The sequence below is a fragment of the Pseudomonas hunanensis genome, from assembly GCF_013393325.1.
GTDB classification, from domain to species: domain Bacteria; phylum Pseudomonadota; class Gammaproteobacteria; order Pseudomonadales; family Pseudomonadaceae; genus Aquipseudomonas; species Aquipseudomonas putida_P.
Genome location: NZ_QJRC01000085.1, coordinates 5,559 through 59,685, shown reverse-complemented (window position 1 = coordinate 59,685; position 54,127 = coordinate 5,559). Strand labels below are relative to the sequence as shown.

Here is a 54,127-nt window from a genome sequence, read left to right as displayed (position 1 = left end):
TTTTTGGTTACTTTTTGTCGCGTTTGACAAAAAGTGACTCGCCGTAAGGGCGAAAAGGTGAGTCAGTGTCGCCATCGCAAACGGACTGTTCGCTGAGTCAAAACAGTCAAAACTGCCTTGCTTCTTGCTTCTTGGATGTGGGCCTTCACACCGAGTAAACATTCATTCACTCAGGTGGCGCAAAGTCACCTTTCCGCCCTTACGGCGGGTCCCTTTTTGTCGTGGCAAAAAGGAACCAAAAACCGTCCGCTCCCATCATCCGGCCCCTACGCTACGCTTCGGGGTCCCCTCGCTCCGGGCTTGCTCCCGGGAGGACCGCGCTGCAGGCCCCATCCTGGGGCCCAGCGCTTGACGGGCATCCATGCCCGTCACCTCCCTCCGCAAGCCCTGCGCTCGGCCTCCTGAAGTCGCAATCTGCGTCGCCTGAACTACCGCGCGCTTAGAAGCAAAAGCCGAAGCAAGAGCAAGAGCAAGAGCAAGAGCAAGAGCAATCAGGCTCGTGCTCTATCAGGCCACCCGCGCCAACGGGAACAACCGCTTGAAGTTGGCGGTGGTCTGCTCGGCCAGTTGCTCATAACTGGCCCCGCGCAACGAAGCCACATACTCCGCCACTTCCCGCACATACTGCGGCAAGTTCGGCTTGCCGCGATACGGAATCGGAGCCAGATAAGGCGAATCGGTCTCCACCAGCAACCGATCAACCGGCACCTGCCGCGCCACCTCACGCAGGGCATCAGCATTGCGGAAGGTCACAATGCCAGACAGCGAAATGTAATACCCCAGGTCCAGTGCGGCCTTGGCCATGTCCCAGTCCTCGGTAAAGCAGTGCAGCACGCCAGCCTGCGGCAAGCTGGCCTCGCGCAACAGCGCCAAGGTATCGGCACGGGCCGCCCGCGTATGCACGATCACCGGTTTGCCGGTCTGCCGCGAGGCCTCCAGGTGCAAGCGGAACGAGGCCTGCTGCAGCTCGGCAGCCTCCGGCTCGTAGTGGTAATCCAGCCCGGTTTCGCCAATCGCCACTGCATGCGGGTGGGCCAGTTCGCGCAACAGCCATTCCAGCGCCGGGGTTTCGCCTGGAGCCAAGTCCAGCGGGTGCACACCCACCGAGCAGTCGACGTCAGCGTACTGCTCGCTAAGCGCCTTCACCGCGCCAGCATTCTCGGCACTCACGCCAATGCACAGGAAATGCCCGACCCCGCGCTCACGCGCCGCCTGCAGGGCAGCATCGAGCGAGCCCTGGTGGGCGCTGAGGTCAAGACGGTCGAGGTGGCAATGGGAATCTACAAGCATGGGATAACAGCACACATGAAAAATGGGATATCAGCGGGCGCCGGGCAGTTGCAGCCAGTGGGCCAGCAGCGATTCAAGCAGCAGGGCACGGTTGAGGTTGGCCTTGCCCAGCACCTTCTGGCGCTGCTCAAGGATCCACGCCTGCACCTCCAGCACCTTGGCCTGACGGCTCTTCTGCGCAAGGTATTGCACCACCTTGCGCATATCCGCCAAGCCTAACCCCTCCTCGTCCTGGGTCAACTGGTAGCGCAGGATCAGGTGCGCCCAATCGCAGAACCAGTCGAACAGCCGCAACAACGGTACAGCGTTCCAGGCGTCGGCCAACTGGCTGGGCGATTGCTGCTGCTTGAGCAGCTTCTTCACCCCGTCGGTAACCAGCGCGCGTTGCTCGCGCACACCCTGAGCTTGCAGGCTAACCGCCATCAATGGCGAACCGGCGGCCAGGGTCAGCAGCTCATCGCGCTCAGCCTCATCACTGTCGGGCAACGCGCCAGCCAGCCAAGCCTGGCTCTGGGCCAGGCTGGGCTGCGGGCAGGCAACCTGCTGGCAACGACTCTTGATCGTTGGCAACAGGCGACTTGGCTGATGCGTGACCAACAGCAGCACGGTATCGCCGGAAGGCTCTTCAAGGCTTTTCAGCAGCGCGTTGGAGGCATTGACGTTCATCGCTTCCACCGGCTCGATCAACACCACCTTGCGCCCACCCAGTTGCGCCGTCTGCACCACGAAGGCCACCAGCTCACGGACCTGGTCGACCTTGATCGGTTTGTCGGCTTCCTCGGGTTCGAGGACAAAGTTGTCCGGGTGGCTGCCAGCCTTGAGCAACAGGCACGACTTGCACTCGCCACAGGCCTCCAAGCCCAGCGGTCGCTGGCACATGAGGCGGGCCATCAGGCGCTCGGCCAACGCTCGCTTGCCGATGCCTTGGGGCCCGTGCAGCAAGTACGCATGGGCGTGCTGGCTGCGCCCAGCCAGTTGCTGCCACAGCGCTTCCTGCCAAGGGTAGGCCTCAGCCACGGCAACGCTCCACAATGCCTGGCAGCAGAGCGTCGATGTCACGCTGCACGGCCTCCAGGGATTGTGCGGCATCAAGCAAGCTGTAGCGCTGCGGCGCACGCTGGGCGCGCTGCAGGTACGCCTGGCGCACGGCTTCGAAGAAGGCCTGGCCCTCCTGCTCGAAACGGTCCAGGCGGCCACGGGCGGCGGCGCGGGCCAGGCCCACTTCCACCGGCAGGTCGAAGACCAAGGTCAGGTCCGGGCGCAGGCCGCCCTGGACGAACTGCTCCAGGGTTGCGATACGCTCGACCGACAAACCACGGCCACCGCCCTGATAGGCATAGGTGGCATCGGTGAAACGATCACACAGCACCACGGCCCCACGGGCCAATGCCGGACGGATCACCTGCGCCAGGTGCTGGGCGCGCGCGGCGAACACCAGCAGCAGTTCAGTGTCGGCCGCCATGCTTTCATCACTGGGCGCCAGCAGCAGTTCGCGCACCCTTTCCGCCAACGGTGTACCACCAGGCTCACGGGTCAGCACCACGTCCAGGCCGTGCTCGCGCAGGCGCGCGGCCAGGTAGTCGCGATTGGTGCTCTTGCCCGCGCCTTCGGGGCCTTCCAAAGTAATAAACAAGCCGCTCACAGGCAGTCCTCAATGTTGTTCGTCAGGCGTTGGCCGTTCGGCCGCTTGCGCACCGCCGGCAGGGGCATCCTGCACGGGCGGTTCATCGGGCGCTGGCTGCGCGGCCGGCTCGTCCGCCGCTGGCGGCTCAGGCTGCTGCGCGTCGTCGGCGTCATCCACGCCTGGCTTGGTGTCTTGCTGCGGCGCGGGGCTGGAACGGTAGTCCGCCCGGCGCTTGAGCTGGAACTCGCGCACCGCCGAATTATGATCATCGAGGTCATCGGAGAACACATGGCTGCCATCGCCACGAGCGACGAAGTACAGGCTGGTGCCATCGGACGGGTTCAGTGCCGCGTGAATAGCCTCGCGGCCAACCATGGCGATCGGGGTCGGCGGCAGGCCTGTCATGGTGTAGGTGTTGTAGGGCGTAGGCTCGCGCAGGTCGGCGCGGGTGATCTTGCCGTTGTAGCGTTCACCCATGCCGTAGATCACTGTCGGGTCGGTCTGCAGCATCATGCCCAGGCGCATGCGCCTCACGAACACGCCGGCAATCTGCCCGCGCTCCTGCGGAATTCCGGTTTCCTTTTCCACAAGGGAGGCCATGATCAACGCCTGGTACGGGTCGCGATACGGCAGGTCGGTCGTGCGTTCGGCCCACTCCTTGGCCAACACTTCATCCAGGCGCATGTAGGCCTGCTGCAGCAACTCGACGTCACTCATGCCCCGTACGAAGCGGTAGGTGTCCGGGAAGAAGCGGCCTTCGGGGAACACACCGGTATGGCCGAGCTTGTCCATGACCTCGGCGTCCGACAAGCCCTCCAGGGTATGTTTGATCTTTTCATGCTTGGCCACGGCCGAGCGCACCTGGCGGAAGGTCCAGCCTTCGACCAAGGTCAGGTTGTACTGCACCACGTCGCCCCGGCGCCAGGCATCGAACAGCTGCTCGACGGTCATGCCGGGGGTAAGGCGATACTCTCCGGTATGCAGCGGGGTACCCGCCATGTTGAAGCGCCAGTACAAGCGCAACCAGACGGCGTCGTCGAGCAACCCTTCCGTTTGCATGCGATAGAACATGCGGTTGGGGGTAGTACCATTGGGCACGTCGAGCAGGCGCTCCTGCGTCACGTGCAAGGGCTGCTCCAGGACCGAGTTGACCTTCCAGGCCGACCAGCCTAGCGCCAGGCCGGCGAGGATCAGACCCATTTCCAGCAACAGCAGGAATTTACGTCTCACGAATTCAGGTTTCCAGTAACGTACGGGCAACGGCCTGCAGTGTTCGGGTGAGCGGGCCCGGCGACCAGTTTAGCGCGGCTACGCCACGTACGGGCCAGACACCGTAGACGCTGTTGCAAACAAATACTTCATCAGCCTGCTCCAGCGCATCGTAGGGCAGGTCGCAGACCTGCACCGCAATACCCAGCAGTTGGGCCTGCTCCAGCAACGCGCCACGCATCACCCCAGCCACACCACAACGGCCAAGGTCGGCGGTGAGCAGCACGCCATCACGTACAAGGAACAGATTGCTGTACACCCCTTCGATCACCCTGCCCTGCCCGTCACGCATCAACCCTTCGGCATGTTCACTGTCCTGCCACTCGGCACGGGCCAGTACCTGCTCAAGGCGGTTGAGGTGTTTGAGGCCGGCCAGCAAGGGTTGTTCCCCAAGGCGTGTCTGGCAAGGGAACAAACGCACGCCGTGTTCGGCATGCTCGACAGGATAGCTGGGTAATGGGCTGCCTTGCAGGATGCGCCGCGGCGCGGCACCCGCAACCGGCGCATAGCCACGCTGGCTGTCGCCACGCGTAAGAATGAGTTTGGCGACGCCTTCACCGAGCTGGCTGGCGTAACGCAGCAGTTCGTCGCGCACCAGCGCCAGGTCGGCGCCGATCGCCAGGCGCTGACACCCCAGCGCCAGGCGTGCGAGATGACCGTCCAGCAAGCTGGGCCGACCGCCACGCACGGCGATGGTTTCGAACAACCCATCGCCGTAGGCCAGGCCGCGATTCTGCAGGTTGACTGCAGTCGCCGGCTGGCCATCGATCCAGCTGTGCATCAACCGGCGAACCGGCGGAACACCAGCGAGCCGTTGGTGCCGCCAAAGCCGAACGAGTTGGACAACACCACGTCGATCGGCATGCTGCGCGCATGGTGTGGCACGAAGTCGAGGTCGCAACCTTCGTCCGGCTCGTCCAGGTTGATGGTGGGCGGGGCCATCTGGCTGTTGATGGCCAGCACGCTGAAGATCGCTTCCACCGCACCCGCGGCACCCAGCAAGTGGCCGGTCATCGACTTGGTCGAGCTGACCGCCAGCTTGTAGGCATGCTCACCGAATACGCGCTTGATCGCAGCCACTTCGGCCACATCGCCCGCTGGGGTCGAGGTGCCGTGGGCGTTGATGTAGCTGACTTCTTCCGGCTGGATGCCAGCATCGCGCAGCGCGTTGGCCATGCAGCGGGCAGCGCCTTCACCGGTGTCGGGAGGCGAAGTCATGTGGTAGGCGTCGCCGCTCATGCCAAAGCCAACCAGCTCGGCGTAGATGGTCGCACCACGGGCCTTGGCATGCTCCAGCTCTTCAAGTACCAGGGCACCGGCACCGTCGGACAGCACAAAGCCGTCACGGCCCTTGTCCCACGGGCGGCTGGCACGGCTTGGCTCGTCGTTGCGGGTGGACAGTGCACGCGAAGCACCGAAACCGCCCATGCCCAGGCCGCAGGCTGCCATTTCGGCACCACCGGCGATCATCACGTCAGCTTCACCGTAGGCGATATTGCGCGCGGCCATGCCGATGCAATGGGTGCCGGTGGTGCAAGCGGTGGCGATGGCGTAATTCGGCCCTTGCAGACCCAGGTGGATCGACAGGAACCCGGAGATCATGTTGATGATCGAACCTGGCACAAAAAACGGCGAAATGCGGCGCGGCCCCGAATCGTGCAGGGTGCGGCTGGTTTCTTCGATGTTGGTCAGACCACCGATACCCGAGCCCATGGCCACGCCAATACGCTCGCGGTTGGCGTCGGTGACCTCCAGGCCAGCATTACGCACCGCCTGGAAACCGGCCGCCAGGCCGTACTGGATGAACAGGTCGAGTTTGCGGGCCTCTTTGGCCGACAGGTACTGCTCAACCTCGAAGCCTTTCACCGAGCCGCCAAAACGGGTGGAGTAGGCAGACAGGTCCGTGTGTTCGATCGGACCGATGCCACTGCGGCCAGCCAGAATGCCCTGCCAGGTGCTCGGTACATCGGTACCCAGTGGCGACAGCATACCCATACCGGTGACCACGACGCGTCTACGCGACACAGTACTCTCCTTTTCTAATAACAGAGTCTCTTGCGATTACATTCAAGCGCTGGAATGGAATGGCAACAGGCTCTTGGTGCGCGGTGAGCGAAGCCGGCTCGCCAAGATGCAGCGCGTTCGCAAAGAAAAAACCGCACGCCGGCAAAGGCAGTGCGGTTTTTCTCGTCAAGAAGCGACGACTACAGCGTCTTAGGCCTTGTGGCTGTTGACGTAGTCGATAGCGGCTTGAACGGTAGTGATTTTCTCGGCTTCTTCGTCAGGGATTTCGGTCTCGAATTCCTCTTCCAGAGCCATCACCAGCTCAACGGTGTCAAGCGAATCGGCACCCAGGTCATCGACGAAGGACTTCTCGTTGGTCACTTCATCTTCCTTCACGCCCAGTTGCTCGGCGACGATTTTCTTGACGCGTTCTTCGATGGTGCTCATACCTAGTTTTCACTCCTAATGGACATATGTCAGGCAGCTGGCCGGTGGCTAATTTTATAGAAAGACGTTCGCTTTTCAAGCGAAACGCACCTTCAGGCTAGTCACCGCACCCGCTGCCTGGAATCTGGTTGCAGCTTTATAACGGATTTTAGGCTCGCAGTATGACTCTTTTTTTACGAAATCCGTCACATTGAGTTGCAGTGTTACATGTACATCCCGCCGTTGACCGGCACGGTAGCGCCAGTCACGTAGGCTGCACCGTCGGACGCCAGGAACGAAACCACCTTGGCGATTTCGTCGGCCTGGCCCAGGCGGCCCAGCGGAATCTGGGTCTGCAGGGCTTCGCGCTGCGCTTCTGGCAGTTCGCGGGTCATGTCGGTGTCGATGAAGCCCGGGGTCACCGAATTGACGGTGATGCCGCGCGAACCCACTTCACGCGCCAGGGCACGGCTGAAGCCTTCCAGGCCAGCCTTGGCGGCCGCGTAGTTGGCCTGGCCAGCGTTGCCCATGGCACCGACGACCGAGCCGATGCTGATGATACGGCCCCAGCGTGCCTTGGTCATGCCGCGCAGCACGCCCTTGGACAGACGGTAGAGGCTGTTCAGGTTGGTGTCGATCACGTCGAACCACTCATCGTCCTTCATGCGCAGCATGAGGTTGTCGCGAGTGATGCCGGCGTTGTTGACCAGGATTGCCGGTGCGCCGAACTGCTCGGCGATGGCGCCCAGCACAGCTTCGACGGACTCGGCGCTGGTCACGTTCAGTTCCATGCCGGTACCGGCGATACCGTGCTCTTTCAGGGTGGCAGCGATGCGCTCGGCACCGGACGCCGAAGTGGCGGTGCCGATCACGGTCGCGCCCTGGCGGCCCAGCTCGAGGGCGATGGCCTGGCCAATGCCACGGCTGGCGCCGGTGACCAGTGCAACTTTACCTTGCAGGCTCATGCAAGCTTCTCCAAATCAGGCCAGCGCCGCACGGGTGGCGGCGACGGCGTCAGGGGTATTGAGGTTGTAGGTGGTCACGCCGTCGGCGCAACGCTTGTTCAGGCCAGCCAGAACCTTGCCCGGGCCACACTCGACCAGGTTGACCGCACCATTGGCGGCCAAGGCCTGTACGCACTCGACCCAGCGTACCGGCTGATACAGCTGTGCCAGCAGGTCGTGCTTGAGGGCATCGAGGTCGGCGGCGACTGCGGCGGTGACGTTCTGCACGACCGGGATCTGCGGGGCCTTCCATTCGATGGCGTTGACCGATTCGGCAAAGCGCTCGGCAGCCGGCTTCATCAGGGCACAGTGCGACGGTACGCTGACCGCCAGCGGCAGGGCGCGCTTGGCACCCTTGGCCTTGCACAGCTCCATGGCGCGGTCTACCGCAGCCTTGTTGCCAGCGATGACCACCTGGCCTGGCGAGTTGAAGTTCACGGCGCTGACCACTTGGTCTTCAGCCGCTTCGGCGCACAGCTCAACGACCACAGCATCGTCCAGGCCGAGGATGGCGGCCATGGCACCATGGCCGGCCGGCACGGCTTCCTGCATCAGCTGGCCACGGCGCTCGACCAGGCGAACGGCGTCTGCCAGGGTGATGCTGCCAGCAGCTACGAGGGCGCTGTATTCGCCCAGGCTATGACCAGAAACGAAGGCTGGCTGTGCGCCGCCCTCTTCCAGCCACAGGCGCCACAACGCGATGGACGCGGTGAGGATGGCCGGCTGGGTCTTGTCGGTCTGGTTGAGTTGCTCCTCCGGGCCTTCCTGGACCAGCTTCCACAGGTCGTAACCGAGTGCCTTGGAGGCCTCCTTGAAGGTTTCGACGATCACTGGCTTCTCGGCGCCGAGTTCGGCGAGCATGCCCAGCGACTGGGAACCTTGACCGGGAAAGACGAATGCGAGAGATGCAGACATAGAACAAGCCCTTATGATCTTGTCGTCGGATAGGGTGCGCCAGGCCCTGGGCCAGGCGCGGAATCTGAAAACTTGGATGGATGCACAGACCAAGCGGTCACATTTAAGCACTTCATGGGCAAAACGCCTAAAGCAACAGGTCTTCGAGGCGCCCATGCAAGCGCTGCGGCAGGTTTTCCTGAATCTCGATCAACGCCCGCTGAATGGCACTCTGAAAGCCCTGCACGCCCGCCGAGCCATGGCTCTTGATGACAATGCCCTGCAACCCCAGGAAGCTCGCACCATTGTGCCGCGCCGGCGCCAGGTCAGCCTGCAGGCGTTTGAGCAGCGGCATCGCTACCGCCCCGGCGGCCCGCGACAACACGCCACCCTTGAACAACTGCTCGATGCGCGCGCCGATCATGGTTGCCAGCCCCTCGCTGGACTTGAGCAGGATATTGCCGACAAAACCGTCGCACACCACTACATCAGCCTCGCCACGGTACAGCCCGTCACCCTCGACAAAGCCTACGTAGTTGAGCCCACGGGCGTTCTGCAACAGGCTGGCCGCCAGCTTGACCTGCTGGTTGCCCTTGATGTCCTCGGTGCCGATATTCAGCAGCGCCACACGCGGCCGATGCACGCCCAGCGCCTGGGCGGCCACCGAGCCCATCACAGCGAACTGGTAGAGGTTCTCGGCGCTGCAATCGACGTTGGCCCCCAGGTCGAGCAATTGGCAGTAACCCGCCTGGGTCGGAATCGCCGCCACCATGGCTGGCCGATCGATACCCGGCAAGGTCTTGAGCACGAAGCGTGATAGCGCCATCAGCGCACCGGTATTGCCAGCACTGACGCAGGCCTGAGCCTTGCCGTCGCGAACCAGCTCAAGGGCGATGCGCATCGACGAGTCCGGCTTGCCGCGCAACGCCTGAGATGGCCGCTCGTCCATGCCGATCACCTCACTGGCGGCGACAATCTGCAGGCGCGCGCGATCCGCAGCCGCAAGGCCGCTGACAAGATCTTCTAGGAGGGAGGGTTGACCGACGAGGGTCAGGTGCAGCGAGGGGGTAGCCGAAAGGCAGGCAATGCTAGCCTGGACAATGCTGCGGGGACCGAAGTCCCCGCCCATTGCGTCGATCGCGATGATCTGAGCGGACAAGGATTACTCGTCAGCGCCCTTATCGACCACTTTGCGACCACGGTATACGCCTTCTGGCGAAACGTGGTGGCGCAGGTGAACTTCACCGGTGGTTTTCTCTACCGACAGCGCGTTTTCCGACAGGGCGTCGTGCGAACGGCGCATGTCACGGGCAGAGCGGGATTTTTTGTTCTGCTGAACAGCCATAATTGATTAACTCCTAAACGTTTGGGTCACGCTTTAACTGCGCCAAAACACTGAACGGGTTGGACCGCGATACCTCGTCCTTGCTCGAATCGGGCTCGTCTGCGCCCGCCGGCTGCTGGCATTCTTCCGGATGATGAGCAGGCACGATTGGCAAGGCGAGCAGAAGCTCCTCCTCGACCAGCGCCTGCAGATCCAAAGGATCTTCGCCCAGTTCCAGCACGTCATAGCCTTTCGGCAACGACTGGGTATTCGCACCCTCCTTCACCACGGCGTAAGTACATTCGCTGTGGATCGGCAGGGTGACCAGCTCAAGACAACGCTGGCAAACCATCTTGACCTCGACGTCCAGCTCGCTGTGGATAACCACCACGTGCTGTTCATCTCGTTCAAAATCGAACTTCGCCTGCACCGTACCGACATTGTCGGAAAGCGGGTCGCAGAGTCTTTCCAAATCAGCGAGTTGCAGCGAACCGTTAAGGGTTACGCCACGATCGGCTAATTTGCGCGGGTCAACGTGAGGTGGAATCGGGTCATTCAACATAGGCGCAGCATTCTAGGGATGCCCCCCGCCCCTGTCAAAGGAAATTAGGCGGCATCGTGCGTGATAGAATTGGTTCAACCGAACCCGGAGTCTACCATGCTTCCTTTGTTACTGGCTTCCAGCTCTGCCTATCGCCGCGAACTGCTTGCACGCCTGCGCCTGCCCTTCACCTGGGCAAGCCCCGACATAGACGAGCAGCGCCTGGCCGACGAGCCTGCCGTAGAGCTAGTACGCCGGCTTGCCAGACAAAAGGCCGAAGCCCTGGCAGACAGCAACCCAGGGCATTTGATCATCGGTTCGGACCAGGTGGCCGTGTTGGGCGAGCAGGTGCTGGGCAAACCCCACACCTTCGAGCGGGCTTGCGAGCAGCTGCTGGAGTGCAGCGGGCAGCAGGTGAGCTTTCTGACCGGACTGGCATTGCTCAACAGCGCGACCGGGCACTGCCAGGTGGACTGCGTGCCATTTACGGTGACGCTGCGCGAATTGAGCAGAGAACGGGTGGAGCGCTATGTGACGGCGGAACAGCCGCTGGATTGCGCCGGGAGCTTCAAGGCGGAGGGTTTAGGGGTAAGCTTGTTCCAGAGCACGCACGGGTGCGATGCGACCAGCTTGATCGGCCTACCATTGATTCGATTGGTGGATATGCTGACCAAGGAAGGCGTTGTCATCCCTTGAGACTTGGGGGCGCTTGCGCCCCCAGCGACCTCAGCGCGAATCAGCGCAACTGCGGCCCTTGAAAGCCCATCCACATCGCCAGGTGCTCAGCCACGCTGGCCCCCACGCGCTTGGAGAAGCGATCGAACGGCGATTCCTGCACGGTGAAGTCGACCAACTCCTTCTCACCAACGATCTCGCGCGCTACATAGCTGGCACTGCCCAGCCCATCCACCAGCCCTAGCGCCTTGGCCTGCTCACCCGACCACACCAGACCACTGAACAGCTCCGGGTGCTCCTTGTCCTTCAGCCGCTCGCCGCGCCCCTGCTTGACCATGGCAATGAACTGGTTGTGCGTGGTGTCCAGCACGCCCTGCCAGAATCGGGTCTCTTCGGGCTTTTCCGGCGAGAACGGGTCAAGGAAGGCCTTGTGCTCGCCTGACGTGTAGGCGCGCCGCTCCACCCCCAGCTTCTCCATGGTGCCGACAAACCCATAACCGGCCGCCGTCACACCGATCGAGCCCACCAGGCTGGCCTTGTCGGCGTAGATCTCGTCCGCCGCACTGGCAATGTAATAGGCCCCGGAAGCACCAAGGTCCGAAATCACCGCATACAACTTGATGGCCGGGTATTCGGCACGCAGACGACGGATTTCGTCATACACGTAGCCTGCCTGCACCGGGCTGCCACCCGGGCTATTGATACGCATCACCACAGCCTTGGTCTTGCTGTCCTTGAACGCATCGCGCAGGCTCTTGACGATGTTGTCGGCGCTGGCAGCCTCCTGATCGGCAATCACCCCACGCACCTCGACCAGCGCGGTATGGCTGGCGCTGCGCGAGGCGGCCTTGTCCATGTCCATCAGCGGGGTGAACAACACCAGGATGCCGAACAGATAGACGAAGGTCAGCAGCTTGAAGAAGATCCCCCAGCGCCGCGAGCGGCGCTGCTCCTGCACGCTGGCCAGCAAGGTCTTTTCCAGCAGCTTCCAGCTTTTGCGCTCTTCGCGCTCCTCGGGCTCGGCCTCGGGGGCCTTCCATTCGTCTGCCATGCTTACCTACCTTGGAAGTGGAATTGCAGTACCACCCAGCCACTCGCGCAGCTGGGAAAAGTGATCGATGCAAACCTGCGGCCCAAACTCGGCCAGCGCCTGTAGCGACATGGCACCATAGCCCACCGCCACCGAATGCATGCCGGCATTGCTGGCCATCTGTAGATCGAATGCAGAATCTCCGACCATCAGCGCACGCCCCGGTTCGACGCCGCAATGCGCGAGGATCTCCTCAAGCATCAGCGGGTGCGGTTTACCACGGGTTTCGTCGGCAGCGCGGGTGATGTCGAAGAACTGCTCCCAACCATTGGCCTTGAGCACCCGATTCAACCCGCGACGAGCTTTGCCGGTGGCCACCGCCAGGCGGTAACCCTCGGCGCGGAAGGCATCCAGCGACTCGACCACGCCCTCGAACAACGGCGAGGGCTGCTGATCCAGCGCCATGTAGATATCGGCATAGTGCTGACGAAAGCGCTCCACCTGCGCAGGCGCCAGGTGCGGGTACAGCGTATGAATGGCCTCGCCCAGGGCCAGGCCGATGATGCCCTTGACTGCATCGTCGCCACTGGGCGCCTCGCCAGCACGCTCGGCGGCGGCATTCATCGCCTCGACGATACGCCCGATGGAATCAGCCAGCGTGCCGTCCCAGTCGAAAATCAGTAGCTCATAGCCCTTTTTCATAGATCAGGATGCACTCAAACGCTCAATGGTTTTCGCCCACACCTCATCCACCGGCGCCTCGAGTTTAAGCTCGCCTCCGTCCGGCAGCGGCACGGTCAGCGCATAGGCATGCAGGAACAGGCGCTTGCCGCCCAGTTCGCGAATCTCGCGACTGAAGTCTTCGTCACCGTATTTGCTGTCGCCGGCAATCATGTGCCCGGCGTGCAGGGTGTGCACACGGATCTGGTGGGTACGACCGGTGATCGGGCGCGCCTCGACAATGGTGGCGAATTCGCCAAAACGGCGCAGCACGCGGAACAGGGTCAGTGCCTCCTTGCCCTCGTCGTTCACCTCGACCATGCGCTCACCGGAACGCAGGTTGCTCTTGAGCAATGGCGCATTGACCTGTTTTTTCGAGGTCGGCCAATGGCCACGCACCAGCGCCATGTAGCGCTTGTCGACACCATCGCCGCGCAGGGCGGCATGCAGGTGGCGCAGCATGCTGCGCTTCTTGGCGATCATCAGCAGGCCGGAGGTGTCGCGATCCAGGCGGTGCACCAGCTCCAGCTCCTTGGCATCCGGGCGCAGTTGGCGCAGCGCCTCGATCACCCCAAAGCTCAGGCCGCTGCCACCGTGCACGGCAATGCCGGCGGGCTTGTTCATCACGATCAGCGCCTTGTCTTCGTAGACGATCGCGGCCTCCAGGCGCTGCAACAGGCCCTGGGCCACCGGTGCCGGTTCGTCACGTTCCGGCAGGCGGACGGGCGGCACCCGCACGATGTCGCCGGCCTGGATTTTGTACTCCGGCTTGACGCGGCCCTTGTTGACCCTCACCTCACCCTTGCGCAGGATGCGGTAGACCAGCGTCTTGGGCACGCCCTTGAGGGCCGTGATGAGGAAATTGTCGATGCGTTGGCCGGCAAGCTCCGGCGCGACTTCGATCAGCTGAACGCCGGAAGTCGGAGGGGTATTGGTCGTCATGGCGGGATCATAACAATTTTTTATGGAATTGAAGCACTTAATCATTGCTGCTATAGTCGCGAACGCCGCCAAAAGCGGCAGGCCAGCGGCACCAGGCTCTTCGCCGGTCCCTGACCTTCGCAATTCTCCAGGACGCGAGGCCGTCCTACGGGGTTTTCGCCAGTTTACCGAATTGCCTGGAATCGCCACCAGCGCTGTGTAGAGAAGACCGAAAAAAAACGACAAGTGCGGTGTTTCACCTGCTTACCCGATTCTTTTCGCTGCACCTCTGCCCGCGAGTCGCTTCCACGCAACGCCCGGCGAATGCTTCGGAAATACCTGCCTTGGACATGAATGGCGCCAGCGCAGAACCAGCGCTGGCGAAAAATGCAACCCGTTGCGGATTCAGCGCGCGGCAGCACCCGAATTATCAGGGATACGTGCAGGGTGGAGATGCACAGCCCTCGGACCGTGTAGCACCGCGTCCGGCCACCAGCCCACTCACGGCTGGCGAGCGGATAAGGTCCTGAACAGATGCCTCCGGGCGTCCACGGCTGACGGTTGATTCCTCCTCCTGACTGAGTGCACAAGGCCCGCTTGGTTGATTCGGATACCTATTCGAAGCCACCGGGGCCTTGTTGGCACCGCAGCAAACAGGACGCGTCGTCGCGACAACGGCAGGCTGGGCAACCGGCTGGTGCCGAACGTCGCTCGACACGGGGGTGGCCCGGCCACCCTTTGCGCACCTTGGCACCGACCATGAGACGTCGTGTGTGCCGAACGCCGTTTCCGGCAGCCCGGAAACCGACGGTACAACATGAAAAGAATGCTGATTAACGCGACTCAACCCGAAGAGTTGCGTGTAGCCCTGGTGGACGGCCAACGTCTCTACGACCTGGACATCGAGTCCGGTGCGCGCGAGCAGAAAAAGGCCAACATCTATAAAGGCAAGATCACCCGCATCGAACCCAGCCTCGAAGCCGCCTTCGTCGACTTCGGCTCCGAACGTCACGGCTTCCTGCCGCTGAAAGAAATCTCCCGCGAATACTTCAAGAAGGCCCCTGAAGGCCGGGTCAACATCAAGGAAGTACTCAGCGAAGGCCAGGAAGTCATCGTCCAGGTCGAGAAGGAAGAGCGCGGCAACAAAGGCGCCGCCCTCACCACCTTCATCAGCCTGGCTGGCCGCTACCTGGTTCTGATGCCCAACAACCCGCGTGCCGGCGGCATCTCCCGCCGCATCGAAGGCGAAGAGCGCAACGAACTGCGTGAAGCCCTGAACGGCCTGACCGTGCCGGGCGACATGGGCCTGATCGTGCGCACTGCAGGCCTGGGCCGCAGCAGCGAAGAAATGCAGTGGGACCTCGACTACCTGCTGCAGCTGTGGACCGCCATCAAGGAAGCGTCCCTGGACCGCGCCGCGCCATTCCTGATCTACCAGGAAAGCAACGTCATCATCCGCGCCATCCGCGACTACCTGCGCCAGGACATCGGCGAAGTGCTGATCGACAGCATCGACGCCCAGGAAGAAGCCCTCACCTTCATCCGCCAGGTGATGCCGCAGTACGCCAGCAAGGTCAAGCTGTACGAAGACAGCGTGCCGCTGTTCAACCGTTTCCAGATCGAAAGCCAGATCGAGACCGCCTTCCAGCGCGTGGTCGACCTGCCTTCCGGCGGCTCGATCGTGATCGACCCGACCGAAGCCCTGGTGTCCATCGACATCAACTCGGCGCGCGCCACCAAAGGCAGCGACATCGAAGAAACCGCCTTGCAGACCAACCTGGAAGCGGCCGAGGAAATCGCCCGCCAGCTACGCCTGCGTGACATTGGTGGCCTGATCGTCATCGACTTCATCGACATGACCCCGGCGAAAAACCAACGCGCCGTGGAAGAACGCGTCCGCGAATGCCTGGAAGCCGACCGCGCCCGCGTGCAGGTTGGCCGCATCTCCCGCTTCGGCCTGCTGGAAATGTCCCGTCAGCGCCTGCGCCCGTCGCTGGGCGAAAGCAGCGGCATCGTCTGCCCACGCTGCTCCGGCACCGGCATCATCCGCGATGTCGAGTCGCTGTCGCTGGCCATCCTGCGCCTGATCGAAGAAGAAGCCCTGAAGGACCGCACCGCCGAAGTGCGTGCCCAGGTGCCGATCCCGGTGGCCGCGTTCCTGCTCAACGAGAAGCGCAACTCGATCACCAAGATCGAACTGCGCACCCGTGCGCGCATCATCATCTTGCCAAACGACCACCTGGAAACCCCGCACTTCGAAGTCCAGCGCCTGCGCGACGACAACCCGGAAGTGCTGAACAACCAGTCCAGCTACGAGATCGCCGCCGCCGAAACCGAAGAAGCGCCGCAGCCGACCGCCACCCGCACCCTGGTACGTCAGGAAGCTGCTGTGAAAACGGCCCCGGCACGCGCCAATGCGCCGGTACCGGCCGCCGCTGAAGAGCCGCAGGCTGCCGCACCGGTCGCCCCTGCCCCGAGCGCTCCGGAGCCAAGCCTGTTCAAGGGCCTGGTGAAGTCGCTGGTCAGCCTGTTCGCCGGCAAGGACGAGCCTGCCGCCGCACCGGTGGTTGCCGCCGAAAAACCGGCCGCTGAGCGCAGCCCACGCAACGAAGAACGCCGCAACGGCCGCCAGCAAAGCCGCAACCGCAACGGCCGCCGCGACGAAGAGCGCAAGCCGCGTGAAGAACGTGCCGAGCGCGCACCGCGCGAAGAGCGCCAGCCACGCGAGGAACGCGCACCGCGCGAAGAGCGTGCACCACGTGAAGAGCGCGCCCCACGCGAAGAACGCGCCCCGCGCGAAGAGCGTGCACCACGTCAGCCACGCGAAGACCGCCGCAGCAACCGTGGCGAAGAGCGCGTACGCGAGCTGCGTGAGCCGCTGGATGCTACCCCGCCAGCCGAACGCGAAGAGCGCCAGCCGCGCGAAGAACGTGTAACCCGCGAAGAACGTGCTCCACGCGAAGAGCGTGCACCGCGTGAAGAGCGTGCTCCACGTGAAGAGCGCGCACCTCGCGAAGAGCGTGCCCCTCGTGAAGAACGTGCTCCACGCGAAGAGCGCGCCCCTCGCGAAGAACGTGCTCCACGTGAAGAACGTGCCCCGCGCCCACCACGCGAAGAGCGTCAGCCACGTGCCGCAGAAGAAGCGGCCGAACAGGCTGCCGAGCTGGCCGAAGAGCAACTGCCAAACGATGAGCTGCTGCAGGACGAGCAGGAAGCCACCGATGGCGAGCGCCCGCGCCGCCGCTCGCGTGGTCAGCGCCGTCGCAGCAACCGTCGTGAGCGCCAGCGCAACGCCAATGGCGAGCTGATCGACGGCGAAGAAGAAGGCAGCGAAGAGCAACCACAACAGCACCAGGCCACCGAGCTGGGTGCCGAACTGGCCGCCGGCCTGGCAGTGACTGCCGCTGTTGCCACCAGCAACATCAGCACCGACGCCGAAGCCCAGGCCAACCAGCAGGCCGAGCGCGCCACCGCTGAAGTCGCCACCGCAGCAGAAACTGACAACAGCGAAGCCGCCCAACCCGTCGAGCAGGTTGAAAAGGTAGAGCAGGTCGAAGCTGTCGCCAAGGCTGAGGAAGTGGCCGTAGCACCTGCGGTCGAGCAACCGGTCAGCGAGCCAGTGGCCGTGGTCGAGGCAACCGCCGAGCCTGTGGTCGAAATCGCTCCGCAGGCCGCCGTCGAAGCGACACCTCTTGTCGAGCCGGCCGTGGTTGCCGAAACCGTGGCTGCTGAAGCGCCAGTGGAAGCCCCAGCCGTGGAAGCCGGTGAAATCGAACAGGCCCCGGCCGTTGTCGAAGCGGCTTCGGTTGCCGAGCAACCCGCACCGGTAATCGAAGCTCAGCCAGAAGCAGTGGCCGAGCCTGCACCCGTGGTCGTCGAACCTGCAGCGATCGAAGCCCCAGCCGCAGTAGAGCCGGCCACCGTCATGCTGGCGAACGGCCGCGCGCCGAACGACCCGCGTGAAGTGCGCCGTCGCAAGCGTGAAGCCGAGGCTGCCGCCAAAGCCGCACAGGAAGCTGCCGCCACCGAGGAGCCAGCCCTGGAAGCCGCCGATGAGCACAAGCCTCATCACGGTTGATAGCCAAGGCTGAATAAAAAGCCCCGCCAGTGCGAACTGGCGGGGCTTTTTCTTGGCCAAGTGAACGTGGTCGCTGGGTTGGGGCCGCTACGCTGCCCCCTTCGATCAGTAGAGGTTAGGCTCCATTTCCAGCTCAACCCCGAAACGCTCCAGGATATCCGCCTGGATCCGCAGCGCCAACGCCTGCATCTGCGCCCCGCTCGCCTGGCCATAGTTGACCAACACCAGCGACTGCAGGCGATGCACGCCCGCATCACCATCGCGATGCCCTTTCCAGCCCGCCTGTTCGATCAACCAACCCGCCGCCAACTTCACCCGGCCATCAGCCTGCGGATACGCCACAACGGCCGGATACTGCGCACGAATATGCTCGACCAGACCAGCCGGCACCACCGGGTTCTTGAAGAAGCTCCCAGCATTGCCAAGTTCAGCCGGGTCCGGCAGCTTCTCGCGGCGAATGCTGCAAATTGCATCACTGATCGCCTGCGCAGTCGGCTCGGTTACGCCCTGTTCCGCCAGGCGCTGACGCACTGGGCCGTAATCCAGATGGGCCTGCAGGGTGCGTGTCAGGGCAAAGCGCACACGCAGGATCAACCAGCGCCCGGGGTTGCGCTTGAAAAGACTGTCGCGGTAGCCAAAGGCACACTCCGCCAAACCGAAGTCACGCAGCTCGCCGGTCTCGCGGTCCAGGGCTGTCAGGCCGGCGAATACGTCCTTGATCTCTACCCCATAAGCACCCACGTTCTGCATGGGTGCCGCGCCCACGGTGCCAGGGATGAGGCTGAGGTTCTCCAGCCCGCAATACCCCTGCGTCAATGCCCATTGTACGAATGCATGCCAAGGCTCACCGGCCTCGGCCTCGACCACGACGCGCTCGCCATCGTCACTGAGCACGCGCCGGCCACGGCTGGCCATGTGCAGCACCAACGCATCGATATCACGGGTCAGCAGCAGGTTGCTGCCGCCACCGATCACCAACACCGGGAGGCCTTGCTGCTGCGCCTGGCTCAGCGCCTGGCGTACCTGCAGGTCATCCTGCGCCTGGCTGAAATAGCGCGCCTTCACGTCGATACCGAAGGTGTTGTAAGGCTTGAGCGATACCTGCTCCTGCCACTGCACTGTCATAGCCGCCCCTTGATTTCCAGCACCAGCGCCTGGCAAGCCGCTTCGACCAGGTCGAGCACCTGCTCGAACCCGTCGGCGCCGCCGTAGTAAGGATCTGGCACTTCATCCAGCGCCCCCTGGTAGCGGCGCAGGAACAAGTCGAGCTCACCCACTGCAGTGGACGGGCGCAGGGCGCGCAAATCGCGCAGGTTACTCTCGTCCATGGCCAGAACCAGGTCGTATTCGGCAAAGTGCGAAGCCCTGACCTGCTGGGCGCGCTGTTGCGACAAGTCGTAACCGCGCGCCAGCGCCGCCTTGCAGGTACGGCTGTCTGGCGCCTTGCCGACATGCCAGTCGCCGGTACCGGCCGACGCCACCTGCACCTTGTCGGCCAGCCCGGCGACCTGCAATTGATGGCGCAGCACGCCTTCGGCAGTGGGCGAGCGGCAGATGTTGCCCAGGCACACGAACAGAACGCGCATCAGGCCTCCAGCAAGCGCCGTACGCGCTCCAGGTCTTCGGGGGTATCCACACCCACAGCAGGCGCCTCGATAGCGTCCTCGACGTGAATGCGCACGCCGTGCCACAGCGCACGCAGTTGCTCCAGCGCTTCAGTCTGCTCGAGCCAGCATGGGCCCCAGCCGACGAAGTCTTGCAGGAAGCCGACGCGGTAGGCGTACATGCCGATGTGACGGCGATACGGCACGCCCTCCGGCAGCACGTTGCGGTCCTTGGCAAAGGCATCGCGAGCCCAGGGCAGCGGCGCACGACTGAAAGTCAGGGCCAGGCCGTTCTTGTCGCTCACCACCTTGACCGCATTGGGATTGAACACGGCTTCCGGCTCATGGATGGGCTCTGCCAGGGTGGCAATACCAGCCTCCGGGTGGGCTGCCAGGTTGGCGGCCACCTGATCGATGATCACCGGTGGGATCAGCGGCTCGTCGCCCTGCACGTTGACCACGATGGCATCAGCCGGCAAGCCGAGGTGCGCGACCACTTCAGCCAGGCGGTCGGTGCCGGATTCATGGTCGGCACGGGTCATCAGCACTTCGGCGCCAAAGGCCTGGCAGGCCTCGAGGATGCTGGCGTCGTCGGTGGCGATGACCACGCGGCTGGCACCGCTCCTGCGTGCCTGCTCCCACACATGCTGCACCATCGGCTTGCCGGCGATCGGCAACAACGGCTTGCCCGGCAAACGCGTGGAGCGCAGCCGGGCGGGGATCACCACGGTGAAGTTCAGGCTCATTTGTCCAGACGCTCGTCGTCGGTCAGGGTACGCGCCTCGCTTTCGAGCATGACCGGGATACCGTCGCGGATCGGGTAGGCCAGGCCCGCGCCCTTGCTGATCAGCTCGGTCTTGTCGGCGCTGAGCTTGAGCGGGCCTTTGGTGATCGGGCAGGCCAGGATATCGAGCAGTTTGGTGTCCATTGAAAGCTTCCTTTAGGCCAGGTGGCCGGAAATTGAAAACGGGCTCAGGGCTTGCGCAGCAAACGCTGTAGCTGGTTGTCGAACCAGGCGCTGAAAGCCGGCGTGGGCTGTGCCTCGACGGCCAGGTACCACCAGTCGTCAGCGGCAAAGGCCCGGCATTTCACCGCGTCCTTCTCGGTCATCACCAGCGGTAACTGCGGGCTGAAGGCCAGGCTCTGGGCGCTGAATTGCGCATGGTCGGCGAAGGGGTGCGGCACCGGCTGCCAGTTTAGCCCCAGCAGGGTATTGAAGAAACGTTGCGGGTTACCGATACCGGCCACCGCATGCAGGCGCTGGCCTGCGGGGAAATGGTCGAGCGCACGGCGCTCGCCGCTGCGCAGGTTAACCAGCGCGGACGGCTGCAGGCAGAAGCCAAAGCCATCGGCGCGGTCAGCATTGGCACCATTGAACAGCACGGCATCTGCATCCAGCAGACGTTCGGCGGGCTCGCGCAAAGGGCCGGCCGGCAGGCAGCGGCCATTGCCCAGGCCACGGGCGGCATCGATCAGCACCAGTTCCAGGTCACGGGCCAGGCGGTAATGCTGCATGCCGTCGTCGCACAGGATCAGGTCGAGCGGTTCGCTGGCCAGCAACGCCTGCACGGCGCGGGAACGGTCGGGGTCGATCATCAGCGGCACGCCGGTGCGCTGCACGATCAGCAGCGGCTCGTCGCCCGCCTGGTCGGCGCACTGATTGGCCTGCACGCGCCAAGGTAACTGCGGCGGCTTGGCCCCATAGCCACGGCTGACCACGCCCACCTTCAGCCCCTGTTGGCGGCAGTGTTCGATCAGCCAGAGGATCATCGGCGTCTTGCCGGTGCCGCCCACGGTGATGTTGCCCACCACGATCACCGGCACTGGCGCCCGATAGCTGGCGCTTTCGCCACTGAGAAAACGTGCCCGTTTGCGCGTGACCACACGGCGATACAAAGCCTCCAGCGGTCGCAGCAGCGCCAAAGCCGGGTGCCCGGCGTACCAGGCGGCGAGCAAACGGTCGGCGAAAGCCATCAAGGCGTGCCCTGGGCCGCCTCGACGGTGGTCATGCGCAACTGGCTGAAACCGAGCTTGCCGGCGGCATCCATTGCGGTGACCACAGCCTGATGCGGGGTCTTACCGTCGGCGCTGATGGCCAGCGGCAGCTTGTTGTCGCCGCCCGACTCACGCTCGATGGCCTCGCTCAAGGTGGCCAGGTCGCTCTTGGGCAGCAGGTGGTTGTTCACCGAATACACGCCTTCGGCGCTGATGGTGATTTCCACCAGTTTGCCCTGATCGGCCGGCGCCTGCTCGGCACTGGCAGCTTCAGGCAGCTCGACGCGCAGCTGGGTCTCGCGAGTGAAGGTGGTGGTGACCACGAAGAACAGCAGCAGGACGAACACCACGTCGATCAGCGACGCCAGGTTGATGTCGACGTTTTCCCGCTGGCGATTGCGCCGGAACTTCACGCCTTGCCTCCGGCCACTTCCACTTCACGGTCGCCCTGGATCACTTCCACCAGCTTGATCGCTTCTTGTTCCATGCCCACCACCAGCTCATCGATGCGGCGCAGCAGGAAACGGTGGAAGAATACCGCCGGGATACCGACCATCAGGCCGGCCGCCGTGGTAACCAGGGCCTTGGAGATACCACCGGCCAGCACGGCGGCGTTGGCGGTCATCTGCGAGCCCATGAAGGCGCTGAAGATGTCGATCATGCCCAGTACGGTGCCCAGCAGGCCCAGCAACGGAGCCATGGCAGCGATGGTGCCGAGGGTGCTGATGTAGCGCTCCAGTTCGTGGATGACACGCGAAGCGGCTTCCTCGATGCACTCTTTCATGATTTCACGACCATGGCGCGAGTTGGCCAGGCCCGCAGCAAGGATTTCGCCCAGTGGCGAATCGGCGCGCAAGGCTTTGAGCTTGTCACTGGTCAGTTGCTTGTCCTTGATCCACATCCACACCTGGCCCAGCAGGTGCGGCGGGGTGACGCGGCTGGCGCGCAGGGTCCACAGGCGCTCGACGACGATAGCCATGGCAGCGATGGAACTCAGAATGATCGGCAGCATCATCCAACCACCGGACTTGACCAATTCCCACACAGTAAACGCCCCTTCGGAAAAAGGCCGCCACTCTACCATAGGACCGCTGGGGGCTCATCTGCCGGAGGTCAGGGAATTGCGACCTCACGCCAGAATCGCCGCTGCACCCGCACACCTTCCGCTTCCCCGTGCCGCCCCAGCACCACCCGCAACGCCCCCTCCACCGCCGTGTCATGCATCACCGCCCCGTGCCGCCGATACCGCTCCACGACCTGCGCATGCGGGTGCCCGAAGCTGTTGTTGCGCCCACGCGAAACCAAAACCCCACGCGGTGCGGTAGCACGGATGAACGCCTCGGTGGACGAACTGCGGCTGCCATGGTGCGGAGCCTGCAGCCAGTCGATTCCGGGCACTTCAGTGGCTGCCAGCCAGGCCCGTTCGGCGCCAGCCTCCATATCACCAGCCAACAACAATCGCTCGCCCTGGGCCTCGACCAGCAGCACGCAGGAGCGGTCGTTGCTGCTCTGCCCATCAGCCCAGTGCCACAGCGAAAAGCGCACGCCGTCCCATTCCCACTGTTCACCACTCACACAAGGCTGCAGCTCAAAGTGTTCCAGCGCTTCACCACCGACAACCCGCTTGACCGGCAAACCCCGCTGAATGGCCCCCGCCCCACCCGCATGGTCGGCATGCGCATGGCTGATCACCATCAGGTCTAGGCTGGCCACCCCCAGCTTATGCAAAGTCGGCAGTACCACCCGCTCCCCCAGGTCACTTTCGCCCCTGGCCGGCCCGGCGTCATACAACAGGTTGTGATGCTGGGTACGCAACAGCACCGCCAGCCCCTGGCCAACGTCCAGCTGCCAGACCTCGACTTGCCCGAGCGGCACCGGCTCCCTGGGCACCCACAGCGCCAGCAGCATCACCGCTCCCAACGCGCGCAGCGGCACACCGCGGGGTAGCAAAACCAACAACGCACCCAGACAGACCAACAGCCAGGCCCACAGTGGCAAGGCCGGCGGCACCCATGCAGGGCGCTGCTGCGCCACCAGTGCCAGCAGCCGGAACAGCCAATCCAGCAAGCCGCCCGCCAGCCACAACAGCGCCTCCCCTACGCCGCCCAGCGGCAGCAACAACGTACCCAGCAACGCCAACGGCAAAACCGCCAGGCTGATCCACGGCACTGCCACAAGGTTGGCCAGCGGTGCACTCAGGCTTACCGGCAAGCCTGTAGCCAGCAGTACCGGTAGCAAGCCGATGGCAATAACCCATTGCGCACGCGTCCAAGCCTGCCAAGGCCGCCAAGCGCCCAAGCGAGCACTGAAGCAATAGATGAGCGTGGCCACGGCAGCAAACGACAGCCAGAACCCAGGAAGCAGCGCCGCCAGCGGCTCAACCAGCAACACCGCAACGAGCGCCAGCAACAAGGGTAAAAAAGCCCCAAGGTGGCGAAAGCGCAGGCGCCAGAGCAACACCACAGCCAGCATCAGGCAGGCGCGCTGCACGGGCACACCGCCGCCGGCCAACCAGCCGTAGCCCAGCGCCGCGGTCATGGCCAGACCGCAGGCCCAGGGTAGCCATGGCAGCCGTGCCGGCCACAGCCCCCAACGCGCCAGCACGGCAACCAGGCCGTAGAGCAAACCGGCGACCAGGCCGATATGCTGGCCAGAAATTACCAACAGGTGCACCGTGCCGGTGGCCTGCAATGTCTGCCAGTCCTCCCTGGCCAGGCCCGCTCCATCGCCCAGCACCAACGCCACCAACGCTTGCTCACGACCATTGGCCTCGACCGCAAGCAAGCGCTGACGCAGCACATCGCGCCAGCCACCGGTCACGGGAGCCAGCAGCTGCCCCGCCTTGACCGTGCCCGTGGCGCCCACTCGCCGCGCCAGCAAATAGGCCTCCCGGTCCGGCCCATGCGGATTGAGCAGCCCAGCCGGACGCTGCAAGGTCACGGCCAGCCGCCACTGCTCGCCCGCCCTCAGTGTCGGCCCTTCGAACCAGCTCAATTGCAGGCGCTGCGGCAGTTCGGCCCGCCGCGAGCGTGCCGCCTCCAACTCGAAACGCACGCCTTGTGCTGTTCGGGTCGGCAAACCAACCACCCGCCCTTCCAGCCACAGGGTGCGGCCATCCAGACCGCTAGCCAGGCGATCATCGAGCGCCTGCTGCGCAGACCAGCAAGCCCAACAGAAGCCCAGGAGAAAACAGCCCAACGGCCAACCCCGGGTAAACAGGCTGACGACAGCGCAGCCGGCCAGCACCAGCAGCCATCCGACCGATGGCAACGCGGGGAGAAAGCCCAGGCACAAAAGCCCGAGCGCGAGCGCAAACATCCCTGTGCGCATGAGGTAGAGCTCCAGAAGGCAAATTACCTTCTGAGGCATAGCCCATTTGCCGGCAACGCTTGCTCAACAATTGTCACAAACTCTAAACGAGCCTGAGCAGGATTAAGGGCATACTTCCCGGATCAACGCTCCGGGAGCCTACATGCCGCGCCGACTTTTCAAACGCTACATGCCGGACCCGACCAGCATTCGGGAACACAAGTCCTTACGCTTTTTCGGCAAGTTGCTGCACGACCCGAACCTCTGGCACCTGAACCGCCATTCGGTGGCACGGGCCATGGGCGTTGGCCTGTTCGCCGCGCTGATCCCGATGCCCGCACAGATGCTACTGGCTGCCGCGCTGGCCATTCCGGTGCGCGGCAACCTGCCGATCGCCGTCAGCCTGGTGTGGCTGACCAACCCACTTACCATGCCACCTGTGTTCTTCGTCACCTACATGACAGGCGCCTGGCTGATGCAGGTGCCGCCACGCAGCTTGCCCGATGCGTTGACCTTCGAGTGGATCACCGACCAGTTGGCCACGGTGTGGCAACCGTTTCTGTTGGGTTCGGTGGTGTGCGGGGTGGTGCTGGGCATCGTCGCCTACTTCACCACCCTGTTGTACTGGCGCTGGTGGATTGGCCGGCAGTGGCGCCGGCGCAAGCTCAGGTGTTCGCAGCAGGGGTCATGCACGCATGCCGCGACCGCTGACCAGCAGGCGCACGCACAGCAGGTAGAGCACCGCAGTGGCCACCAGCATGAAGGTGATCGCCGTGCCAATGCTGATATCCGACACCCCTAGGATGCCGTAGCGGAATGAGTTGACCATGTGCAGCACCGGGTTGGCCAACGACACGGTCTGCCAGAACGGCGGCAGCAGGTTGATCGAGTAGAACACGCCGCCCAGGTAGGTCAGCGGCGTCAGCACGAAGGTCGGGATGATCGAGATATCGTCGAAATTACGGGCGAACACCGCGTTGACGAAGCCCAGCAGCGAGAAGATGGTGGCAGTGAGCAGCACCACGATCACGGTCACGCCCAGGTGATGCACCTGCAGGTCGGTGAAGAACATCGACAAAATGGTCACGATCACCCCAACCGCCAGACCGCGCAGCACGCCCCCCAGTACATAGCCGACCAAGATGGTGTGCGGCGACACCGGCGACACCATCAGCTCTTCGATCGAGCGCTGGAACTTGCTGCCGAAGAAGCTCGACACCACGTTGCCATAGGAGTTGGTGATCACCGACATCATGATCAGCCCCGGCACGATGTACTGCATGTAGGTGAAACCACCCATATCGCCGATCTGCCGACCGATCAGGTTACCGAAGATGACGAAGTACAGCACCATGGTGATCGCTGGTGGCAGCAACGTTTGCGGCCAAATGCGCAAGAAGCGCCGCACCTCGCGGTAGACGATGGTGTTCAGGGCGACCCAGTTGGTGCGCAGTTCCACACTCATACGGCCACCTTCGACAAGTTTTTTTCCACCAGGGACACGAACAGCTCCTCAAGTCGGTTGGTCTTGTTGCGCAGGCTCTGCACCTCGATGTTCTGCAGCGCCAGCTGGCCGAACAGCGCGGTGATGCCGATGTCCTTGTCCACCTGCACCTCCAGGGTATGCGGGGTCAGCAGCCGGCTCGGGTAGCCTTGCAGCACAGGTGCACTGGCCAGGTCCTGCTTGAGGTCGAGCACGAAGGTTTCCACATGCAGCTTGCCCAGCAACTGGCGCATGCTGGTGTTCTCGACGATGGTGCCGTGGTCGATGATGCCGATGTTACGGCACAGCTGCTCAGCCTCTTCCAGGTAATGGGTGGTGAGGATGATGGTGATGCCCTTCTGGTTCAGCTCGGTGAGGAAGCTCCACATCGAGCGACGCAACTCGATGTCCACACCCGCGGTGGGCTCGTCAAGGATCAGCAGGCGCGGCTCGTGGATCAGCGCGCGGGCAATCATCAGGCGGCGCTTCATGCCGCCGGACAGCGAACGCGACTGCACATCACGCTTGTCCCACAGGCCCAATTGGGTCAGGTACTGTTCGGCGCGTTCCTTGGCCAGCTTGGGCGGGATGCCGTAGTAGCCGGCCTGGGTCACGACGATGTCGAAGGTTTTTTCGAACTGGTTGAAGTTGAACTCTTGCGGCACCACGCCCAGGCAACGCTTGAGCGCCGAGGGCTCGCGGTCCAGGTCGTGGCCAAACACGTTCACCGTGCCACTGGTCTTGTTCACCAGGGTGGAGAGAATGCCGATGGTGGTGGACTTGCCGGCGCCGTTGGGGCCGAGCAAGGCGAAGAAGTCGCCTTCGGCAACATCGAGGTCGATGCCTTTGAGGGCCTGAAAGCCATTGCCGTAGGTCTTGGTCAGCTGTCGGATGGACAGGGCGGAACTCATAGCGGGTCACTTACCGAGGAAAAAGGTGCAGGACACGCCAGGTAAAGTCACTGGCGCAGTGAGTACGGCCATGGTGCAAGGCAAGGCCGCACAAGTACAGTCACATCTATTGATAATGACTATCGAAGCAGGGTCAGGTGAGCGCCGTCATCACCGCGGCCTGGTAGGCCGGGCGCTGTTTCAGGCGCTCATACCAGGCTTCGAGATGGTGCATGGCCGGGCGTTCGATGGGCATTTCGAACCAGGCGTAGATGAAGCTACCCAGTGGGATGTCGCCCATGCCGATCTGGTCACCGGACAGATACGGCTGCTTGGCCAAGGTTTCGTCGGCAATGGCCAGCAATTGCGCGCACTGCTTGTGCGCGGCGTTGATCGCCACCCAATCGCGCTGGTCTTCCGGGGTGCGCAAAAGGCCCCAGAACAGCGGGCGGAAGGGTGCGGCGAAGGACGAGGTGGTCCAGTCCATCCACTTGTCGGCCAGGGCGCGCTGGCGTGGGTCTTCGAGGTACCAGCCCTGCTCGGCGCCGTACTCGGCGCACAGGTAGCGGACGATGGTGTTGGATTCCCACAGGGTCAGGTCGCCGTCTTCGAGCATCGGCACCAGGCCGTTGGGATTGCGGGCGCGGTAGTGCGGCTCGTTGACCACACCGAAAGCGCCGCCGGCGTCGATGGAGTCGAAGTCCAGGCCCAGCTCGTGGGCGATCCACAGCGCCTTGCGCACATTGCTCGAATTCTTGCGACCCCAGATCTTCAGCATGGCAACGTCCTTATGAATGCACAGGTGTTGCAGTCTACTCCAGACCCTCGCCGCCTGTACCCATGAAGAAACCAGCACAGGCAAGCACATGAACTGAAACTCCCGCTGCCACACCCTGTCACTGTTCAGAACATGCCGTTCACAGCGTTGCGTCTAAGCTGTCTGGGACGGCTCAAGCCCTTGGTTCCAAGGAGGACCGATTATGTTGCTGTTGTGGTTGGTAGTGCTGGTGATCGGCGCGGCATACCTCACGCATCGGCGCCTGGCGCCCTTGCAGATTCTGGGCATCATGGCGGCCTACGTGCTGCTGATGGGCATTTTCAGCAGTGCACCTGGCTGGTTGCTGACCCTGATCTGGGGGGTACTGGCCTTGAAAATCGCCCTGGTTGCGCTCCCGGACTGGCGCCGCAAGGTGTTCACCGGGCCGGTTTTCAACTGGTTCCAGCGTACCTTGCCGCCCATGTCGCAAACCGAGCGCGAAGCGATCGATGCCGGCACGGTGTGGTGGGACGGCGAACTGTTCAGCGGCCGCCCCGACTGGCGTACCTTGCTGGCCTACCCGGCACCGAAACTGACCGACGAAGAACAGGCCTTCATCGACGGCCCCACTGAAGCGCTGTGCGCCATGGTCAGCGACTGGCAGATCGGTCAGGACCTGGACCTGCCACCCGAAGCCTGGGGTCACATCAAGCAGCATGGCTTCTTCGCCCTGATCATCCCCAAGGAATACGGCGGCAAAGGCTTTTCGGCCTACGCTCATTCCCAGGTGGCGATGAAACTGGCCACCCGCAGCGGCGATCTCGCCTCCACGGTGATGGTGCCCAACTCGCTCGGCCCGGCCGAATTGCTGCTGCATTACGGCACCGACGAACAACGCAACCATTACCTGCCACGCCTTGCCCGCGGCGACGAGATCCCCTGCTTTGCCCTGACCGGCCCGCTGGCCGGCTCCGATGCCGGCGCCATGCCCGACACCGGCATCATCTGCAAAGGCCAGTGGAACGGCGAAGAAGTGCTGGGCCTGCGGCTGAACTGGGAAAAGCGCTATATCACCCTGGGCCCGGTCGCGACCTTGCTGGGCCTGGCCTTCAAAGCCTACGACCCGGACCACCTGTTGGGCGACGAGCAGGAGCTGGGCATCAGCCTGGCCTTGATCCCCACCGACACGCCCGGTGTCGAAATCGGCAAGCGCCACCTGCCGCTGGGGGCCGCCTTCATGAACGGCCCCAACAGCGGCAAGGACGTGTTCGTGCCGCTGGACTTCCTGATCGGTGGGCAGGCCATGCTCGGCAAGGGCTGGATGATGCTGATGAACTGCCTGTCGGTAGGCCGTTCGATTTCCCTGCCTGCGGTCGGCACCGGCGCGGCCAAGTACACCAGCCTGGTCACCGGCCAGTACGCCAATATCCGCGAACAGTTCAACGTGCCACTGGCCGCTTTCGAAGGCATCCAGGAATCGCTGGCACGCATTGGCGGCAACGCCTGGCTGATGGACAGCGCCCGCCTGCTGACCGCCAAGGCCGTGGACCTGGGCGAGAAACCCTCGGTGCTGTCGGCAATCCTCAAGTACCACCTCACCGAGCGCGGCCGCGAATGCATCCAGCACGCCATGGACGTGCACGGCGGCAAGGCCATCATCATGGGGCCGAACAACTACCTGGGGCGCAACTGGCAAGGGGCACCGATCTTCATCACGGTCGAAGGCGCCAACATCCTTTCGCGCAACCTGATGATCTTCGGCCAGGGCGCCATCCGCTGCCATCCGTTCGTGCTCAAGGAAATGGCTTTGGTCGGCCGTGAGGACCGTGACCAGGCGCTGCGGGAGTTCGACGAGCTACTGATGAAGCACCTCATGTTCGCCGCCGGCAACGCGGCCAGCACGTTGGTGTTCAACCTGGGGCTAGGGCGCTTCGAGTCGGTACCGGGTGATGCATTGAGCCAAGGGTATTTCCGCGCCCTCAACCGCCAGGCTGCCGCTTTCGCCCTGCTGGCCGACCTGTCGATGATGCTGCTGGGTGGCGCGCTCAAGCGCCGCGAACGCCTGAGTGCGCGCCTGGGCGATGTGCTCAGCTACCTGTACCTGTCCAGCGCCGCGCTCAAGCGCTACCACGACCTGGGCTCACCCGAGCACATGCAGCCACTGCTGCGCTGGGCCATGGAAGAAAGCCTGGGCCAGGCGGAAAAGGCGCTGGACCGGCTGCTCGACAACTTCCCCAACCGATTTGTCGGTTGTGTTCTGCGCGTGCTGGTGTTCCCCTTCGGCCGCCGCCATACCGGGCCGAGCGATGAGCTGGATGCCGAAGTGGCGGCGCTGATCGGCCGCAGCAAGGGCGACCCGGCGCTGGAGGAATTGCTCGCCGGCTGCTTCCGCCCCCAGGCCGAGGGTGACCCGGTGGCAGCATTGCAACGGGCCTGCAACCTACTAGACGAGACTGCGCCACTGCACAAAGTGCTGCATCAGGCGCTTAAGGAGGGCAAGGTACAGCCGGCACCTGGGCAGTCGGCCATCGATGCGGCAGTCCAGAGTGGTGCATTACAGGCTGACGAGGGTCAACGCTTACAGGCGGCGGAGCAGGCACGCCGGGCAGTGATCGATGTGGATGCCTTCGACAAGGCGCAACTGCTTCCGGAGCAGGGCAAGGTGCGATGAAACAGGGGGCCGTTTTGCGGCCCCTTCCCCAACCGGCGTATACTCCGGCCCCGTTTCAACCACCCCGAGGACCGCCCCCATGGCCACCCCCCATCAGGCATACCACCTACAACTTCTGAACCACCTGCGCACCATTCTGGCTGCCCTGGGGGAAGCCGAGCAGGTACCGGAGGAAAGCCACGTCCTGTTCCTCGAGCGCTTTGACGAGTTGTTGACCCTGCTACCGCAGGACCCACTGGAAAGCCAGTACCTGGGCCAGGACCTGATCTGCCAGGTCATCCAACGTTACCCGCAAATCGCTCACCTGGTGCCGCGCGACCTGCTGTGGTTCTTTGCCGGCGATTGCCTGCACTTCATGCCGGATGAAGAACTGGCCTTGTACCAGGCACTGGAAGAACGCCGCTACGAATGCGAACAGCGCGGCGAGGCATTCGACTGGTTCGAACAGAAGCAGCTACTGGCGTCGGCAACAGCTGATACCCGCCACTAAGCTCGCGAAGTACCGCTATGGCGAAGGCGTGTTGAACTACACAAGCGCTTCCCTTTTTTCCCGGGAAGCTCAGCCTTCGCCTACAGACCCCCTGAGTTGCCCTGCGTACTCTGCCGACGCGCTGAGACACATGAGTTTCCAGCGATCAACCAGACAGGGTTCATCCAATGAAAAAAACACTATCCGTGCTTGCACTTAGCCTCTGCAGCAGCGCGGCAATGGCCTCGATCATCAACTTCGAAGGTACTGTCAGCGGGCCTGGCACCTGCCCGATCGAAGTCGTTACCCCTGGCGGCCCAAGCCTGCCGCTGATCCACCTGGGCAACTATAATACGTTCAACTTCACCAAGGTCGGGGAAGAAACCTCTCCGAAACACTTCGCATTGCGCGTCCCGGCAAGCTGCGTGACCGGTACTCAACAGGCCTACGCGACCTACCAGGCAGGCTACGGCGCCGACCAGACCAATCCCAACCTCTATGCCCTCAAAGACGGCCTGGGCTACAGCACCGGCCTGGGCCTGGCCATCAACGACCTTGCAACCCGCCTTGCGCCGGGTACTGAGTCGATGAGCTACGAGGTTAACGACACTACCGACACCGACATGGTGTTCTCGGCGCGCCTTGTCACCACTTCGGCAACAGTGACCGAGGGGCAGATCGACACCAACGTCTCGTTCTCTGTCGATATTCGCTAATTCAAGCCCCCTGGCACTGCCAGGGGGTATTTCGTTTCGCCAATGAAACCGGCCCGACCATGTCTACTACTCTGCTGCGCAAGTACGCGCTCAGCTTCGCCTGTCTGGCGACGCTTTCTTCAACCACCGAAGCGGCCTTGACGATCAGTGCCACGCGCGTTGTCCACCCTGGCGACCAACACAGCAGCTCGATCGTTGTCGCCAACCCAAGCAACATTACCTACGCCACGCAAGCCTGGGTCAACACCGCAGCCGACGACACCAGTACCGCTGTCCCCTTTGCCGTATCCCCGACCTTGTTCAGGCTCGACCCTAAGCGTGAACAACTGGTCAAGATAAACGCACTGCCAAACAACCTGCCCACCGATCGAGAATCGCTGTTCTACTTCAATGTTCAGGAGATCCCCCAGATAGACAGCGGCCAGGACAACGTACTGAAAATCGCCCTGCGCACCCGCATCAAGCTGTTCTATCGGCCCAGCCAGGTGAAGGGTGTGCCCGAGCAGCACCTGGACAGCCTGCAGTGGTCATTGGCAAGCAACAACGGCAAGACCTTCCTGCAGGTCCTTAACCCCACGCCCTATCACTTCACCTTTGGGCGCTTGGAAGTGGGCGCACCGGGCAAAATCGAAAAAATCGATACCGCCTTGATGGCCATGCCTATGCAGACGCAGTCCTTTGAACTGAAGACAACCCAGGCCAGCAAGGGCCTTCAAGTACAGTTCACCACGATCAACGATTATGGCGGCACCACACGCCTGGTAGAAAAACCGCTATCCGTAACGGCCATTTAGCACGACCGCTCAATCGCGCAGGCCCAGGTCAAGCAGCGGGAAGTTTGCTTCTTCTGGCCAGGTCTCGCCCTGATCAAAACTGACAAAAACCCTGACGCTTAACTTGTCGCGCTTAAGCGACATCAAAAAAGGCTTGGTCGCCTTGACCGTATCGTCGAACCCCAAGCCGTTTTGCACCTCCGCCGGGGTCAAGGCATGTTCTTTGAGCACTTCTTGCGTCGATGGCTGCCCCTGGGTGTCCACGCCGCCGACGACCAAGGTGACCCTGTGATCCGCATGAATGTATTTCCAGGCAGCAAGGGTAATGGTCAAGCCATCAGCCGGGACCTGGGACAGGTAGACCGTATCATTCGAGGATGGGTGAACGTCCGGCCTGGGAAGCCCTTGATTCAAGGGCAAGCACAACACTAACCGGGATAATGACGTATGAACGTTACCACCCGTTGTTTCTGTCACCTCAAAATACACAGTCAGCACCTTGCCACTGTGTGGCGCGATCCTGTCCAGCGGGATCTCGTACTCATGGGGGAAGCCCGACGCTTCTGCACTTGTCTGATAGCTGCCCACACGCCCAGGCTCGCCCCAGAAAACCTCGATCGTTTCACCGGGTAACGCCGCCCCTGTTGGCACCTTGACCCGCATGTAAGTCATGCGTGAATTCAGGTCCAAAACAACCTGCTGCTCCTCTCCCACAGCATGGGAAACCTCTGGCCAGCTCAAATCTCTGGGCACCGGCGCCGCATCGACCTGCAACTGGACGACTTTCGGCTCCACTGGCGTGCTTGGGTTACCGGCATAGTCACATAGCAGGTAGTGTGCAAAACGCGCCCCATCCCCTCGATCCAGGATGACATCGCCAGGAATCTCCACTGTGACGGGGAGATCCCCCTGCTCGAGGACTTTTTCGGCGACAAGATTGTTTTCATACAATTGCGTGTCCCAGAACCAGCGAATATGGTCTCCAGGCACAAAGGTCTGATAATCCGGAAGCAGAGCGATAACAGGATCGTGACGATTTAGGTAATCCTCCGTTATGCCATCTCTCATCACCTCATCATCGAACAACAGGGCCCCGCGGTCCGCCCCCAGGCTGGGCCCCGTCAAGTCCAGGGTTATCGTTAGCGGGGCCGAATCCTGTTCAGCCCCGTTGTACGCTTTGACCCTGTAGGTCAAATCGGGCGTAGCGTCATTCTTGAGATCTTGAACGGGAATCTCGACGAAGTAATCATCTGCGGCAATGGGTGCCGTCCATTGCTTGAGCGCACCTACCTGTACGCCGTCCCACATCAGCATAAGTGTCTCTGGCCTCCCAGGGGTTGGGGGCGAACCACTGTCCCAGGGCGTGACATCCACACGTAGGGGGGCTTTGAGCAAATCGAGAGGGATGACGTTCAGCGCGCCACCCACCAGGTTTGCAAGCGAGCCTTCCACCCACGGTGGAGGAAAAAGCGCGTCCGACTTGTTGCTTGGCATCACTCAACCTCCAACGTGAATGGTTTGCTGCTATAAAGGTGCCTGCTGCTTACCAGCTGTAACGCACGCCCAGGTTGGCACCCCAAGGTTGTTCCAGCGCCTTGCCATTGCTGTAGTCGAAATCGGCATGCAGTTGCAGGCGCTCCGTCAGCGATACCGCTACCCCCATGCCTAGCTCCGCGCGCGAGCCTGACAGGTCGTTGTCGAAACGGTGATCGTTGACCTTGACCAGGTTGTTGTTGGCGAATTCGTGCACATAAGCCAGGCGCACATAAGGTTGCAGCCACTGCCCACCCTCAAGCTTCAAGGTACGCCCCGCCGTGGCGCCGGCCTTGCCCAGCACCGAGTGCGTCGTATCACCGTCGGCCTTCAAGCCATTGTCCAGGTGGTAGTCCTTGCCCTGGATACCAACGACCGACAGTTGCCCGAAAGGCTCGACGAAATAGCCATCATTCAGCGCCAGGTGGCGACCGAACTCTACCGACGCCCCCACGCCAACGTTGTCATAATCGCCCTCGGTACGCTGGCCATCACTGAGACTTACCTTGGCCTGGTTGTCGAAGCGGTTCAGCTTGACCACGCTGTCGAGGTAATAGCCGGTCTGGGCATCCAGCCAAGTGGCATACAGCCCCAGGTAATAGCTTTTCACCTCGCCCGAAGCGCCTCGGGTCAGGTTCAGGTCTGAGCTGCTGTAGCCCGCCATAACCCCGGCCAGCCATTGACCATCGCCCCACGGCAACGGCGTATCGGCCCCCAGCGAGAAGCCCTGCTGAACTTGGCTGTAGGGCGTACCGGTCGAGGCCGAAACGTTATATTTGCTGCCATAGCTGCGGGCCCACAGGCCCGCATTGCGCTCGTCAAGCCGCAACTCACCCATGCGGCTGCGCAGGGAAGACAACTCGCCGTACCACACCGTGGGCGCAGTATTGAACAAGGCCATGGCCGCCTCGGTACCTGGGCTTATCGTTTTGGTCGCGCCATCCAGGAACCAGTCATTGCCGCGCTGCACAAGGCTATAGGAGAACGCCCCGAGGTCCACCGGGCCGTTAAGCAGCGAGAACTGCGCATCCCCCGCCGCCGTATGAACCAGATGCAGGCTGTTTTCCTGCGTGGGTTCATTGCCGCTGCTGCCGATCAGCAGACTATGGTTGCCGGTTGCCGTGCCGGTGATGTCCAGGAAGTCGGTTTCGCCTGTACTGAAATCGGCATCCATGATGAACGTGCCACTGCCCGACAAGTTGCCAAGGGTCAGGCGCTGGTACTGCGTGGCTTCACCGAAACGTACCGCCCCCCCCGCCATGGCCAGTTGTGCGACCTCACTGTCCTCGACCATGTTCCAGCGCCCGCCGTCATTCAGTGCCAAGCTCTCGACATTGGTCAGGCGCCCGGTCAGGCTGGCCTGGTTGCCCAAGGTCAGCTTGGCGCTGGAACCGTCCTCCACCAGGACATCACCTACCAGGTTGCTACCCTCCACCAGCATCGTAGCGTTGGAGCCGTTCGCCACTTCCAGCAGGTTGCCATTGCTGCCAACCAGCGTAGTACCGCCGCTGATGGTGATCGCCGCATCGCCGGGCGCCTGGTTTGCGCTACCCACCCGGATGGCAGCGCCATTCTGGCCCTCCACCCGCGAGCCCTGCAGATTGAGCGATGCAGCTTCAGTCGAAAGCGCATCGCCCACCACCCGGATGCCATCCGTGGCACTGGTCAGCTGGCTGTTGGTCGCATCCAGCCGAGCATCGCCAAATAGCAAAGCAGCACCGGCTGCCCCGGTACTCACCAGGGTGCTGTCGGTCAGGGAAAGATGAGAACTCCCGGCCACCCTGGCACCGCCGACCCCGCCTTCGATATGGCTGCCCGTTACCGACACCGTTGAACCCGCCGTCGCACTGCGCAGTACATCGAGGCCAAACAGGTTGCTGGTCAGGCGCGAGCCATTGGCGATGGTTGCCGAAGCACCGCCATTGACCATGACTGCAGCGACACCCGTGGCGGATACCGTGGAGCCCTCAAGCTGTAGACCTCCGCCTGTGCGCACGTCGATCTGCTGAGTGGTAGCCCCCTCGGCTACCAAGCGCCCGCCGTCATTGACCCTGTAGCTGTCAACCGGGGTACTGGCACCAATTTGTTGCTCATCGTCCACCAGCGTCAGGGCACCTGCAGGCCCAGTGAAGAGCACAGCAGAGGCGCCTAGCAAGAGTTGCCCAATGGCTGACGCCAAGGGGGACAGGGTGAAGTTGCGCCTTTTGATCATTGCACTTTAGCCTCATCGATTAACCCGCAAACGGGCAGCAAAAACGTGAGCAAGGCTATTAAGAAATCACCCAGTCGCGAGTAGGAAAAGTCCTGTAATTGATGCGACTTTTCAGCAAACCCAGCCCGCATGCCGGATCGCCAACACTCAAGGACGAACAAGTGGGCATTCGGCGGTAAACGAGTGCATGGATACCACTGCCACGGCAGGCTCGGATGTGATCGTTTTACCATTACGTTCAAATGCATAAATGAAAGTCGCCAGCCCATCATAAGTAACTGCCTGATTGAACTCGTAAATCGGCTTCAGGCCATCGGCATAAGGGATTCGCCAAACGAACCCGGTGGGTGGGTTAGTCGCGTTCAACTGAATAGTTTTTTCAAACTTAGCATTTGGTATATCGAGCCCACCAGGAGAACTTCCCTGGGTCGCCGTCCAGGTCAGTGTCAAGTCTTCACCGTTGGCCAACCATTTGCTCAGGTCAGGGATATTGATACGCACATCAGGGTTAACATCAGTTGGATCCGCAGGGTCAAACAACGAAGTGCAGTTCAGCCACAGGCGCCCTCCGCCTACATAACCACCCAGGATCTCCGCAGCTTCCGGGTGTATGACAATAGCCTCCACCACAATTGGCTGAGGTCCAGAAGCAGCCTTGTTCGGCACACCTGCACGGCTGACTTCATAGTGAGCAAAGCGGTTGCCATTGTCGTGTCGAAGAATGTATGCCCACGGGATGGTCACTTTGATTTCGTTGCCAGGGTCGGCCTGCTCAAGTTGATAATCCGCTTCGATGACATGTTCATCGGTGTAGTAAAACTCAACCAGATCATCTTCCGCGAATGCAGCGTCGATCGTTACTCTCAACTCGGCATCGGCGCCATCATCGTTCTCGGTCAGGTGATTTTTCTGGTTATCATTGCCTCCATATACATCCGGCAGGGCCATTTGCGGATTTACAGGCCCCGGCCACTCCGGATCAGGGTCGGGCACGATCGGGCCAATGCGCTCAAGGTTGACATCGAATGTGTCACTCTCACCGCCCAATGGGTGATCGCCACGCCGCACTTCATACGTTACATCGACCGGTTTGACGCCTGTAGAGCCTTTGCCGTAAATATCCAGGATAACACTGGCAGGAATAGCCTGCTTGACCGGGAACGTACCCACTGCCCGCTCAGCGAAATCATGTGTGCCCCAATGGAGGGTAATCAGATCCGACGATTTGAAATGCTGGAAGGCATCAATCTGCACTTCTATACCTTTAAGCACGGCGTCCTGATCCACCACACCGTTGTTCATGTCTAACACCAGAGGCTTCTGGAAATCCGCCGGGACAGGCAAATTCCCTAGCGCCACCGTAACGCGCGTGGCCCTAGACACGGCACTGCGATTACCGGCCTTGTCCTGAAGAATGTAGGCGATAAGGATGCCACCGTCCCCCTCATCCTCAATAACATTCTGAGGCACCGGTATCGTCAGAGGCACTGTAGTGACAAGCGCGGTGCCGTCTGGTACCAGGTCACCCGGATCAACAGGCACTTGCTTGCGCCAGACCCACCCTACGGTATCTTTAGCATCCCAACCGGGATAAGTGGTGTCACTCGGAAGTGGATAGCCAGGCAATGTGAGCTCAACCGAACCAATATTGGTGTCTAACACGGCAGCAATAGCCGGGAATGGATTGGGCATTTGATTGGGGTAGGGAGCGACACGATCAAAGATCAAGTGTAACGGGGGAAAATCTACAGGATGGGGGTTGTTATAAGGGACGACCCTGATAAAAAAAGTATGACCGCCTTCACCCCATCTTTTTACCTGATCCTTATCCAGAGTAACGTCAAAGGGGAAAACACTGTTTCTATCATACTGACCATTGTGCAGCTCCTCCTCGGCCCCACCGTCTGGCAGATGCAACAGCCACATCTGGTCAAACTCCCCTACATTGGGATCACCTGCTGCACCCCAATCAGTGATGGTCAAATCAATATCGACTGCATCATCTGTCAAGGCCGAGCTCAGCATCGTATTATCGGTGGGGTCTGCTATCAGGGCCGAATCGATCTGAGGTGAGACAGGCGCAAAAACACGCTTACGGCCTGAGGGCTTGCTTTTTTTACCGCTCACCTTTTCTTTAATTTTTACTTTAATTTTCCCTTTCAATTCTACTTTCATATTAGACACTCAACATAAGGGGCTGCGCGGACAGCTACGTGATCATTGAAATCCACATCCTCCCCCCGCACAACTGGCAAATTTGTCAGTTGCCAACATGGCCGTTATATTATCTGCGTACCGGCCAAAACAAAAAAACCCGCGCTAGCGCGGGCTCTCAAGGGGTAGCAAGGCTACAAGCACAGGATCAACTCTGCCCACTCAAACGATCAACACCATCATAGTAATAGTTCGAGGTCCCCCCCGCCTTGACGACTGACCTCAGCCTACCCGTGGCGTCATATTCCATTTCCATGCCCTCACCATCGTCTTCAAGGTTGCCGTCATCGTCATACGTCAACCTCTGCTCGGCTGTATACCCTTCATAGCTATTGGTTATTTTGCTGAGCTGCGCAGGGTCTTCATATTCGAAGAAGTACTCGGCCACATTTTCACCCGGCGCGTCCGTGTCTTTATCTGTCAGTTCGGTGATAACCAGCACAATATTGTCCAGGGCATCAAACTCAAATGCCTGGCCACGGATCACATGCCCTTGCGGGTCGACTGGGGCCAATTCGCCACTGCATTTATAGTCATACAAGCGACCGCGACTCTCGTACGCATAGACCTCGTTCCTGAGCCAGTTTTCTCCGTTCAGCACACCGCCAGCTCCCGAATTAAAGGGCTTGTGCTTTGCGTAGATGTTTTTCAACCGCTCATTGACATCTGCAGACGCGGCAGGTTGAAACACCTTGCCCCGAACACGATCAGCGTACACCTCGGCTTGTCGCCGCTGGTCTTCTCCCGGCTCCCCTGGCCACAAGGTTTTCACCACGATGCGGTCACATTCATCGTACCGCTGGGTCAACGTCTGTATCTCACCCTTCATATCGAAACGGCGAAGCGTCTCACGATCGAAATCGTCATATTCCAACTGAGTAATGAGGAAGTTGTCGCCATCACGCGTTGCGATTTCCGACGTTCTGCCCAGCGTGTCGTACGCGAACATTGCTACCGTCGAGCCCAGCGTGGTCTGCAGCAAACGCCCGGCCGCGTCATACTCATAGTCTTGCACCTGGCCCAGCACATCGGTGTAGCTCAGCATGCGTTCGCGGTAGCTGAATGCATACTGCATTTCAAAGACTTCGTCGCCCTCCTTGCGCCTCTCCAACTTCATCTGCCCGGTACTGAAATACTCCCTTTCCAGGGTTTGCCCATCTTCGGTACAGCTCAACAGCCGGGCGTTTTCCGAATCGTACTGGTAATCAGCCGTGAACCGGCTGGATACTCGCTTTAGCGGCTCTTCACCCAACACGGGGTTATATTCGTAATCGACCCATTGCTTGGAGGGCGTAAACACCCTCTCCGGCCGGTTTTGCCCAGGTTTATAGTACAGACTGCGCTTACGCCCACCCGTATCAGACTTGTATAGCCGCTTGAGGCCATCGAAGGTTTGTGTGCCCAGCTCGATGCCATTGACACCGATGTATGCCGGAAGGTCGCCACTGTCGAAGTCCGCATAGCGGCGGGTTACCACCGACCTGTCGGGGAGGGTCTGCTCCAGCAACCGGCCGAAGGGATCGTAAGTACTCAGCGTGACGGACTGATCGGCCGCCACTTCCCGGGCCACACGCCCCAGGCCATCGTAATGATAGGTATGTTGGCTGTATGCAACGGTATCGTCCCTGGACTTGAAGCGCCTGACCTGGGTGGGTTCATCGAACCGGTTGAACCAAGTTTCGGTCACGCCACTTGCGTCAGCGCGATCTTCTGACTCCCGCCAACTGCGCTTGATAGGCATAAACGCCGAGTTCTGGTTACCCACCGGGTTCGTCTCTTCAACGTGGCGGATAGCATCAGGCCCAATTTGCCACGCCTGCTGGCCCCAGTCATCGTAGCCATAGCGCACCGTCAACGGCAGGTCGACTGGACGGTGAACCCCCTGCTCGGAAACCTCATCCGCCATCCAGTCGTATTCGGTTTCTTCCTCAAGTTGGCCGTAAGCGTTGTAAACAGCCGAATAGCTCTTGCGATACGCCTGGCGTCGCCATACTTCGGCACTATCGGCGTCCATACGCTCCTCTTCGAATACACGGCCCAAACCATCGAGTTTCGATCGGGTCGTTACGCGCTTGACATCGCTCGACGTCTGCACAGCCGGTTCGTCAAGAACCGCCAGCACATAGCTGTAAGTGCGATAGGCCCTGTAAATGGGATCGTTGGGTGCAACGGTCTCACTGATCACACGGGCCAGTCGATCATAGGCATAGGCAATTTCCACATCGTTGTCATCCCGGTTGAACAATGGCTCACCGATCAATGCCGAGTGCTTCAGGACGATAGTTTTCTGAACATCGCGAAGGGTGCCGTCTTCCAGCGCTTGGCCATGATCGAAGCCCGTCACCACTTGAGTGGTCACCAAGGCTGGATGGTGTTCCACGACCTCTGTCGTGTAGGTGTACGACGTGGTCGTATCCTGGTCGCCCATGGTGAAAGTCGTGATGCTTGGCCGCCCATAACTCAACAAGTCCGCTGTGGATTCATGGTAATCGGTAAGCGAATGGCTCAGCGGTACCGGCACCTTGGCGTCACCTTGCAGCTCAAAAAAATGCTGTTCTTTTTCCACGAGCCACTGTTTGGCAATATAGTCGGGCGTGCCGTCGGGCAGCGGAACCGGGTCGAGCGCTTTATAGACGAACTGCGTGCGCGTGGTTGCGGCCTCGCCTACGGATGATGGGTTAATGGTCTGGCTCTTGCGCCAGCGCACAAAGTTCTGCGGGTCTGCCGGGCAACTGCCCAGCTCGCCTGCAGCGGGGTAATATTCGTACAACGTCTCGACGCCCGTGGCGGGCACTTCGCTTATCAGGTTGCCAAACACGTCATAGGTGGTAGCGTGTTCGGCCTTGCCAATCGCCGCATTTCCCTCCACTTGCCAGGTCTGGGTCGAAAGGCTCGCCAGCTGGAAGTTCGCAGGTTGCTTTATGAAGGGCTCCGCCGGATTGCCAGGGTATTGGCTGACCGTGGTATTCACACATTGGCCCTGAACCTGTTTTACCTCGACACTGCGGTGGAAGCGGTCGTAGGTTGACAAGACGGTGCGATCCGCCTGTCCTGGGCAGCGCTCGGTGGTTTTACTCCAATAGGAATAGTTGGCATCCGTCACCTCGTAGAGGTTATCGCGGCCATTGTTGTTCCAGACGATTGAGCTGCCATTGCCCACGAAGTTGGTCGTGGAATAGTCATACTCGGTCACTGTATCGGGTTGGCCAAAACCCGGAACAATGCGGTGGCGCTTGACCCGCGGCAAATATTGCTCAACCCCTGGGAGCTTGTGGCCAGGGTCACCGTCAACACCGTACTCGATATGCTCGACCGCGCCCGTCGGCGTTCGCACCCGGCTCACACAGGTTTGCCCATGCACCTGCTGGTAGGAAAACTCCCAGTACGCCAATTCATCGGTGGGCAACACCACACGTTCCAGCCGCCGCCCGTTGAACTTGAGGGTGTAACTGGCCCTCGCCTCCGGTTGATCCGGGTACAAGGTGATGACCATATCGCCCGAGTACTCAATCAACAACAGGCGAGCTGGCCGCCCCCCACCCACACCTGAATCAAACACTTCACTCAGGCAGGGGGTACCTGGCAATTGCGGATTGTCACGATAGACGAACTCCAAGCAACGCCTTGAATCGGCATAGATTTTTTTCGGCAGCATCAACTTCCTTGTACCGATATTAACGGGCTGCAGCACTTCCGTCAGTGGTGTGTCCTTGTGCTCGACCCGGTACAGCCCATCGCCATCCTTGTGAAAATGGAAAGAGTCCAGCTTTTTCTCGCTAATACTCTCCACGCCGTCCACTGTAAATCGCTCACCGGTATACAGCGAAAGTGCCCCTCCCCCGGCAGGGTAGGCATCCTCGATGAAACTACTTAGATTGATATCCCAACCTTGCCCATATCCAAAGTCCCCCGCCCCCATCGAGCTATAGCTGAGCCTCAATGGAAACTCCACCCCCCCAAGATAGTCACCACGCAACACAGGCAACGCGATACTCAGGCCATACTGGCCTGTACGCGGATCAACACCATTACTGATGAAACTCAAGAAATTGAACGCACCGGAATGCAACGCCGTTTTACCAGACATACCAAGCCTCCTAAATAATCCATTTGATTAGTTGATCGCGTAAGTCAGCTTGTCGCGACTACCCTGCAGACCATTCGCCAAATGGAATGAAACCCTGAGCTTATGCCAATTACCGTTCTGATCCATCAGGCGGAACGACAAGGGCTTTTCCAGTTCGGCTCGCCACTGCCTTTCAATGGGGTTTTCTTTGTCGTAAATAATAGGCAGGTCCGATACCCGGTGCAGAGCAAAACAAACGTCGCCCGCCGCAGCTTTATAGTCATCAAGCAGCTCTGTATCCAAATAGGTATCGAGCTGGGTTTGGTATTGCACCAACGCCTGCAACAAGCCGTCATGTACAAGGTATTTTTCAGGGTCCTCTGGGTTGTCTGTTTCGTTACCGAGCTGGCTGTTCTCACGAACAAATGGGGTGAACGCATAACCGGTAAAACTGCAGTACTTTTCCCTTCGCTGATCAGACTCCCAGCGCATCGTCGACACGGGGCTGTCGTCTTCGAACTTCAGCCTGAGAAACTTCAGTGTCTGGAAGGCATCATCTTTTGCTCCCGCCAGTATCCAATAGTCGGTGGTATCGTCTACCTTGTGAAAGTCTTCATCACCCACGCCTTCCCAGCCTTTCACCGGGACACGCGTGAACGTGTAGGCATCCCTGGAAAAAACAGGCACGGACTCAGCAACCACCGTTACTTTCTGGGTACCGTCGACGTAATCGGTAGAGCGATAGACTGCATTATCGTCACCTTTGAACTGGGCAGCCACTTCCAGCGTGCCAACGGCGGTACTCTGCAGGAAAAACCGCTTGTATCGGGTACTGTCTTCCCCTCGCGCGCTGCCCTGCATAACCTGAGTACGTGATCCCACCCGATTGGCACTATTATTCACGACCCAATTTTTAGGGCCGTCGCCTGGTTCAAGGCCTTCTTCACCGTCAGGTAGGAATTCAAGCACCTTGCCGCCCTCAACGTTGTACAGTTTGAGGCTGGCGAGTTCTTTATCGCTGATCGGTGGCGAAATAACCCCCGGCCTATCAACTTTTGTCTCGATGGTTATTCTTACTTCAATCTGCTGCATACCGTTGGCAAAACATTTGCCAACGCTGAGCAGTTCGACGGCAAACCTGAGAAGGCCATCCCAGCTACTGGCCACGGGTGCGGCGGTTGCGACCGGTCGGTGTTCGATGATTGCGTACCCGTTCCGCGAGTCATTGTAATCGGCCATTACTACGGTAACCGGCAATTGGGCGTTCTCGGGGGGGGTATAGACACCGTTCTGGTCTACATCACCTTCTCCAAACACATGCCACGTCAGGTCGCTGGGCGCATCCGTGACTTTGAATGGCACGGTGGCGTTGGGCTTGTAGCCCGCCACATAGAATGGCTCGACAAAATAGCGCTGGGGCCAGTTCACGATTACCACTGTCGCCTCGGCATAGGCGTTCGTTCGAGTATCCGTGACGCGAATGACCTGGAACAGGATTTCGGGTTTACCTGGTTCGATCATTGCCGGCGTGAAACGGGCCTTGCCATTACCCAGGTCTTCCAACCTGCCCAGGTCCAACTCGTATGCGCTGCTGTGGTCGCGCTTGTCGAGGTTACCGGCCCGTCCCGGTCCTCGTGAAGCGCGTAATGCTTGCGGTGTATCGATCTTATCCCACTTAAGGGTACCGCCATTCACGCTTGAGGCAGACAGTTCGATCGGCACTCCATTGGCGCCGGTGACCATGATTCGAGGGGATATCTGCACCGGCTTGACGTGCTCGACCACCACCGCACTACGTGACTGCTCACTGCCACTGCCATCCAGGTACTGCCCCGTCACCACCGAAACCTGGCTATCGGCGATGAACCGATCTGCATCGCCCGACGAATAAATGCCGGCGGCGCTAATTGTGCCACTGGCAGAAACACTCCTCAGGTTAGCGGTTGCCCACGCCGTGACGGGCGTAACCCCATTGAGCGCGAAGGGCACGCTTCCCTGCGCCACGGTACTTGCCGTGGCTGGGTCTACCCGGTAGGTGTTTTCTGTGGGCGAAATCTGACCAAAGCCGACCACATCGGCTGGCTCGTACTTGTCAGCGTCTTCGTACGTGTAGCGATACGCGTTGGGTATCCGTACCGGCCTGAGTACCTGAGCCAATGGCTCGCCACGCTTGCGATCGTTGATTGGGTCAAGCAACAGCGAGCATGAATGCTCGGCCCCTGTGGCGGCTGTGCCGGGACTTAGATAGGGGAAGTTGTTGCCGGGTTGCGGAAGCGTGCCCTGCAGCAGATGAGAGCGTAACTGCATCATCAACACCACCGCGCCATCGCCTTCGCTAGCGGCCTTGTCCTTGAACAGTTTGTCTGTCTTGGCCCCCCAAGGTGCCCTCTGGGTCAAAACCTTGATGCTCTTGGGCGACATCGACGCGTAATCTTCGCCATCGAACTCGACCAAGGTATAGACCTGGCGAGCGCTAGGTTGGTTGAGCCAATGGTCGTAAACCGCTTTGCCTATCTGTTTCGATGCATAGTCGGTGGTACCCAGGTCACATTGCAGCGTATCGGTCCGAGCATCTGAAAGCGCCAGCACCAATTGGGTATACTGCCCGCTCACGCTTTGCTGCAGTTTCAGCTCTATGTGCGCGCTGACCGCATAGCGCATGGCCTCATTCACACTGTGAGCCCGCAACAGTACAGGCGGGCTGCCCGGCAAATAAGCATGCTGAATGTAATCGCCCGAGAGCAGGGTCATTCGCACGGTCGTGACGGCCGACAGCAAGTTGGCCTCTTCGAAATACAGCTGTGGCGGGCCAAATACCAGGTTGCGAAACTCGCCACGCAACTGGCCGCCCTCGTCCAGGTCAAACGCCATGCTCATGGGTTCGATGAACGTTTGATTGGTATAGCTTTGTAGCCACTGGTCCGACAATAACTGGTTGATCTGATCTCGCCCCACTTGGGCAATAGCAGACCAACCCGCCATGACCGTGCCGCCAGCCAGCTGCTGGAGTATCTGTTCTTTAGTAAGGTTTGTCACGACCAATCCCTCGCTTCATCGAGCCTGTTCAGCCCTGCAAATAAATTCAAGCGGCCCGCTTTAAGTGGCCGTTCCTTCACTGTTTCAACACGGCAAATAACCGAGCGCATCCCGACAACGCTCACCTTCATACCTTGAGCGTCAGGTCTAGTTTCGGAAAGTCCGTCCATTGGACGCCATCGAAACTGACACTGGCCCAAACCAAAAATTTTTGGTCCGGCTGTAGCTTGCTCAACAGCTCATGAGTCAGTAAATCGTCTACACCCTCTTTCACCTGCAACTCGGTAACCGGCACCTGATCGCGCAACACTTCCGTTACCGGTACCGACCCAGCCCCTATACCACTAAGGTGAATGCTCAGTAGCTGGTCTTTCTTGATAAATAACCAGGGTTCCAACTTCAGCCTGCCACCCGCGGGCACCAACACCAGCTCTTCATCGGCGTTTGCATCCGGGCAATCAATACGTTCATACCGTGTTTCATCCACCGGCAACACCAGCAACTTCACCGCTTTACTATCCCAATGAAGCCCTGTATTCGTTTCCACTATCCGATAAAAAACTTCGAACCGCTTGGACGGCGTGACACCCATATTGGCCGGGACAAACTCGGCAGGCACGTTGAATACCAACGGGCCTTCCGCATCTGGGTATTGAATGATTGTTCGGCCACCGTTCGGGTCGCCTTGCCAGTGCACTTCAACGTGTTCATCCGGGCGCAGATCGGCTTCGCTGGGGATGAGGACGTAGGCCCCATTTCTCCTGATATCCCAGGCATTGATATTATATTCATCTGCCGCACCGGCATTTGTGCTGTCCCTGACAGTAGGCATGGGAGGCACTGCGCGAGGCGCCGTCACGTCCAGTGGCACTGCGTGTGACGTCAACGAGGCGCCTTCACGCGCGTACTGGTAAAAAACCTGTACTGCCCCCAGGCTGGCAAGTAACAGTGCCGGTTCGATCAGCAGGGAAAATCGCCCGGCGACCAGGCTGCTTTCATCCAGACGAATAACTTGCACGCTGGCTTCGCCCGACGGCAACACCCAGGCCAGCAGCAAATAGTCACCTACGGCAGGCTGCGGATAACCGTCGATGATAATCGGTAAACCGTCTGGGTAGTTGCCAGGATCAATTTCGCTACCACCACCATTGCCCACCTCAGGTGCGGGCAATAATGTACCCGTGTCCACTGCGTCGCTGATCAAGAACGTTTGCGTACGCGAGGGTGTAAGTTCGCGACCGTCCTTGAGTTTAACGGTATAACTCATTTCAAGACGCCCATCCACATCGACTGCATTCAGGTCCGATTTGGGTATCAACCATTCCAGCGGCTCACCGTTGAACTTCTGTTCCGGGCGCAATGACTTTTCCAGCTTTGGCAACTCCAACCCCGTACTTCTGAAGCGTCGAACTGTCAATGTAACCTGATCACCATACTGAATGGCCTGGTAAGCAGCCGTCACCACGTGGGCATGCTGCTGCAACTCATCCTTATTGATCTTCAAACCGTGCGATTGCAGTACCTGCACCACCGGCAATCTACCGGGGCCACGCACACCCACATAACAAAACTGCCGCATGGACTCTGGCGCTGTCACATCATTAACTTGGTACGACAGGAACGCATAACCGCCACTGGCATTCGTCACGGTCCGATTGTCTATCTGTAAAACTACATTATCCGGGTCTTGTACCAGGGTGACCTCCCTGACCAAGTCAAATGGGACACCCTCCCGATCCACCCCTAACCAATTGGAGTAAACAAGGTCTCCGTGACTCAGCCCTGCCCCTCGAATAACGGCGCTGAGGCTGTCGCTACCCAAGCGGTCCAGGTCCACTTCAAGGCTCTGCGTCAACCCTTCAATGACCGGCTTGGGATGGATGAAAGTTGCGCCCCCCCCCACGCTGTCGATCGCGCGGTTTTCCGCTTTTGAAATCATTGTTCTTACTCCATATCAGGCTTACCGGAACCAAGTTTTACGCCTGCAACCGGTGCTCGACCACTGGCAAAAATACTAGGCCCAAGCCCGTGCCCGGCGGCACTGCACGTCTTGGCTGGGCCTGCGCCCTACCTGTTATTTATGCCAGGTGCCAACCGAATCCAGCTGTTTTAGCCTGAGCGTTACCGGGCCATCCCTGCGAGGAGTGGCCTGCTAATCAGCAGCTTGATCAATAAACAACGGAGTTCGACCATGATAAATACAACACGGGGAAGCCGTACCCACCGCGCCCCATCCCCGCCTCTTCTCTTGACGTTAACGTTCATTTTTTGTGGCTTAATTACCCCCTATGCCAGCGCAGGTACAATTACCCTGATTTCAGCGCCAACCGGAGACTTTGGGGAACGCCGTTGCACCGTGGATATCCCCCCAGCCGGTGCAGGAAAAACATTAAAACTCTCCGTGGCGGAGCGCGGGGGGATAGGCGTGGGTAATTGCTATGACATCAAGCCCAGCGATATCGTGATGCACGATATTCCCTCCTCCGCAGAAATCCTGCTGACCGATGATTGGTTGTGCGACACGAAATTAGACGATACGTTTTACACAGAGGACGACCCCGAAGATAACAAAAGCTTCGTTATCCGACTAGAGACGACGCGCAATCCCTCGCAACTCCCTGAAATTGGCATTGACCGCCTGGCAGAGTTCGAGGTAGGCAAATACATTGACTACACCAACGATGCCGGCGAAAAACCTGTCGGTTTCAAACTGGCCGCCAAAACCCACAATGACGCAGGAAGAATCACTAGGAAACTGAGTTGCCTGCAAATAAACATTTCCGAAGACTCCAACACACCAACACTCACGCCTGTGCCCTTGGGCGAAAAGACGACCACCACGATAGAAAAAGAACACGACCACGAGTTTGATTGCGCAAGCGACGAAGTCATGGTCGGCCGTGCGCACAGTGGCGATGAACACGGTGATCATAAAGATGACTGGACGAAATACACCTGCCAGACCGTGAAAGGCGATGGGAAGGTGAAGATTGTGATTAAACAGGATTATACCGCCGCCAGGATCTCTGAATGTGGCAGGCGCAAACCTGAAAGCACGAGCGAAAAACAGCCCGACAAAAGCTGTACAGAAGCCGTTACTTACAACAAAGATAAGGTCGACCCCATTTACTTCACGTGCCCGACGGACAGCGTGATGGTCGGGCGCGGCCATAAAGGCGATGAAACTGGGTACACCACCTACCGCTGCGCCACGCTTTACAAAGACACGGAAGCTGTCGAAAACAAAATGATCGTCGTACCCGGTGATTGGGAGAAGGAAGTCAAGGAGTCAAATTCCGATTTCACCTGTGGCCTTGGCAAAGTCATGATCGGCCGCGCGCACAAGTCCGACGAAAATGGCCCTACCAAATACCGCTGCGGCCAGCTGTTCTACCCAACCAACCCGACAACGCAGGTGACCCCATGAGCAGCATGGCCGCGCACTCCAATGCCAATAACTTCGCCGTCGAAAAGCGTGTCGACCCACGTACCGGCCAATATGGGCTGAGCATCGCGATGCGTGAACTGGTTGCCGACAGCGGCGCCGGTGCCAGTTTCTCGCTAAACCTGGCCTACAACTCAATGGCCGCGGGCGATGTCGGGTATGGCGAAGGATGGGATTTGAACCTTTCCCGCTTTGTCGAGCATGCCTACCCTGAAGGCGGTGGCGCCCTGTCGCTGTTTACCGGCGAACAGTTCACCGTGGACGGCATCGAGAGCATCAGCGAGAAAAAACTCGATACCTTCCACTTCCACAAGGATGGCGAAGGGCGCTTCCGCGTCGTGCACCGTAGCGGCGTGGTCGAAATACTCGAAGAGATGGGCGCGGGCGCACAGCGTGCGGCCTTGCCGACACGCATCTACGCACCGTCCGGGCACTGGCTCGAACTCACCTACGCAAGCAACTCGGTTACCCCGGGTTGGTTTTGCTTGACGCACGTACACAGCGGGCATCCCGATGGCGCAGGTAAAGGCCGCCTGTTGCTGCAGGTCGCCTACGGCGGCACGACTGAGTTCACCCTGTACCCTGGCGCCGCTGATGTGCAAGCCAGCCAGGTACTGAAGTTCAAGGGGCGACAACTGCAGAATGTGGTACTGCCCGACCAGACTCAGTGGCAATTCGACTACCAGACCGTGCATGGGCAGACCTGCGTGACCAAAGTGGTCTCGCCCACAGGCGCTGTAGAGCACATCGAATACGGCATCGACGGGGATCCTGGCCATGCATTGCCGGGCGTCGACAAGAAGCTGCCACGGGTCAAACGCCATCGCGTTCAGCCAGGGCAAGGCCAGCCGGAAATGCGCACGGACTATGACTACTCCACTGAAAACTTCATGGGTAATGGCAGCACCATTACCTGGCGCAACAGCGGGCGCGACAATTTGTACGACGTTGTCGACCCAGGCTACAGCTATTGGTGCAAGACCACCCAGCGTTGCCCGGGCCAGGCTGACCGCACCGTCACCACCCACTACGACCGCTTCCACCGCAGCACCCAGGAAACCCGCGCTCAGGGCAAACAGGTCACCCGAACCCAAATCGTCTATCACGGCGAGTTGGGCGACCCCTTCAGCAAACAGCCGCCCATTTACCTGATGGCGAATACGGTAACGACCTCTTGGGAAATGGAGGACGATGCCAACAAAAAGCGCTTTGAAACCATCACCACCGAATACGATCGAGAGGGTAACCTCACCAAGGAAATTCAGCAGGATGGCGGGTACACCGTGCTGGAGTACTACGACGCCAACGGCGAACCTGGCAAATGCCCCGCTGATCCGAACGGCTTCAAGAAGCATGTAAAAAGCCAGACGGTCTACCCGAGCACGCTTGCCAACGTGGTAGAAGGCGCCACCGTGCTACGCACCGATTTTACCTATTGTGCGCTGGGGACCCTGCAGGGTCGCATCGACCTGCCCGAACACGGCGAAATCGCCTCGACATGGCTGGCCATCGAACAGGAAGTGCTGACGGACGCCGCCAACCCGCAGGCCCTGCGCGCCCTTAGCACGGTCAAACGGACCTACCTCAGCAGCCCCAGCAATGCTCACTACCACGGCCGCATGAGCAAACGTGAAACTACACTGCATGCCGAGCATGATGGGACGAAGCTGGGTAAAGTGCTGGCCGACACCACCACAACGCTTGAGTGGAAGTTCAGCCTCTCCTCGCACAAGGCGCTGGGCGATGTCCTGCAGACCACCCAGACGACCATCGGGCATAACCTGAGCCAGAAGGTTTCTAAACAGAGCCAGCATCCGCTGACAGGCCAGGTGCTGGAAAACCTCGACATTCACGACACGGTCACGCGCTTCAGCTATGACACAAGCAATCGGCTGACCAGCGAAACCTCCGCACCGGACGATGACGAAAAGCGCGCCACTGTCCGCTATCGCTATGCCGTGTCGGCTGAGCAGAACCTTCAGGAAACCGAAGACAACCTGGGCGTAATCAGCCGCGTGTTGTTCGACGGCCTCAACCGCATCATCAAGGAAGAGCGGGTATGCGAGGCGGTGGCCTCGAAGGCCAGGCAACAACAGACGTATCAGGTTTATTCCGCCGCTTACAACGCCTTCGGCCAGCTGGAAAACGAAACCACCTACGACCAACTGCCCGACCGCGAACTGGCCTTGACCAGCCAGCATCGATACGACAACTGGGGTAACCGTTGCGCTACCGTGCGCCCGGACGGGGTGACCGTGTTCACCGACCGCTCCCCGTTCGGCGCCGAGGGGGATATCGTCACCACCTGGGAGGAGTACCCGGACCAACCCGGTGTGCGAAATAGCCAGAGCACCACCTCCTTCAATCGCTTCGACAAACCAGAACAGGTGCAAACGCTGGATGAGCACGGTGCCTCGGCATCGACACGCGCCTACAGCTATGACGGCTTTGGCCGCAGCGTCGCAGAAACCTATACCTTCGGCGTGCCGGCAAGCGGCAAGCACACCGCACGTGCCGAACACAAACGCACCACCGGTTACAGGTACGACATCTGGGGGCGCATGCAGCGCACCGATCGCGCGGACGGCTCGGCGTTGAGCCGGGAGTTTGCCCACCACAGCACCGATGAACTGGCGACCACCCTGCTGCTGCACCCGCAACGCAACGATGAAGGGCGTTCGGTGTGTGGACGCGAGTTCGACGATATCGACCGCCTGGTCAAAGTGACCGTTGGCCCCCACCAGGAAACGCGCGAGTACAGCGGCTCACAGTTGCTGCCAGAGAAGCGAATCATGGGCTCTGGCCGCACGTTCAACTACGAGTACGACCTGGCGGTCGGCACCGCGCCAACACGTATCACAGCGGGGAAAAACCAGAAGCCTTCCAGCTTCAAGTACAGCATGGCCTCCGCAGCCATTACCGAAGCGCAGAACGAGCAAGGTACACGCAGCTACAGCTACACCGACCAGGGTTACCTGCTGAGTGAAAGCTGGGCAGACAAACAATCGGGCGATGTCTACACGCGCGACTTCGTCTATTCGTTGCAAGGGCGCATACTGACGTGCAGCGACAGCGACAACAGCCGAAAAGCATACGAATACGATGAACTTGGCAGGCTGCACTCGATCACCCAAGGCACGCTGCAAGCGGTATTCACTTACAACAGTGCAGGCCTGTTGCATACCACGCTGACCACCAACAACGCCGAGGCCGCCAACCCGCAGAAACTGCTGTGCACCCTGGCCTATGACCACCGCGGCCGGGAAACGTCGCGCACCCTCAAGCTGAGCCGGCTTGACACCACCCTCGATGAGCGCGCGCTCGAACAAGTGTGGCGCGACGACAACATGCTGCACAGCCGCACGCTGATCAAAGCCGGTACGGCGGTGCTGACGGAGCGCTTTGATTACGATGACCGTGACCGCTTGTACAACCACAGGTGTGAAGGCAGCGCGCTGCCTACCAACAGCAAGGGCCGTGCAATCACCAACCAGGCGTTTGAGTTCGACGCGTACGACAATATCTACTTTTGCCTCAGCGAGTTCGCGGATGGCGAAGTCGACGAAGCGTTCTACGAATACTTCGAAGATTCACCGTTCCAGCTGAAAAGCGTAAGCCATACGCTGACAGCCGATTACCCCGCTTTGGTGAAGTTCAGCGAGGACGATTACGACGCCGATGGCAACATGCTCAAGGACGAGCAGGGCAACCGCCTGGTGTACGACGAGGATACCGGCCAACTGGCCAGCGCTGCGGCACCGGGCGGCACGGCCCTGGCCAACTTCCGCTATGACGGCCACGGGCAACTGCTGGGCGTGCGCCACGGTGCGCAGGCCGAGGAGCAACGGCGTTACGAGGGCTATCGGGTCAGCAGCACCTTGCGCGATGGCTTGCTCACCGAGTACCTGTTTGCAGGCGACTCCCCGCTGGGGCTGCAACAGTCGGGCAAAAGCAACGAGACACGCCTGTACATGGCCAGCAACAACAACAGCGTCATCGGCGAATGCGCGGCCAATGATGAGGTGCATGAAGCCAACTACAGCGCCTATGGGGAGGTGCAGGAAGGCAAGCTGCTGGGCCTGCTGGGCTTCAATGCCGAAGCGCGCGAGCAGGCACTGGGCTGGTACCTGCTGGGGCGCGGCTACCGTGCCTACAACCCCAGCCTGATGCGCTTCCATAGCCCGGATAACCTGGACCCTGAACTGGCGGGCATCAACCCGTACGTGTACTGCCTGGGCAACCCGGTCATGTGGCAGGACCCTACCGGGCATTACAGCCGCGGCTGGGGCTCGAACGATGACCCGGTGAAAGAGAAGCAGAAGCGCGGGGCTGAGTTCTGGCTGAACATTGGCGTTTTGGTAATGAACATAGGCTTGACCATTGGCTTTGCCGTGATGAGCGCAGGTGCCGCCACCCCGCTCGTCATTGGCGTACTGGCGGTAGGTATCACCGCAACGCTTGCATCGGCGGCTACACAGGTTGCCGCGGAGTTTGTGAAAGACCCGGAAAAGAAAAAGAAATTGGGCATCGCGTCTATGTCACTGTCCATCATCGGCACGATGACGTTGACGGCAGGGATGGTCAAGGCAGGGTTCGACAAACGTGCTGCGGCCAGGAGGCAAAGCGTTGCCGAAGTGGGGGATGCTGGGGGTGCCGGCGACGGGGGCCTACGGCGTAACAGCACAAGGAGCAACGGGGCCCAAACAGATGACATTTCACCAGTAGAGGACAATTTGCCAGCGGACATAAATCAGCCGTCTGCGCGCTCATCGAGCGCGGATCGTAATCCACCTCCAGCTCCAGCTTTGCCACAACGTGCCGCACCTGAACCAACCCCTGACTACGGCAGATCACCACGTGGCTCATTGATCACGGTTAAGATGGAGCAAACGGACATCATGGGTGTTCCCTTGGCTCCAATTAGTAGCTCCAGACTTCTCGCGGTCACCGGGACTAGGGTGAAATCAGCCATTCCAGGAGGGGCACGTACTAACTCCTTCGCTACTCCAGAAGCTGCCCAGGCGTTTGCTAACACGCTTCAAAAATAACTAGCGCCAACAGGTTCGGCGCTGCAGATATCATCTGCAGCGCCGTTCTTCTTACGGGTTTTTGTGTTTCACCATCCTGACCCAAAAACACATCGACTTATCCCCC

Annotated in this window: 41 protein-coding genes; 9 read left to right on the top strand and 32 right to left on the bottom strand. The window is 60.6% G+C overall.

Going from position 1 to position 54,127, the window contains the following annotated elements; all coding sequences use genetic code 11:
• Window positions 1-507 precede the first annotated feature (507 nt).
• From DM807_RS12535 to DM807_RS12480, 12 genes are all read right to left on the bottom strand, one after another.
• Window positions 508-1,290: a TatD family hydrolase gene (locus tag DM807_RS12535; protein ID WP_012271169.1), complete on the bottom strand. Its 783-nt coding sequence runs from the start codon at window positions 1,288-1,290 to the stop codon at window positions 508-510.
• A gap of 30 nt (window positions 1,291-1,320) precedes the next feature.
• Window positions 1,321-2,307 (bottom strand): DNA polymerase III subunit delta', encoded by a 987-nt coding sequence (locus DM807_RS12530; protein WP_012271168.1) that lies wholly within the window; start codon window positions 2,305-2,307, stop codon window positions 1,321-1,323.
• On the bottom strand, window positions 2,300-2,932 hold the full coding sequence (gene tmk / locus DM807_RS12525) for a dTMP kinase (RefSeq protein WP_012271167.1): 633 nt from the start codon (window positions 2,930-2,932) through the stop codon (window positions 2,300-2,302). Before tmk ends, DM807_RS12530 begins: the two co-directional genes overlap by 8 nt.
• A gap of 9 nt (window positions 2,933-2,941) precedes the next feature.
• A complete protein-coding gene (gene mltG / locus DM807_RS12520) occupies window positions 2,942-4,144 on the bottom strand; it encodes an endolytic transglycosylase MltG (protein WP_012271166.1) in 1,203 nt (400 codons plus the stop codon).
• Window positions 4,145-4,148: 4 nt separating this feature from the next.
• Window positions 4,149-4,964: an aminodeoxychorismate lyase gene (pabC, locus tag DM807_RS12515; RefSeq protein ID WP_060515144.1), complete on the bottom strand. Its 816-nt coding sequence runs from the start codon at window positions 4,962-4,964 to the stop codon at window positions 4,149-4,151.
• Window positions 4,964-6,208, bottom strand: a complete 1,245-nt coding sequence (gene fabF / locus DM807_RS12510; RefSeq protein WP_179027430.1) for a beta-ketoacyl-ACP synthase II — start codon at window positions 6,206-6,208, stop codon at window positions 4,964-4,966. The genes pabC and fabF overlap by 1 nt, the downstream gene beginning before the upstream one ends.
• 189 nt (window positions 6,209-6,397) lie before the next feature.
• A complete protein-coding gene (gene acpP, locus DM807_RS12505; RefSeq protein ID WP_012271163.1) occupies window positions 6,398-6,634 on the bottom strand; it encodes an acyl carrier protein in 237 nt (78 codons plus the stop codon).
• Window positions 6,635-6,837: 203 nt separating this feature from the next.
• Entirely contained in the window at window positions 6,838-7,578 is a 741-nt protein-coding gene (gene fabG, locus DM807_RS12500) for a 3-oxoacyl-ACP reductase FabG (protein WP_012271162.1), read from the bottom strand.
• A 15-nt stretch (window positions 7,579-7,593) separates the two neighbouring features.
• The gene (gene fabD, locus DM807_RS12495; RefSeq protein ID WP_012271161.1) at window positions 7,594-8,532 is read right to left on the bottom strand and encodes an ACP S-malonyltransferase; all 939 of its coding nucleotides are present in this window, start codon (window positions 8,530-8,532) and stop codon (window positions 7,594-7,596) included.
• 127 nt (window positions 8,533-8,659) lie between these two features.
• Complete coding sequence (gene plsX / locus DM807_RS12490) at window positions 8,660-9,670, bottom strand: phosphate acyltransferase PlsX (RefSeq protein ID WP_012271160.1); 1,011 nt, start codon at window positions 9,668-9,670, stop codon at window positions 8,660-8,662.
• Window positions 9,671-9,673: 3 nt separating this feature from the next.
• A complete protein-coding gene (rpmF, locus tag DM807_RS12485; protein WP_003247154.1) occupies window positions 9,674-9,856 on the bottom strand; it encodes a 50S ribosomal protein L32 in 183 nt (60 codons plus the stop codon).
• A gap of 13 nt (window positions 9,857-9,869) precedes the next feature.
• Window positions 9,870-10,397, bottom strand: coding sequence for a YceD family protein (locus DM807_RS12480; protein ID WP_012271159.1), 528 nt, complete (start codon window positions 10,395-10,397; stop codon window positions 9,870-9,872).
• Between the two features lie 96 nt (window positions 10,398-10,493).
• Between DM807_RS12480 and DM807_RS12475 the strand changes: the two genes are divergently transcribed.
• Entirely contained in the window at window positions 10,494-11,072 is a 579-nt protein-coding gene (locus DM807_RS12475) for a Maf family protein (RefSeq protein WP_060493581.1), read from the top strand.
• 40 nt (window positions 11,073-11,112) lie between these two features.
• On the opposite strand, the gene DM807_RS12470 is transcribed toward DM807_RS12475, so the two are convergent.
• The 3 genes from DM807_RS12470 to rluC are packed head-to-tail and all read right to left on the bottom strand — an operon-like array spanning window position 11,113 to window position 13,743.
• On the bottom strand, window positions 11,113-12,102 hold the full coding sequence (locus tag DM807_RS12470) for a S49 family peptidase (RefSeq protein ID WP_012271157.1): 990 nt from the start codon (window positions 12,100-12,102) through the stop codon (window positions 11,113-11,115).
• A gap of 6 nt (window positions 12,103-12,108) precedes the next feature.
• The gene (locus DM807_RS12465; protein ID WP_179027429.1) at window positions 12,109-12,783 is read right to left on the bottom strand and encodes an HAD family hydrolase; all 675 of its coding nucleotides are present in this window, start codon (window positions 12,781-12,783) and stop codon (window positions 12,109-12,111) included.
• A gap of 3 nt (window positions 12,784-12,786) precedes the next feature.
• The gene (gene rluC, locus DM807_RS12460) at window positions 12,787-13,743 is read right to left on the bottom strand and encodes a 23S rRNA pseudouridine(955/2504/2580) synthase RluC (protein WP_060493582.1); all 957 of its coding nucleotides are present in this window, start codon (window positions 13,741-13,743) and stop codon (window positions 12,787-12,789) included.
• Window positions 13,744-14,539: 796 nt separating this feature from the next.
• Here rluC and rne point away from each other — a divergent pair.
• Window positions 14,540-17,800: a ribonuclease E gene (rne, locus tag DM807_RS12455; protein ID WP_179027428.1), complete on the top strand. Its 3,261-nt coding sequence runs from the start codon at window positions 14,540-14,542 to the stop codon at window positions 17,798-17,800.
• Between the two features lie 105 nt (window positions 17,801-17,905).
• On the opposite strand, the gene murB is transcribed toward rne, so the two are convergent.
• The 8 genes from murB to DM807_RS12415 form a co-directional block, all read right to left on the bottom strand.
• On the bottom strand, window positions 17,906-18,925 hold the full coding sequence (gene murB / locus DM807_RS12450; RefSeq protein ID WP_012271153.1) for a UDP-N-acetylmuramate dehydrogenase: 1,020 nt from the start codon (window positions 18,923-18,925) through the stop codon (window positions 17,906-17,908).
• On the bottom strand, window positions 18,922-19,386 hold the full coding sequence (locus DM807_RS12445) for a low molecular weight protein-tyrosine-phosphatase (protein WP_060493584.1): 465 nt from the start codon (window positions 19,384-19,386) through the stop codon (window positions 18,922-18,924). Before DM807_RS12445 ends, murB begins: the two co-directional genes overlap by 4 nt.
• Window positions 19,386-20,150: a 3-deoxy-manno-octulosonate cytidylyltransferase gene (gene kdsB, locus DM807_RS12440; protein ID WP_060515140.1), complete on the bottom strand. Its 765-nt coding sequence runs from the start codon at window positions 20,148-20,150 to the stop codon at window positions 19,386-19,388. The genes DM807_RS12445 and kdsB overlap by 1 nt, the downstream gene beginning before the upstream one ends.
• On the bottom strand, window positions 20,147-20,332 hold the full coding sequence (locus DM807_RS12435) for a Trm112 family protein (RefSeq protein ID WP_003247142.1): 186 nt from the start codon (window positions 20,330-20,332) through the stop codon (window positions 20,147-20,149). Before DM807_RS12435 ends, kdsB begins: the two co-directional genes overlap by 4 nt.
• A gap of 44 nt (window positions 20,333-20,376) precedes the next feature.
• Window positions 20,377-21,378, bottom strand: a complete 1,002-nt coding sequence (lpxK, locus tag DM807_RS12430) for a tetraacyldisaccharide 4'-kinase (RefSeq protein ID WP_179027427.1) — start codon at window positions 21,376-21,378, stop codon at window positions 20,377-20,379.
• A complete protein-coding gene (locus DM807_RS12425; protein ID WP_012271149.1) occupies window positions 21,378-21,812 on the bottom strand; it encodes an ExbD/TolR family protein in 435 nt (144 codons plus the stop codon). The genes lpxK and DM807_RS12425 overlap by 1 nt, the downstream gene beginning before the upstream one ends.
• Window positions 21,809-22,444, bottom strand: a complete 636-nt coding sequence (locus tag DM807_RS12420) for a MotA/TolQ/ExbB proton channel family protein (RefSeq protein WP_016391244.1) — start codon at window positions 22,442-22,444, stop codon at window positions 21,809-21,811. The genes DM807_RS12425 and DM807_RS12420 overlap by 4 nt, the downstream gene beginning before the upstream one ends.
• A gap of 68 nt (window positions 22,445-22,512) precedes the next feature.
• Entirely contained in the window at window positions 22,513-24,729 is a 2,217-nt protein-coding gene (locus DM807_RS12415) for a DNA internalization-related competence protein ComEC/Rec2 (protein ID WP_179027426.1), read from the bottom strand.
• 142 nt (window positions 24,730-24,871) lie between these two features.
• On the opposite strand from DM807_RS12415, the gene DM807_RS12410 reads away from it, so the two are divergent.
• Window positions 24,872-25,510: a DUF2062 domain-containing protein gene (locus tag DM807_RS12410; RefSeq protein WP_141729025.1), complete on the top strand. Its 639-nt coding sequence runs from the start codon at window positions 24,872-24,874 to the stop codon at window positions 25,508-25,510.
• Here DM807_RS12410 and DM807_RS12405 read toward each other — a convergent pair.
• From DM807_RS12405 to DM807_RS12395, 3 genes are all read right to left on the bottom strand, one after another.
• Window positions 25,394-26,173 carry an ABC transporter permease gene (locus DM807_RS12405; RefSeq protein ID WP_012271145.1) on the bottom strand — a complete coding sequence of 260 codons (780 nt, stop codon included), beginning with the start codon at window positions 26,171-26,173 and terminating at the stop codon, window positions 25,394-25,396. The genes DM807_RS12410 and DM807_RS12405 overlap by 117 nt on opposite strands.
• Window positions 26,170-27,102 carry an ABC transporter ATP-binding protein gene (locus DM807_RS12400; protein ID WP_012271144.1) on the bottom strand — a complete coding sequence of 311 codons (933 nt, stop codon included), beginning with the start codon at window positions 27,100-27,102 and terminating at the stop codon, window positions 26,170-26,172. Before DM807_RS12400 ends, DM807_RS12405 begins: the two co-directional genes overlap by 4 nt.
• Before the next feature lie 133 nt (window positions 27,103-27,235).
• Entirely contained in the window at window positions 27,236-27,859 is a 624-nt protein-coding gene (locus DM807_RS12395) for a glutathione S-transferase (protein ID WP_012271143.1), read from the bottom strand.
• 202 nt (window positions 27,860-28,061) lie between these two features.
• On the opposite strand from DM807_RS12395, the gene DM807_RS12390 reads away from it, so the two are divergent.
• The 4 genes from DM807_RS12390 to DM807_RS12375 all read left to right on the top strand — a co-directional run bounded on the left by DM807_RS12390 (window position 28,062) and on the right by DM807_RS12375 (window position 32,488).
• Window positions 28,062-30,509, top strand: a complete 2,448-nt coding sequence (locus tag DM807_RS12390; RefSeq protein WP_179027425.1) for an acyl-CoA dehydrogenase — start codon at window positions 28,062-28,064, stop codon at window positions 30,507-30,509.
• 79 nt (window positions 30,510-30,588) lie between these two features.
• On the top strand, window positions 30,589-30,999 hold the full coding sequence (locus DM807_RS12385; protein WP_012271141.1) for a PA2817 family protein: 411 nt from the start codon (window positions 30,589-30,591) through the stop codon (window positions 30,997-30,999).
• Between the two features lie 218 nt (window positions 31,000-31,217).
• On the top strand, window positions 31,218-31,694 hold the full coding sequence (locus tag DM807_RS12380; RefSeq protein ID WP_012271140.1) for a fimbrial protein: 477 nt from the start codon (window positions 31,218-31,220) through the stop codon (window positions 31,692-31,694).
• Window positions 31,695-31,753: 59 nt separating this feature from the next.
• The gene (locus DM807_RS12375) at window positions 31,754-32,488 is read left to right on the top strand and encodes a fimbrial biogenesis chaperone (protein WP_012271139.1); all 735 of its coding nucleotides are present in this window, start codon (window positions 31,754-31,756) and stop codon (window positions 32,486-32,488) included.
• 9 nt (window positions 32,489-32,497) lie between these two features.
• On the opposite strand, the gene DM807_RS12370 is transcribed toward DM807_RS12375, so the two are convergent.
• The 6 genes from DM807_RS12370 to DM807_RS12345 all read right to left on the bottom strand — a co-directional run bounded on the left by DM807_RS12370 (window position 32,498) and on the right by DM807_RS12345 (window position 47,467).
• Entirely contained in the window at window positions 32,498-33,961 is a 1,464-nt protein-coding gene (locus DM807_RS12370) for a hypothetical protein (protein WP_012271138.1), read from the bottom strand.
• Between the two features lie 49 nt (window positions 33,962-34,010).
• Complete coding sequence (locus tag DM807_RS12365; protein WP_179027424.1) at window positions 34,011-36,212, bottom strand: autotransporter outer membrane beta-barrel domain-containing protein; 2,202 nt, start codon at window positions 36,210-36,212, stop codon at window positions 34,011-34,013.
• Window positions 36,213-36,359: 147 nt separating this feature from the next.
• On the bottom strand, window positions 36,360-38,387 hold the full coding sequence (locus DM807_RS12360; RefSeq protein ID WP_179027423.1) for a hypothetical protein: 2,028 nt from the start codon (window positions 38,385-38,387) through the stop codon (window positions 36,360-36,362).
• Window positions 38,388-38,574: 187 nt separating this feature from the next.
• Entirely contained in the window at window positions 38,575-42,513 is a 3,939-nt protein-coding gene (locus DM807_RS12355) for an RHS repeat domain-containing protein (RefSeq protein ID WP_179027422.1), read from the bottom strand.
• A 27-nt stretch (window positions 42,514-42,540) separates the two neighbouring features.
• A complete protein-coding gene (locus DM807_RS12350; protein WP_141729026.1) occupies window positions 42,541-45,528 on the bottom strand; it encodes a hypothetical protein in 2,988 nt (995 codons plus the stop codon).
• 127 nt (window positions 45,529-45,655) lie between these two features.
• Window positions 45,656-47,467, bottom strand: a complete 1,812-nt coding sequence (locus tag DM807_RS12345) for a hypothetical protein (RefSeq protein WP_179027421.1) — start codon at window positions 47,465-47,467, stop codon at window positions 45,656-45,658.
• Window positions 47,468-47,719: 252 nt separating this feature from the next.
• Here DM807_RS12345 and DM807_RS12340 point away from each other — a divergent pair, with 252 nt between their 5' ends.
• Entirely contained in the window at window positions 47,720-48,955 is a 1,236-nt protein-coding gene (locus DM807_RS12340; protein WP_179027420.1) for a hypothetical protein, read from the top strand.
• Window positions 48,952-54,021: an RHS repeat-associated core domain-containing protein gene (locus DM807_RS12335; RefSeq protein WP_179027419.1), complete on the top strand. Its 5,070-nt coding sequence runs from the start codon at window positions 48,952-48,954 to the stop codon at window positions 54,019-54,021. The genes DM807_RS12340 and DM807_RS12335 overlap by 4 nt, the downstream gene beginning before the upstream one ends.
• Window positions 54,022-54,127 lie beyond the last annotated feature (106 nt).

What these genes read in the sequence shown, in the direction of transcription:
- DM807_RS12535 (WP_012271169.1), bottom strand. Translation starts at nt 1,290, where the DNA reads ATGCTTGTAGATTCCCATTGCCACCTCGACCGTCTTGACCTCAGCGCC.
- pabC (WP_060515144.1), bottom strand. Translation starts at nt 4,964, where the DNA reads ATGCACAGCTGGATCGATGGCCAGCCGGCGACTGCAGTCAACCTGCAG.
- acpP (WP_012271163.1), bottom strand. Translation starts at nt 6,634, where the DNA reads ATGAGCACCATCGAAGAACGCGTCAAGAAAATCGTCGCCGAGCAACTG.
- fabG (WP_012271162.1), bottom strand. Translation starts at nt 7,578, where the DNA reads ATGAGCCTGCAAGGTAAAGTTGCACTGGTCACCGGCGCCAGCCGTGGC.
- fabD (WP_012271161.1), bottom strand. Translation starts at nt 8,532, where the DNA reads ATGTCTGCATCTCTCGCATTCGTCTTTCCCGGTCAAGGTTCCCAGTCG.
- rpmF (WP_003247154.1), bottom strand. Translation starts at nt 9,856, where the DNA reads ATGGCTGTTCAGCAGAACAAAAAATCCCGCTCTGCCCGTGACATGCGC.
- DM807_RS12480 (WP_012271159.1), bottom strand. Translation starts at nt 10,397, where the DNA reads ATGTTGAATGACCCGATTCCACCTCACGTTGACCCGCGCAAATTAGCC.
- DM807_RS12475 (WP_060493581.1), top strand. Translation starts at nt 10,494, where the DNA reads ATGCTTCCTTTGTTACTGGCTTCCAGCTCTGCCTATCGCCGCGAACTG.
- DM807_RS12470 (WP_012271157.1), bottom strand. Translation starts at nt 12,102, where the DNA reads ATGGCAGACGAATGGAAGGCCCCCGAGGCCGAGCCCGAGGAGCGCGAA.
- DM807_RS12465 (WP_179027429.1), bottom strand. Translation starts at nt 12,783, where the DNA reads ATGAAAAAGGGCTATGAGCTACTGATTTTCGACTGGGACGGCACGCTG.
- rluC (WP_060493582.1), bottom strand. Translation starts at nt 13,743, where the DNA reads ATGACGACCAATACCCCTCCGACTTCCGGCGTTCAGCTGATCGAAGTC.
- rne (WP_179027428.1), top strand. Translation starts at nt 14,540, where the DNA reads ATGAAAAGAATGCTGATTAACGCGACTCAACCCGAAGAGTTGCGTGTA.
- murB (WP_012271153.1), bottom strand. Translation starts at nt 18,925, where the DNA reads ATGACAGTGCAGTGGCAGGAGCAGGTATCGCTCAAGCCTTACAACACC.
- DM807_RS12445 (WP_060493584.1), bottom strand. Translation starts at nt 19,386, where the DNA reads ATGCGCGTTCTGTTCGTGTGCCTGGGCAACATCTGCCGCTCGCCCACT.
- kdsB (WP_060515140.1), bottom strand. Translation starts at nt 20,150, where the DNA reads ATGAGCCTGAACTTCACCGTGGTGATCCCCGCCCGGCTGCGCTCCACG.
- DM807_RS12435 (WP_003247142.1), bottom strand. Translation starts at nt 20,332, where the DNA reads ATGGACACCAAACTGCTCGATATCCTGGCCTGCCCGATCACCAAAGGC.
- lpxK (WP_179027427.1), bottom strand. Translation starts at nt 21,378, where the DNA reads ATGGCTTTCGCCGACCGTTTGCTCGCCGCCTGGTACGCCGGGCACCCG.
- DM807_RS12415 (WP_179027426.1), bottom strand. Translation starts at nt 24,729, where the DNA reads ATGCGCACAGGGATGTTTGCGCTCGCGCTCGGGCTTTTGTGCCTGGGC.
- DM807_RS12410 (WP_141729025.1), top strand. Translation starts at nt 24,872, where the DNA reads ATGCCGCGCCGACTTTTCAAACGCTACATGCCGGACCCGACCAGCATT.
- DM807_RS12405 (WP_012271145.1), bottom strand. Translation starts at nt 26,173, where the DNA reads ATGAGTGTGGAACTGCGCACCAACTGGGTCGCCCTGAACACCATCGTC.
- DM807_RS12400 (WP_012271144.1), bottom strand. Translation starts at nt 27,102, where the DNA reads ATGAGTTCCGCCCTGTCCATCCGACAGCTGACCAAGACCTACGGCAAT.
- DM807_RS12395 (WP_012271143.1), bottom strand. Translation starts at nt 27,859, where the DNA reads ATGCTGAAGATCTGGGGTCGCAAGAATTCGAGCAATGTGCGCAAGGCG.
- DM807_RS12390 (WP_179027425.1), top strand. Translation starts at nt 28,062, where the DNA reads ATGTTGCTGTTGTGGTTGGTAGTGCTGGTGATCGGCGCGGCATACCTC.
- DM807_RS12385 (WP_012271141.1), top strand. Translation starts at nt 30,589, where the DNA reads ATGGCCACCCCCCATCAGGCATACCACCTACAACTTCTGAACCACCTG.
- DM807_RS12380 (WP_012271140.1), top strand. Translation starts at nt 31,218, where the DNA reads ATGGCCTCGATCATCAACTTCGAAGGTACTGTCAGCGGGCCTGGCACC.
- DM807_RS12375 (WP_012271139.1), top strand. Translation starts at nt 31,754, where the DNA reads ATGTCTACTACTCTGCTGCGCAAGTACGCGCTCAGCTTCGCCTGTCTG.
- DM807_RS12370 (WP_012271138.1), bottom strand. Translation starts at nt 33,961, where the DNA reads ATGCCAAGCAACAAGTCGGACGCGCTTTTTCCTCCACCGTGGGTGGAA.
- DM807_RS12365 (WP_179027424.1), bottom strand. Translation starts at nt 36,212, where the DNA reads ATGATCAAAAGGCGCAACTTCACCCTGTCCCCCTTGGCGTCAGCCATT.
- DM807_RS12360 (WP_179027423.1), bottom strand. Translation starts at nt 38,387, where the DNA reads ATGAAAGTAGAATTGAAAGGGAAAATTAAAGTAAAAATTAAAGAAAAG.
- DM807_RS12355 (WP_179027422.1), bottom strand. Translation starts at nt 42,513, where the DNA reads ATGTCTGGTAAAACGGCGTTGCATTCCGGTGCGTTCAATTTCTTGAGT.
- DM807_RS12345 (WP_179027421.1), bottom strand. Translation starts at nt 47,467, where the DNA reads ATGATTTCAAAAGCGGAAAACCGCGCGATCGACAGCGTGGGGGGGGGC.
- DM807_RS12340 (WP_179027420.1), top strand. Translation starts at nt 47,720, where the DNA reads ATGATAAATACAACACGGGGAAGCCGTACCCACCGCGCCCCATCCCCG.
- DM807_RS12335 (WP_179027419.1), top strand. Translation starts at nt 48,952, where the DNA reads ATGAGCAGCATGGCCGCGCACTCCAATGCCAATAACTTCGCCGTCGAA.